The 57671-nt window shown below is 45.5% G+C and carries 55 protein-coding genes and 5 tRNA genes (2 of these 60 running past the window's edge); 41 read left to right on the forward strand and 19 right to left on the reverse strand.

Annotated elements, in window-relative coordinates:
- The 5 genes from phaC to C2745_RS04810 form a co-directional block, all read left to right on the forward strand.
- Window positions 1-291 carry the end of a class I poly(R)-hydroxyalkanoic acid synthase gene (phaC, locus tag C2745_RS04790; protein WP_215385469.1) on the forward strand. It extends 1332 nt beyond the left edge of the window, so the window shows 291 of its 1623 coding nt (coding positions 1333-1623); its start codon lies beyond the left edge, outside the window; the stop codon is at window positions 289-291.
- A 41-nt stretch (window positions 292-332) separates the two neighbouring features.
- A complete protein-coding gene (locus C2745_RS04795; protein WP_128113528.1) occupies window positions 333-1073 on the forward strand; it encodes a 3-ketoacyl-ACP reductase in 741 nt (246 codons plus the stop codon).
- Between the two features lie 117 nt (window positions 1074-1190).
- Window positions 1191-1754: a polyhydroxyalkanoate synthesis repressor PhaR gene (phaR, locus tag C2745_RS04800; protein WP_128113529.1), complete on the forward strand. Its 564-nt coding sequence runs from the start codon at window positions 1191-1193 to the stop codon at window positions 1752-1754.
- A 2-nt stretch (window positions 1755-1756) separates the two neighbouring features.
- Window positions 1757-3115 (forward strand): 30S ribosomal protein S12 methylthiotransferase RimO, encoded by a 1359-nt coding sequence (gene rimO, locus C2745_RS04805; RefSeq protein ID WP_215385471.1) that lies wholly within the window; start codon window positions 1757-1759, stop codon window positions 3113-3115.
- Window positions 3116-3207: 92 nt separating this feature from the next.
- Window positions 3208-4392, forward strand: coding sequence for an acetyl-CoA C-acyltransferase family protein (locus C2745_RS04810; RefSeq protein WP_215385473.1), 1185 nt, complete (start codon window positions 3208-3210; stop codon window positions 4390-4392).
- Between the two features lie 40 nt (window positions 4393-4432).
- On the opposite strand, the gene serB is transcribed toward C2745_RS04810, so the two are convergent.
- A complete protein-coding gene (gene serB, locus C2745_RS04815) occupies window positions 4433-5332 on the reverse strand; it encodes a phosphoserine phosphatase SerB (protein ID WP_251368409.1) in 900 nt (299 codons plus the stop codon).
- A 16-nt stretch (window positions 5333-5348) separates the two neighbouring features.
- The gene (gene mfd / locus C2745_RS04820; protein ID WP_215385475.1) at window positions 5349-8891 is read right to left on the reverse strand and encodes a transcription-repair coupling factor; all 3543 of its coding nucleotides are present in this window, start codon (window positions 8889-8891) and stop codon (window positions 5349-5351) included.
- 23 nt (window positions 8892-8914) lie between these two features.
- On the opposite strand from mfd, the gene ispD reads away from it, so the two are divergent.
- The 9 genes from ispD to C2745_RS04865 all read left to right on the forward strand — a co-directional run bounded on the left by ispD (window position 8915) and on the right by C2745_RS04865 (window position 18170).
- The gene (gene ispD, locus C2745_RS04825; protein WP_215385477.1) at window positions 8915-9664 is read left to right on the forward strand and encodes a 2-C-methyl-D-erythritol 4-phosphate cytidylyltransferase; all 750 of its coding nucleotides are present in this window, start codon (window positions 8915-8917) and stop codon (window positions 9662-9664) included.
- Between the two features lie 10 nt (window positions 9665-9674).
- Entirely contained in the window at window positions 9675-10178 is a 504-nt protein-coding gene (gene ispF, locus C2745_RS04830; protein ID WP_215385479.1) for a 2-C-methyl-D-erythritol 2,4-cyclodiphosphate synthase, read from the forward strand.
- 80 nt (window positions 10179-10258) lie between these two features.
- Window positions 10259-10345: transfer RNA gene (locus tag C2745_RS04835), tRNA-Leu, on the forward strand.
- A gap of 57 nt (window positions 10346-10402) precedes the next feature.
- Window positions 10403-11740: a trigger factor gene (tig, locus tag C2745_RS04840; RefSeq protein ID WP_215385481.1), complete on the forward strand. Its 1338-nt coding sequence runs from the start codon at window positions 10403-10405 to the stop codon at window positions 11738-11740.
- Window positions 11741-11778: 38 nt separating this feature from the next.
- Window positions 11779-12408 (forward strand): ATP-dependent Clp endopeptidase proteolytic subunit ClpP, encoded by a 630-nt coding sequence (clpP, locus tag C2745_RS04845; RefSeq protein ID WP_215385482.1) that lies wholly within the window; start codon window positions 11779-11781, stop codon window positions 12406-12408.
- A gap of 30 nt (window positions 12409-12438) precedes the next feature.
- The gene (clpX, locus tag C2745_RS04850; RefSeq protein ID WP_215385483.1) at window positions 12439-13800 is read left to right on the forward strand and encodes an ATP-dependent Clp protease ATP-binding subunit ClpX; all 1362 of its coding nucleotides are present in this window, start codon (window positions 12439-12441) and stop codon (window positions 13798-13800) included.
- 179 nt (window positions 13801-13979) lie between these two features.
- On the forward strand, window positions 13980-16412 hold the full coding sequence (gene lon, locus C2745_RS04855) for an endopeptidase La (protein ID WP_215385484.1): 2433 nt from the start codon (window positions 13980-13982) through the stop codon (window positions 16410-16412).
- Between the two features lie 116 nt (window positions 16413-16528).
- A tRNA-Val gene (locus C2745_RS04860) sits at window positions 16529-16604 on the forward strand.
- 102 nt (window positions 16605-16706) lie between these two features.
- On the forward strand, window positions 16707-18170 hold the full coding sequence (locus C2745_RS04865; RefSeq protein WP_215385485.1) for a peptidylprolyl isomerase: 1464 nt from the start codon (window positions 16707-16709) through the stop codon (window positions 18168-18170).
- A gap of 1 nt (window position 18171) precedes the next feature.
- On the opposite strand, the gene C2745_RS04870 is transcribed toward C2745_RS04865, so the two are convergent.
- Window positions 18172-18831 carry an arylesterase gene (locus C2745_RS04870; RefSeq protein ID WP_215385486.1) on the reverse strand — a complete coding sequence of 220 codons (660 nt, stop codon included), beginning with the start codon at window positions 18829-18831 and terminating at the stop codon, window positions 18172-18174.
- A gap of 2 nt (window positions 18832-18833) precedes the next feature.
- Here C2745_RS04870 and C2745_RS04875 point away from each other — a divergent pair, with 2 nt between their 5' ends.
- The 3 genes from C2745_RS04875 to C2745_RS04885 are packed head-to-tail and all read left to right on the forward strand — an operon-like array spanning window position 18834 to window position 24331.
- Window positions 18834-19508, forward strand: coding sequence for an ABC transporter ATP-binding protein (locus C2745_RS04875; protein ID WP_215385487.1), 675 nt, complete (start codon window positions 18834-18836; stop codon window positions 19506-19508).
- Window positions 19509-19529: 21 nt separating this feature from the next.
- Window positions 19530-23567, forward strand: coding sequence for a phosphoribosylformylglycinamidine synthase (gene purL / locus C2745_RS04880; protein ID WP_215385488.1), 4038 nt, complete (start codon window positions 19530-19532; stop codon window positions 23565-23567).
- Window positions 23568-23569: 2 nt separating this feature from the next.
- Entirely contained in the window at window positions 23570-24331 is a 762-nt protein-coding gene (locus C2745_RS04885; RefSeq protein ID WP_251368410.1) for a spermidine synthase, read from the forward strand.
- An 85-nt stretch (window positions 24332-24416) separates the two neighbouring features.
- Here the strand turns inward: C2745_RS04885 and C2745_RS04890 are convergent, their stop codons facing one another.
- Together C2745_RS04890 and C2745_RS04895 are read right to left on the reverse strand one after the other, a co-directional pair.
- Entirely contained in the window at window positions 24417-27002 is a 2586-nt protein-coding gene (locus C2745_RS04890) for a bifunctional aconitate hydratase 2/2-methylisocitrate dehydratase (protein ID WP_215385490.1), read from the reverse strand.
- 202 nt (window positions 27003-27204) lie between these two features.
- Window positions 27205-27393, reverse strand: a complete 189-nt coding sequence (locus tag C2745_RS04895; protein ID WP_215385491.1) for a superinfection immunity protein — start codon at window positions 27391-27393, stop codon at window positions 27205-27207.
- Window positions 27394-27505: 112 nt separating this feature from the next.
- Here C2745_RS04895 and C2745_RS04900 point away from each other — a divergent pair, with 112 nt between their 5' ends.
- Genes C2745_RS04900 through ftsB form a run of 4 tightly spaced genes read left to right on the forward strand, consistent with a single transcriptional unit; the run spans window position 27506 to window position 31696 of the window.
- A complete protein-coding gene (locus C2745_RS04900) occupies window positions 27506-29167 on the forward strand; it encodes a CTP synthase (protein WP_215385493.1) in 1662 nt (553 codons plus the stop codon).
- A gap of 9 nt (window positions 29168-29176) precedes the next feature.
- Window positions 29177-30040 carry a 3-deoxy-8-phosphooctulonate synthase gene (gene kdsA / locus C2745_RS04905; RefSeq protein WP_215385495.1) on the forward strand — a complete coding sequence of 288 codons (864 nt, stop codon included), beginning with the start codon at window positions 29177-29179 and terminating at the stop codon, window positions 30038-30040.
- Between the two features lie 40 nt (window positions 30041-30080).
- Window positions 30081-31367: a phosphopyruvate hydratase gene (gene eno, locus C2745_RS04910; protein WP_215385497.1), complete on the forward strand. Its 1287-nt coding sequence runs from the start codon at window positions 30081-30083 to the stop codon at window positions 31365-31367.
- A 23-nt stretch (window positions 31368-31390) separates the two neighbouring features.
- Window positions 31391-31696, forward strand: a complete 306-nt coding sequence (ftsB, locus tag C2745_RS04915; protein ID WP_215385499.1) for a cell division protein FtsB — start codon at window positions 31391-31393, stop codon at window positions 31694-31696.
- Window positions 31697-31707: 11 nt separating this feature from the next.
- Here the strand turns inward: ftsB and C2745_RS04920 are convergent, their stop codons facing one another.
- Window positions 31708-32673 carry an Hsp33 family molecular chaperone HslO gene (locus C2745_RS04920; RefSeq protein ID WP_215385501.1) on the reverse strand — a complete coding sequence of 322 codons (966 nt, stop codon included), beginning with the start codon at window positions 32671-32673 and terminating at the stop codon, window positions 31708-31710.
- A 64-nt stretch (window positions 32674-32737) separates the two neighbouring features.
- Between C2745_RS04920 and gltX the strand changes: the two genes are divergently transcribed.
- From gltX to C2745_RS04940, 4 genes are all read left to right on the forward strand, one after another.
- Window positions 32738-34135, forward strand: a complete 1398-nt coding sequence (gene gltX / locus C2745_RS04925; protein ID WP_215385503.1) for a glutamate--tRNA ligase — start codon at window positions 32738-32740, stop codon at window positions 34133-34135.
- A gap of 78 nt (window positions 34136-34213) precedes the next feature.
- A tRNA-Ala gene (locus C2745_RS04930) sits at window positions 34214-34289 on the forward strand.
- A gap of 34 nt (window positions 34290-34323) precedes the next feature.
- Window positions 34324-34399 (forward strand) — tRNA-Glu (locus tag C2745_RS04935).
- A 53-nt stretch (window positions 34400-34452) separates the two neighbouring features.
- Window positions 34453-34529: transfer RNA gene (locus tag C2745_RS04940), tRNA-Asp, on the forward strand.
- A gap of 42 nt (window positions 34530-34571) precedes the next feature.
- Here C2745_RS04940 and C2745_RS04945 read toward each other — a convergent pair.
- A complete protein-coding gene (locus C2745_RS04945; protein ID WP_251368411.1) occupies window positions 34572-35330 on the reverse strand; it encodes a carboxylesterase in 759 nt (252 codons plus the stop codon).
- Between the two features lie 162 nt (window positions 35331-35492).
- Here C2745_RS04945 and C2745_RS04950 point away from each other — a divergent pair, with 162 nt between their 5' ends.
- Window positions 35493-35960, forward strand: coding sequence for a DUF4118 domain-containing protein (locus C2745_RS04950; protein ID WP_215385506.1), 468 nt, complete (start codon window positions 35493-35495; stop codon window positions 35958-35960).
- A 28-nt stretch (window positions 35961-35988) separates the two neighbouring features.
- On the opposite strand, the gene C2745_RS04955 is transcribed toward C2745_RS04950, so the two are convergent.
- Window positions 35989-36597 (reverse strand): hypothetical protein, encoded by a 609-nt coding sequence (locus C2745_RS04955; protein WP_215385508.1) that lies wholly within the window; start codon window positions 36595-36597, stop codon window positions 35989-35991.
- 149 nt (window positions 36598-36746) lie between these two features.
- Here C2745_RS04955 and hyi point away from each other — a divergent pair, with 149 nt between their 5' ends.
- The 5 genes from hyi (at window position 36747) to C2745_RS04980 (ending at window position 40702) form a co-directional block, all read left to right on the forward strand.
- The gene (gene hyi, locus C2745_RS04960; RefSeq protein WP_215385510.1) at window positions 36747-37523 is read left to right on the forward strand and encodes a hydroxypyruvate isomerase; all 777 of its coding nucleotides are present in this window, start codon (window positions 36747-36749) and stop codon (window positions 37521-37523) included.
- A gap of 34 nt (window positions 37524-37557) precedes the next feature.
- On the forward strand, window positions 37558-38457 hold the full coding sequence (glxR, locus tag C2745_RS04965; RefSeq protein ID WP_215385512.1) for a 2-hydroxy-3-oxopropionate reductase: 900 nt from the start codon (window positions 37558-37560) through the stop codon (window positions 38455-38457).
- 6 nt (window positions 38458-38463) lie between these two features.
- Entirely contained in the window at window positions 38464-39051 is a 588-nt protein-coding gene (locus tag C2745_RS04970; RefSeq protein ID WP_215385513.1) for a YqiA/YcfP family alpha/beta fold hydrolase, read from the forward strand.
- An 80-nt stretch (window positions 39052-39131) separates the two neighbouring features.
- Window positions 39132-39701 (forward strand): HNH endonuclease, encoded by a 570-nt coding sequence (locus tag C2745_RS04975; protein WP_371742998.1) that lies wholly within the window; start codon window positions 39132-39134, stop codon window positions 39699-39701.
- 38 nt (window positions 39702-39739) lie between these two features.
- Window positions 39740-40702 (forward strand): DUF3108 domain-containing protein, encoded by a 963-nt coding sequence (locus C2745_RS04980; RefSeq protein WP_215385516.1) that lies wholly within the window; start codon window positions 39740-39742, stop codon window positions 40700-40702.
- Window positions 40703-40710: 8 nt separating this feature from the next.
- Here the strand turns inward: C2745_RS04980 and C2745_RS04985 are convergent, their stop codons facing one another.
- From C2745_RS04985 to mltG, 6 genes are all read right to left on the reverse strand, one after another.
- Entirely contained in the window at window positions 40711-41235 is a 525-nt protein-coding gene (locus C2745_RS04985; protein WP_215385519.1) for an ion channel, read from the reverse strand.
- Window positions 41236-41308: 73 nt separating this feature from the next.
- Window positions 41309-42016, reverse strand: a complete 708-nt coding sequence (locus C2745_RS04990) for an ankyrin repeat domain-containing protein (RefSeq protein WP_215385520.1) — start codon at window positions 42014-42016, stop codon at window positions 41309-41311.
- Window positions 42017-42018: 2 nt separating this feature from the next.
- The gene (locus C2745_RS04995) at window positions 42019-42804 is read right to left on the reverse strand and encodes a TatD family hydrolase (RefSeq protein WP_215385522.1); all 786 of its coding nucleotides are present in this window, start codon (window positions 42802-42804) and stop codon (window positions 42019-42021) included.
- A gap of 31 nt (window positions 42805-42835) precedes the next feature.
- Window positions 42836-43972 carry a DNA polymerase III subunit delta' gene (locus C2745_RS05000; RefSeq protein ID WP_215385524.1) on the reverse strand — a complete coding sequence of 379 codons (1137 nt, stop codon included), beginning with the start codon at window positions 43970-43972 and terminating at the stop codon, window positions 42836-42838.
- Window positions 43973-43981: 9 nt separating this feature from the next.
- On the reverse strand, window positions 43982-44620 hold the full coding sequence (tmk, locus tag C2745_RS05005) for a dTMP kinase (protein ID WP_371742999.1): 639 nt from the start codon (window positions 44618-44620) through the stop codon (window positions 43982-43984).
- Between the two features lie 8 nt (window positions 44621-44628).
- Window positions 44629-45702 (reverse strand): endolytic transglycosylase MltG, encoded by a 1074-nt coding sequence (gene mltG / locus C2745_RS05010; protein ID WP_215385526.1) that lies wholly within the window; start codon window positions 45700-45702, stop codon window positions 44629-44631.
- A 20-nt stretch (window positions 45703-45722) separates the two neighbouring features.
- On the opposite strand from mltG, the gene C2745_RS05015 reads away from it, so the two are divergent.
- Complete coding sequence (locus tag C2745_RS05015) at window positions 45723-46724, forward strand: folate-binding protein YgfZ (RefSeq protein WP_215385528.1); 1002 nt, start codon at window positions 45723-45725, stop codon at window positions 46722-46724.
- 8 nt (window positions 46725-46732) lie between these two features.
- Entirely contained in the window at window positions 46733-47590 is an 858-nt protein-coding gene (locus tag C2745_RS05020; protein ID WP_215383310.1) for an NRDE family protein, read from the forward strand.
- Here the strand turns inward: C2745_RS05020 and C2745_RS05025 are convergent, their stop codons facing one another.
- Window positions 47591-48073 (reverse strand): PaaI family thioesterase, encoded by a 483-nt coding sequence (locus tag C2745_RS05025; protein ID WP_215383311.1) that lies wholly within the window; start codon window positions 48071-48073, stop codon window positions 47591-47593.
- A gap of 55 nt (window positions 48074-48128) precedes the next feature.
- On the opposite strand from C2745_RS05025, the gene C2745_RS05030 reads away from it, so the two are divergent.
- The 5 genes from C2745_RS05030 (at window position 48129) to C2745_RS05050 (ending at window position 51740) form a co-directional block, all read left to right on the forward strand.
- Window positions 48129-49595 (forward strand): YdiU family protein, encoded by a 1467-nt coding sequence (locus tag C2745_RS05030; protein ID WP_215383312.1) that lies wholly within the window; start codon window positions 48129-48131, stop codon window positions 49593-49595.
- Window positions 49596-49623: 28 nt separating this feature from the next.
- Complete coding sequence (gene msrB, locus C2745_RS05035) at window positions 49624-50043, forward strand: peptide-methionine (R)-S-oxide reductase MsrB (protein WP_215385623.1); 420 nt, start codon at window positions 49624-49626, stop codon at window positions 50041-50043.
- Between the two features lie 24 nt (window positions 50044-50067).
- A complete protein-coding gene (locus C2745_RS05040; protein WP_215383313.1) occupies window positions 50068-50616 on the forward strand; it encodes a septation protein A in 549 nt (182 codons plus the stop codon).
- Window positions 50613-50891: a BolA family transcriptional regulator gene (locus C2745_RS05045; protein WP_215383314.1), complete on the forward strand. Its 279-nt coding sequence runs from the start codon at window positions 50613-50615 to the stop codon at window positions 50889-50891. The genes C2745_RS05040 and C2745_RS05045 overlap by 4 nt, the downstream gene beginning before the upstream one ends.
- A 105-nt stretch (window positions 50892-50996) precedes the next feature.
- The gene (locus tag C2745_RS05050; RefSeq protein ID WP_251368290.1) at window positions 50997-51740 is read left to right on the forward strand and encodes a peptidylprolyl isomerase; all 744 of its coding nucleotides are present in this window, start codon (window positions 50997-50999) and stop codon (window positions 51738-51740) included.
- 6 nt (window positions 51741-51746) lie between these two features.
- Here the strand turns inward: C2745_RS05050 and C2745_RS05055 are convergent, their stop codons facing one another.
- From C2745_RS05055 to C2745_RS05070, 4 genes are all read right to left on the reverse strand, one after another.
- Window positions 51747-52904 carry an MFS transporter gene (locus C2745_RS05055; RefSeq protein WP_215383316.1) on the reverse strand — a complete coding sequence of 386 codons (1158 nt, stop codon included), beginning with the start codon at window positions 52902-52904 and terminating at the stop codon, window positions 51747-51749.
- A gap of 15 nt (window positions 52905-52919) precedes the next feature.
- A complete protein-coding gene (aroC, locus tag C2745_RS05060) occupies window positions 52920-54035 on the reverse strand; it encodes a chorismate synthase (protein ID WP_215383317.1) in 1116 nt (371 codons plus the stop codon).
- A 43-nt stretch (window positions 54036-54078) separates the two neighbouring features.
- On the reverse strand, window positions 54079-54534 hold the full coding sequence (locus C2745_RS05065; protein ID WP_215383318.1) for a CBS domain-containing protein: 456 nt from the start codon (window positions 54532-54534) through the stop codon (window positions 54079-54081).
- Between the two features lie 78 nt (window positions 54535-54612).
- Window positions 54613-55461, reverse strand: a complete 849-nt coding sequence (locus C2745_RS05070; protein ID WP_215383319.1) for a YhjD/YihY/BrkB family envelope integrity protein — start codon at window positions 55459-55461, stop codon at window positions 54613-54615.
- 22 nt (window positions 55462-55483) lie between these two features.
- Here C2745_RS05070 and wrbA point away from each other — a divergent pair, with 22 nt between their 5' ends.
- The 3 genes in view from wrbA to C2745_RS05085 are tightly spaced (at most 23 nt apart) and all read left to right on the forward strand, a layout consistent with a single transcriptional unit that may run on beyond the window.
- The gene (gene wrbA, locus C2745_RS05075; RefSeq protein WP_215383320.1) at window positions 55484-56086 is read left to right on the forward strand and encodes an NAD(P)H:quinone oxidoreductase; all 603 of its coding nucleotides are present in this window, start codon (window positions 55484-55486) and stop codon (window positions 56084-56086) included.
- A 23-nt stretch (window positions 56087-56109) separates the two neighbouring features.
- Entirely contained in the window at window positions 56110-56499 is a 390-nt protein-coding gene (locus tag C2745_RS05080; RefSeq protein ID WP_215383321.1) for a DUF2069 domain-containing protein, read from the forward strand.
- Window positions 56499-57671: the 5' portion of an FAD-binding oxidoreductase gene (locus tag C2745_RS05085; RefSeq protein WP_215383322.1), read on the forward strand. The gene runs 243 nt beyond the window's last position; only the first 1173 of its 1416 coding nucleotides appear in the window; it begins with the start codon at window positions 56499-56501; its stop codon lies beyond the right edge, outside the window. The genes C2745_RS05080 and C2745_RS05085 overlap by 1 nt, the downstream gene beginning before the upstream one ends.

Genomic DNA, 57671 nt, shown 5'->3' on the forward strand with positions numbered 1-57671 from the left:
CTTAAGGGTAAGAATCGCTTTGTATTGGGAGCATCAGGCCACATCGCCGGTGTGATTAATCCGCCGGCAAAAAATAAGCGCTACTACTTTGAGAACAACAAAATCGCTCCTACAGCACAGGAATGGCTTGAGGGCGCTACTCAAATACCGGGCAGCTGGTGGCCGAACTATACAAAATGGTTGGAGCAATTTGCTGGCGAGAAGAAGCCGGCAAGCAATACATTTGGTAATGCCAAATACAAAAAAATGGAAGCTGCACCAGGTGTGTACGTCAAAGAAAAAGCAGCATAAACAAATCAATATTTAACGAAGGTTTTTACAAGGGGAAAGCAATGTCTCAAAAAGTCGCATACGTAACAGGTGGTATGGGTGGTATTGGTACCGCTATTTGCCAACGCTTGGCAAAAGATGGATTTAAAGTAATTGCTGGCTGCGGCCCAAACTCACCCCGTAAAGACCGCTGGCTCGGCGAGCAAAAGGCTCTGGGTTATGACTTTATTGCCTCTGAAGGTAATGTGTCTGATTGGGATAGCACGGTTGCCGCCTTTGAAAAGGTTAAGGCTGAAGTGGGTCGCGTAGATGTTTTGGTAAACAACGCCGGCATTACCCGGGATAGCGTTTTCCGCAAAATGACTCCAGATGCTTGGAAAGCGGTGATTGATACGAACCTAAACTCATTGTTTAATGTGACCAAGCAAGTTATTGATGGCATGGTTGAGAACAACTGGGGTCGCATCATCAATATCTCTTCCGTGAATGGTCAAAAAGGTCAATTTGGCCAAGCAAACTACTCAACGGCAAAAGCTGGCTTACATGGATTCACCATGGCTTTAGCTCAAGAAGTGGCGACTAAGGGCGTGACTGTGAATACCGTTTCTCCTGGCTATATTGGTACAGACATGGTTAAGGCAATTCGTGAGGATGTCCTTGAAAAGATTGTTTCTGGCATTCCCGTGAAGCGTTTGGGTACCCCGGAAGAAATCGCCTCTATTTGCTGCTGGATCGCATCTGATGATGGTGGCTATGCAACCGGTGCCGACTTCTCATTAAACGGTGGTATTCATACTGGCTAATATTGCATCGCAGCAATTTAGATGCAGTAGAAGTAAGCAACTCAGCATATTTACCTATTGGTCGAACAAGAGATAAACTATGCTGATGTTGCGTTGCAGTAAAGAGTAAGGATAAACATGGCTACCCGCACAAAACGAGTTGGTGAAGATCGACTCATCAAGAAGTATCCGAATCGTCGTCTCTACGACACCCAGACTAGCACCTACGTCACCTTGTCAGATATCAAGGGATTGGTGATGGCGAACGAAGAATTCAAAGTGGTTGATGCAAAAACCGATGAAGACTTAACTCGCAATATTCTGTTGCAAATTATTCTTGAGGAAGAAGCTGGCGGAGCGCCGGTATTCTCATCTCAAATGCTTTCTCAAATCATTCGTTTCTATGGAAACTCAATGCAAGGTTTGATGGGAAATTATCTGGAAAAGACTATGCAGTCTTTTGTTGATATCCATAACAAGCTTGGCGATCAAACTAAGGGCTTAGGTGCTGGTAGCACTCCTGAGGCATGGTCACAAATGCTCAATCTGCAAAACCCCCTCATGCAAGGTTTGATGGGGAATTACATGGAGCAAAGCAAAGATTTATTTGTGAAGATGCAAGAGCAAATGCAAAACCCACAAAACATGTTTGGTGGCAATTTCCCATTTACCCCACAACCCAATAAGACAGAAAAAGAATAGTTGTGGCAGGAAAAATTGGTTTTGTATCCTTGGGGTGCCCTAAGGCGCTTGTAGACTCTGAACTTATTCTGACGCAGTTAAGTGCGGAGGGGTATGAAACCGCTAAGGATTATTCTGGCGCAGATCTTGTGGTTGTCAACACATGTGGCTTTATTGATTCAGCCGTTGAAGAAAGCCTTTCCGCCATCGGTGAAGCACTTGCAGAGAATGGCAAGGTTATTGTTACCGGTTGTTTAGGGGCCAGGAAAAATGCTGACGGCTCTGATCTTATTCAAAGCATTCACCCGAAAGTCCTTGCAGTTACAGGGCCTCACGCCACCGATGAGGTTATGCAGGCGATTCACCTGCATTTGCCGAAACCGCATGACCCATTCACTGATTTAGTTCCACCAGCCGGCGTGAAGTTAACGCCTAAGCACTACGCTTATCTCAAAATTTCTGAAGGCTGTAACCATCGCTGTACGTTTTGCATCATCCCAAATTTACGCGGCGATTTAGTCTCTCGTCCGATTGGCGAAGTTTTGCTAGAGGCAAAGCGCTTATTTGAATCTGGCGTAAAAGAATTATTAGTTGTTTCTCAAGACACCAGTGCATACGGTGTAGATATTCAATACCGCACTGGATTTTGGGATGGCAAGCCAGTTAAAACCAAAATGTTTGACTTGGTAAATGCCTTAAATCAAATCGCTCGTGAGCATCAGGCCTGGGTTCGACTGCATTATGTTTATCCCTATCCGCATGTAGACGACGTGTTGCCACTCATGGCCGAGTTTTCTGAGCATGGTTATGGTGTGTTGCCTTATTTAGATATTCCCCTGCAGCATGCCCACCCAGATGTACTCAAAAGAATGAAACGTCCGGCTAGTGGTGAGAAAAATTTAGAACGTATTTTGGCTTGGCGCGCAGCTTGTCCAGATTTGGTGATTCGCAGCACCTTTATTGCCGGATTCCCTGGTGAGACGGAAGAAGAATTCGAATATCTTTTGAATTTCTTGGATGAGGCGCAAATTGATCGCGCTGGTTGTTTTGCATATTCGCCGGTTGAAGGTGCCCTTGCAAATGCATTGGACAATCCTGTTCCTGATGCAATCCGAGAAGAGCGTCGGGCACGATTTATGGCTAAGGCCGAAGAAATCTCTATAAAACGCCTTGCTAAAAAGGTTGGTAAACGCGTTCAAATCCTGATTGATCGCGTAGACGAGGCTGGCGGAATTGGCAGAACTATCGGCGATGCCCCTGAAATTGATGGTTTAGTGAGGGTTTTGCCACCTAGCAAGCCCTCTAAACGCTACAGAACCGGAGAAATTATCCGCGCCACTGTTATTAGCTCCCAAGGGCATGACCTAATAGCCGAAACTTGACGAATCGAATAAAACTACTAGTTGGTTGATTTAATCAGCATGTATGCAGTACCAATTTAGCCTAATTTTTAGGCAAAGCTAAGGGGATTGATATGAGTCGTGATGTCGTTGTCTTAAGTGCAGTTCGTTCCGCAATCGGCGCCTTTAATGGTTCACTCAGTAGTTTTGAGCCATCTGAGCTAGGCGGTATTGTGATGAAAGAAGCGGTAACTCGCTCTGGTGTAGATCCAGCACTCATTAATTATGTAACTGTAGGCAATACTATCCCTACAGACAATCGTTACGCTTATGTCGCGCGCGTTGCTTCTATCCAGGCCGGCCTTCCAATGGAATCCGTTGCGATGGCGCTTAATAGACTTTGCAGCTCAGGCTTGCAAGCGATTGTGACCACCGCTCAGCAAATCATGCTCGGTGATTGCGATTACGGTATTGGCGGCGGCGTTGAAGTAATGTCACGCGGTATGTATGGTTCACCGGCGATGCGCAGCGGTGCACGTATGGGCGATACCAAGATGATCGACTTGATGGTTTCAGTATTGACCGATCCATTTGGCGTTGGTCATATGGGCGTTACTGCTGAGAACCTTGTAGAAAAATGGAAATTTACTCGCGAAGAGCAAGATGCGCTCGCTGTTGAATCTCATCGTCGCGCGGCCAATGCTATTAAAGAAGGTCGCTTTAAGTCACAGATCGTTCCAATTACCATCAAATCTCGCAAGGGTGATGTGGTGTTTGATACTGACGAACATTGCAAGCCAGACACCACAATGGAAACATTGGGCAAGATGAAGGCTGTATTTAAAAAAGAGGGTGGATCTGTTACTGCTGGTAACGCATCAGGCATTAATGACGGCGCTGCATTCTTTGTTTTGGCTGACGCTGAGACGGCTAAGAAAGCTGGTCACAAGCCTATCGCGCGTTTGGTGTCATACGCAGTTGCTGGGGTGCCTAACCACATCATGGGTGAAGGCCCAATCCCAGCTACTAAGCTTGCGCTTGAGCGTGCTGGTCTGAAATTGGATCAAATGGACGTGATCGAGTCTAACGAAGCCTTTGCTGCACAAGCATTGGCAGTGACTAAAGGCTTGGGCTTAGATCCAGCCAAAACTAACGTAAACGGCGGTGCGATTGCATTGGGTCACCCAATCGGTTGCTCTGGTGCAGCGATTGCAACCAAAGCCATCCACGAATTACAACGCGTTCAAGGCAAATATGCTTTGGTAACGATGTGTATCGGTGGTGGTCAAGGTATTGCTACGATTTTCGAGCGCATGTAAGCGCTAAGTACTATTTACGAGAGATCTCTTAAGTCACTTCTTAGGAGATCAGCAGTAAAGCAGCATCCAAGCCGACATGGTCAAAAGCCGCGTCGGCTTTTTCTTTAACTACGGGCTTGGCTTGATAAGCAACGCTAATGCCTGAGCCATTCATCATGATTAGATCGTTGGCGCCATCCCCCATGGTGATCGCATTCGCCTTGCTGCAACCCAGTTTTAAACAGGCAGCTTCAAGATGTGCTGCTTTTGCTGCGCCATCCACAATATCGCCGAGCACTTTGCCGGTGAGTTTGCCGTCAATGATTTCCAATGTGTTGGCTTGAGTTTGCTTCAGCCCAAATTTCTCGCGCAGTTTTTCGGTAAAAAAGGTGAAGCCGCCAGAAACTAGGAGGGTATAAATTCCAAGCGCATGTGCGCCTGCTAACAGCTCTGCTGCGCCTGGATTGGGGCGAAGGCGCTCGCGATACACCGCTTCAAGTGCATCGGCTTGAACGCCCTCTAATAAGGCAACTCGCTTGCGCAAACTTTCTTTAAAGTCTTTGATTTCGCCACGCATAGTTGCTTCGGTAATTTGTGCAACAGCAGACTTTTTGCCGGTGAAGTCAGCTATCTCATCAATACATTCGATATTGATCAATGTGGAGTCCATATCCATCGCTAGCACTTTAATATCTTGAGGCTTGAGATCGGCTTTTAAAAAGCACAAGTCGACATTAAAGCGAGCGGTAATCGAGCGCAATTCCTCTCTTGCGCTGGTATCAAGATGGATGTTGCAATCCCAGCGTTCTGAAAAATAACTTCCGTTGCTGAGTTGTCCGCCAACAGTATGCAGGGATGCCCCAAATCGTAGAGCATGATCCTTGAGATCAAAAACCATTTTTTCTGGAATTGGGTCTCTAGAAAGGGCGACTATCGTTTGATGTGACATGGTATTAATCATAATCGGAAAGCATAAGTTATTTCGTCTTCATAGGGCTTAGGACGGCAGATTCATTCAGGCGCCTGAGCACCTGCCTGATCGCGTCTAGGCGTTGCTCAAGTTTCTCAAATTCACGTTCTTTCTGGGGAAGAACCTTCAGCTTATCCTGGCCATTCAGTTGTATGTGCTTGGAAGATTGAATGAGTTGAATAATCTTCATCGGATCAATCGGTGGATTGGGGATAAATTGAATTTGTATAGATGCAGGTGTTGCATCAATCTTCTTAATACCAAAACCAGTCATCTCTAATCGCAGGCGATGGGTTTCATAGAAAGATTTTGCTTGGTCAGGTAAATCCCCAAAACGATCAACTAATTCCTCCCGCAAACCCATTAATTCAGAAAAATCGTTTGTTCCGGCAAATCGTTTGTACAAAGACAGACGTTCATGCACGTCAGGACAGTAGTCTTCTGGCAGTAGCGCCGGAACACCTAGGTTTACATCGGTTGTTGCTTGTAGTGGCGAAAGAAGATCTGGTTCTTTTCCACTGCGTAATGACTTCACGGCTCTGTTTAGCATCTCGGTGTAAAGCTGAAAGCCGATTTCATGAATTTCGCCGGACTGCTTGTCGCCTAGAACTTCACCAGCGCCACGTATTTCTAAGTCATGCATAGCCAAGTAAAAACCAGAGCCCAGCTCTTCCATGGCTTGAATAGCGTTTAGGCGTAATTGGGCTTGCTTGCTAAGAGCCTCTGGGTCTGGAACCAAGAGGTAGGCATAGGCTTGATGGTGAGAGCGACCCACGCGACCACGTAGTTGATGTAATTGGGCTAAGCCAAACTTATCAGCGCGATGCATGATGATGGTGTTGGCGGTAGGAACGTCAATCCCAGTTTCAATAATGGTCGTGCATAACAAAATATTGGTGCGCTGGGTCACAAATTCACGCATTACTGATTCGAGTTCGCGCTCGTGCATTTGACCGTGAGCAACGCTGATTCTGGCTTCTGGAATTAATTCTTGAAGCGCATGCTTGCGGTTCTGAATGGTTTCTACTTCGTTGTGCAAGAAATACACCTGACCGCCACGCTTGATTTCACGCAGGACAGCTTCACGAATAACGCCATCACCTTCGCGTCTTACAAATGTTTTGATGGCTAAGCGTTTTTGAGGGGCGGTGGCAATAATGGAGAACTCTCGTAAGCCTTCCATCGCCATACCCAATGTTCTAGGTATAGGCGTTGCTGTCAGAGTCAAGATATCAACTTCAGCGCGTAATGCTTTGAGCGCATCCTTTTGACGTACCCCAAAGCGGTGCTCCTCATCCACGATTACCAGACCTAGATTGGCAAACTGAGTTTCCTTTGAGAGAAGTTTATGGGTGCCAATAATGATGTCAGCCTCACCTTTAGCGATCGCCTCAAGTGCTGCATTAATTTCTTTAGTAGTTTTAAAGCGTGAGAGTTCGACAATGCGCACAGGCCAATCTGCAAAACGGTCTTTCCAGGTGGCAACGTGCTGTTCAGCAAGTAGGGTAGTTGGCGCCAATATTGCAACTTGTTTGCCACCCATAACCGCTACAAAGCTAGCGCGCAGTGCAACTTCTGTTTTTCCAAAACCAACATCTCCGCAAACCAGGCGATCCATTGGAGTGCCGCTAGTCATGTCGCCAATGACAGCGGCGATTGCGTTAGCTTGGTCTGGCGTTTCTTCAAAACCAAAGCTTTCAGCAAAAGCAGCATAGTCATGCGCAGAGAATTCGAATGCATGACCCTTGCGAATTGCTCTAGCAGCATAAAGCCCCAGTAACTCAGCAGCCGTATCGCGAATTTGTTGGGCCGCCTTGCGTTTCGCCTTGTCCCATTGACCTGAGCCAAGTTGATGTAATGGTGCTGAATCAGGATCAGAGCCAGCATAGCGAGTGACCATTTGTAACTGCTGGACAGGCACATATAAAGTTGCTTGTCCTGCGTATTGCAAATGTAAGAACTCTTCAAAAATAGGGGCTTCTTTAGGCGGCGCCAAATTCAACAACACAAGGCCTTGATAGCGTCCAATGCCATGTTCAGCGTGCACTACTGGGTCGCCAATTTTGAGTTCAGATAAATCCTTGAACAGCATGTCAGGATCTGCAATCTCAGACCCTTTTCCCTTGCGACGCTGCCGTGCGGTGGTAGTAAATAATTCAGCTTCAGTAATGAGGATTAAGTTTTCTGCTGGCCAGCAGAAGCCGTTAAATAGCGGAGAAGTTACTAGGCCAAATAACGAATCACTCTTAATGAAATCGGATATACCTTCAAAGCCTTCGGGCTTTAATGGGTAGAGAGGTGTTCCATCTTGGCCAGCAACTGAATTGCTTTCATCTAGCAATTGCCGAATAGACTCTTTGCGTCCAGCGCTGTCACAGCAAATCAGTACGCGAACTTTTTCTGTTGATACTAATTTGCGCAAACGGTTAATGGGATCTGCATCACGTCGATGAACTGCAATATCGGGTACCGACAAAAACTGAGGGGCCTCGACCGGTTCTTTTTCTAGATTGAGGCGGGCGTAAGGTTTGGATGTACTAAAAAACTCATCTACATCCAAAAATAATTCTTTAGGCGGCAGTATGGGCCTATCGAGATCATGCTTTAAAAATTCGTAACGTGAAGCAGTATCTTTCCAAAACCCTTTAATAGTCTCCTCAACATCGCCAATATTGAGAAGCCAGACAGGGTCACCTGAACGCGGGAAGTAGTCGAATAAGTTTGAACGCTCTTCAAAAAAAAGGGGGAGGTAAGACTCAATGCCTGCGCTAGGAATGCCTAAGTTGGCATCCTTATAAATAGAGCAGCGTGTTGGATCACCCTCGAATACCTCTCGCCAACGACCCCTAAATGCAGTGCGTGAAGCATCATCGAATGGAAACTCATGTCCCGGCAGTAAGCGAACTTCTTTGACTGGGTAAAGACTTCGCTGGGTATCGGGATCGAATGCTCTGATTTGTTCAATTTCATCGCCAAATAAATCTAAGCGGTAAGGCAAAGTCGAACCCATGGGGAATAAATCAATCAAGCCACCTCGAATGCTGTATTCGCCAGGGCGCATTACGGCACTTACGGGGTCATAGCCTGCTTGTTGGAGTTGGAGCTTTAAGGCCGCTTCATTCAGCTTGTCACCTTGCCTAAAGAAAAAAGTATGGCCAGATAAAAAGCTGGGAGGCCCCAATCTCTGTAGTGCGGTAGTAATCGGCACCAAGACAATATCGCAGCTGCCATTAAGTAATTCATAGAGAGTGGCAAGTCGTTCGGATACTAAGTCTTGATGAGGCGAAAAATGATCGTAGGGAAGTATCTCCCAGTCAGGTAGTAGCCTGGTCCTAAGCTGGGGGGCAAAAGCAGGAATCTCTTCCAGTAGGCGCTGAGCTTCTTGTGCCTGGGCACAGAAAATGACCATGACCGAAAATTGATTGCGATAACGTAGGGCGCTTTGAGCTATTAAGGCTGCATCCGCTGAGCCAATCAGCCCTGAAAAGGTAAAGCGCTGCCCAGCCCGTGGCGCGGGTATGGGGGGTACTAGATTTAATGCATCTGACATCTGAGCTCATTATAGAATCAGGCATGGGTTCTGCAAACACATCCCCCTCAAAATGCCATGTCCTCCTGCCTACCGCAGGGACGGGTTCTCGCTTAGGTGGTGAGCTGCCTAAGCAGTTTCAACAGTTAGCTGGAAAGCCGATGCTAGCTTATGCGGTTGAAGCCTTTTTGCAATCACCGCTAATTGAATCCATATGGATAGGTGTCAGCCAAGGTTTTATTCACAACCCAATACTTCAATCCTTTTCAAACTCTAGTAAGCCAATTTATTTTTTGCCTACTGGTGGACCCACGCGCCAAGAAACTGTTCGTAATACATTGGCTGAAATGCTCAAGGCAAATCTTGCCCCTCATGATTGGGTTTTGGTTCATGATGCAGCCAGACCCGGCATTACTCCTGCGCTAATTGAAAAGTTAATTTCAGCAGTGAGCGCTTCTGAATCTGGCGGCTTGCTCGCTGTTCCATTGGCCGATACCTTAAAGAAGGCCGATCTCGACTCTGTGGTGGCAGGCAACGTGCCTCATGTAGAGCAAACCATTCCTCGCGACCATTTGTGGCAGGCTCAAACCCCTCAAATGTTTGCCCTAAAACAATTACATGCTGCTCTAGAGGATGCAATTCGCCTGGAGGCGGATGTTACTGATGAGGCAAGCGCAATGGAGTTGGCAGGATTTAAGCCGCTACTGATTGAGGGTGCAACACGCAACTTCAAGGTGACTCATCCCGCTGATTGGGATTTAATGCAGTTTCTCTTAAGCAGCGCTGGTAAATAAAAAGACGCATATGACGACATCAAATTCACATATCCCTCAGTTTCGTATTGGTCAGGGCTATGACGTGCACGCCCTGGTTGTTGACCGCAAGCTTATTCTGGGTGGTGTACATGTTCCTTATGAAAAGGGCTTACTAGGGCACTCTGATGCAGATGCATTACTGCATGCCCTAACCGATGCGTTATTGGGGGCTGCTGGGTTGAACGATATTGGTCAATTATTCCCTGATACCGACCCACAATTTAAGGGAATGGATAGCCGCATCTTGCTTAGGGCTGCACTTCAAAAGGTTCAGGCCGCAGGCTTTCATATTGGAAACGTCGATGCCACCATCATTTGCCAGAAGCCAAAATTAGCGGATTTTTTACCTGAAATGGTCCGAAATATTGCCGCCGACTTAGCGGTCACCCCTAGTCACGTCAATCTAAAGGCTAAAACCAATGAATCCCTTGGCCATCTTGGAAGGGGTGAGGGGATAGCCGTCCACGCCGTGGCTTTGCTCTATAAGGCCTAAAAGATCCTCTAAAACCCTAAGCATTGTAGAATTACGGTCTTTAGAGTGAAGTTTAAGCTTGGCAGTGTTTGCGGAAATTCGCGAGGATGGCGAAATTGGTAGACGCACCAGGTTTAGGTCCTGACGCCAGAAATGGTGTGGGGGTTCGAGTCCCCCTCCTCGCACCACAAGATTGCTACTTGGCTTGGACTTCACATACCCTGATCTTCAATTAAGAGACGAGAATGGCTGTGCAAATAGAAAACTTAGGTTCCTTGGACCGCAAAATGACTTTGGAATTCGCTCGTGCCGATTTGGCAAAAGCGCGTGAGGCCCGTTTGGCAAAAGTTGGTAAGACCATGAAAATGGCTGGCTTCCGTCCAGGTAAAGTTCCGAAGAACCTCGTTGAAAAACAACATGGTATGCAAGTGGACTTTGAGTTGCAGTTTGATAAGGCTGCCGAAATATTTTATGAGTTAGCTCAAAAAGAAGGCGTTGCTTTAGCAGGTCAGCCACGTCTTGAGCCAAAGAGCGAGCTGGATGCAGACAAGATTGTTTTTGATGCTTACTTTGAAGTGTTGCCAGAAGTAAAAATTGGCGACTTCAGCAAAGCAGAAGTAACCAAGTACACCACCGAAATTGGTGAAGCGGAAATTGATCGTGCGCTAGATGTATTGCGTAAGCAGCAAGTTCACTACCACCCGCGCGGCCAAGCTGGTGCGCACGGCGATGGCGGGGCAAACACTGCTGCACAAAGCGGCGACCAAGTGGTGATTGATTTCGTTGGCAAGATTGACGGCGTTGAGTTTGCCGGCGGTAAGGCTGAGAATTTTGAATATGTATTAGGCGAAGGACGCATGTTGCCTGAATTTGAAGCTGCTACCTTGGGTCTCAAAGTAGGCGAGAGCAAATCTTTTCCATTGAGTTTCCCGGCTGACTACCACGGCAAAGATGTTGCTGGTAAAACAGCAGAATTCACCATCACTGTAAAGGCGGTCAATTGGGCGCACTTGCCAGCCGTTGACGATGCATTTGCATTGTCCTTAGGTGTAACTGAAGGCGGCGTTGCAAAAATGCGTGCCGAAGTTAAAGATAATTTAGATCGTGAAGTAAAGCGTCGTATTACTTCTTTGTTAAAGAACGAAGTAATGGACAAGCTCAACACTTTATGTGAGTTGGATGTTCCAAAATCTTTGGTTGCTTCAGAGCAAGAACGTTTGGTAGAAGGCGCTCGTCAGGATTTGATGCAACGTGGCGTTCCTAATGCAAAAGATGCTCCAATTCCACCAGAAATTTTTGCTGAGCAAGCCACCAAGCGTGTTCGTTTGGGCTTGATTCTGTCTGAATTGGTGAAGAAGCAAAACTTGGCGGTTACTGCCGATCAAATTAAGGCTGAAATTGATGAGCAGGCTGCTACCTACGAAGATCCTAAAGAGGTAGTTCGTTGGTTTTATAGCAACCCAAGCCGCTTGAAGGATATTGAAAACTTGGTTCTTGAGGATAACGTAATTAAGTACTTCACTGCGCAAGCAAAGGTATCTGATAAAGCAGTTAGCTTCGAAGAGTTAAGCAAGCTAAACTAATCGCTAACGCTACTAATTTACCTACAAGGGGTCTCGCAATGCACCAAAACCATTTTCAGACTGAAAATCTAGAACCAAAGGGCTTAGGTCTGGTTCCAATGGTGATTGAGACCTCTGGTAGAGGTGAGCGTGCGTATGACATCTATTCACGCCTGCTCAGAGAGCGTGTGGTTTTTTTGGTTGGCGAGGTGAATGATCAAACAGCCAACCTGGTGATTGCCCAATTGCTGTTTTTGGAGAGCGAGAATCCAGACAAAGAGATTTCTTTGTATATCAACTCACCTGGTGGCTCAGTATCAGCAGGTTTAGCGATCTACGACACAATGCAGTTTATTAAGCCTCATGTAAGCACCTTGTGCATGGGTATGGCCGCAAGTATGGGCGCATTCTTGTTGTGCGCTGGTGAAAAGGGCAAGCGCTACGCTTTGCCAAACTCACGCGTCATGATTCATCAACCATTAGGCGGTGCCCGCGGCCAAGCTTCTGACATTGAAATTCAAGCTCGTGAAATTCTGTATCTGCGTGAGCGTCTTAATAAGATTCTGTCCGATCGCACCGGTCAATCTATTGAAACTATTGCAAAAGATACTGATCGCGATAACTTCATGTCTGCTGAGCAAGCACGTGAATATGGTTTGATCGATAAAGTTATCGAGAAGCGCCCTTAATTTCCCATTTAGATATCTACTGAGTTCATTTTGAGCGATACAAACACCACAAATTCAACCGAAAAAGTTCTGTATTGCTCATTTTGCGGTAAGAGTCAGCACGAAGTTAAAAAGCTTATTGCTGGCCCCTCAGTATTTATATGTGATGAGTGCATTGATCTTTGTACTGACATCATTCAAGAAGAAATTGCCAAGCTCCCAAGGGAAGAAGGCGATGATTCATTACCAACACCACATCAAATTCGCGAGAACCTGGACCAGTATGTAATTGGCCAGGACCACGCCAAGAAGACATTAGCGGTTGCAGTTTATAACCACTACAAACGTTTACAGTACCTGCCTAAGCCAAAAAAAGAAAAATTAGATAAAGACGGTAAGCCGGTAGAGGGCAGTGATAAGAAAGAATCCAAGCAACCGGCCAAGGCCATGGTTGACGGTGTTGAACTGGCAAAGAGCAACATCTTATTGATCGGACCTACTGGTTCAGGCAAAACATTGCTCGCACAAACTTTGGCGCGTATGCTTGATGTTCCGTTCGTGATGGCTGATGCAACCACATTAACTGAAGCCGGTTATGTTGGTGAAGACGTTGAAAATATTATTCAAAAACTTTTACAAGCTTGCGATTACAACGTTGAAAAAGCGCAGCGTGGCATTGTTTATATTGATGAGATCGATAAGATTTCTCGTAAATCCGATAATCCATCCATTACCCGCGATGTATCTGGAGAGGGCGTTCAACAAGCTCTGCTGAAGTTGGTAGAAGGAACCATGGCATCAGTACCTCCACAAGGCGGCCGTAAGCACCCTAATCAAGATTTCTTGCAAGTTGACACCACCAACATCTTGTTTATTTGCGGTGGTGCCTTTGATGGTTTAGAGAAGGTTATCCAACAACGCACAGCTAAAACAGGTATTGGATTTAATGCTACCGTTCCAGGTAAAGATGACCGCGGTGTTAGTGACTTATTAATCGAAGTAGAGCCAGAAGATTTAATTAAGTTTGGCTTGATTCCAGAATTGATTGGTCGACTGCCGGTGGTGGCGACCTTGGCCCAGCTTGATGAAGAAGCGTTGATTCAAATTCTTACTGAACCTAAGAATGCATTGGTTAAGCAATATCAAGCGCTCCTCACTATGGAGGGCTCTGAACTTGAAGTCCGCCGCGAGGCTTTGTCAGCCATTGCTAAAAAGGCTATCGCTCGCAAAACTGGTGCTCGTGGCCTCAGGTCTATCTTGGAAGGTTCTTTGATGGATGTCATGTATGACTTGCCCTCTTTGAAGAATGTTCAAAAGGTTGTTATCGACGAAAGCAGCATTGCTGAGGGCGGAAAACCGCTTCTGGTCTATAAGCAGGATGCTGAACAGGCAGATTTAAGCAAAAAAGCCTAAATTCTTAGGGTTTTTGCTATTTTTGGGGCATTTTTGCCCCTTTTTTGTCTTTTTACCCCTTGTTTTTCTCTAAAGCCTACCCATATAGGTAGTATGCTACTCATGAATAATGTCTCCATATAGTGGTTCAGCTGCTTTTGGAGACTTTTGAGGATTGATTACTTTGGAGGAATTGCCCTATGCCTGGCCACTTATTACTACCCTCTGAACCCATTCAACTACCTTTACTCCCCTTAAGGGATGTAGTTGTGTTCCCTCATATGGTGATCCCTTTGTTTGTGGGTCGCCCAAAATCCATTAAAGCGCTTGAAGCTGCAATGGAAACGGGTAAAAACGTCTTATTGGTTGCGCAAAAAACGGCCGCCAAGGATGAGCCAGGAATTGAAGATCTCTATGAGGTCGGATGTATTGCCAATATATTGCAAATGCTCAAGTTGCCTGATGGCACTGTCAAGGTATTGGTTGAGGGTGTGCAACGCGCAGAAGTCAGCCAGATTGAAGATAGCCTTGGTTACTTTAATTGCGAAGCAACGCCAACCGCTATAAACGCAATCGATGCGCATGAGACCGAGGCATTACGCCGCGCAATCATGGCTCAGTTTGATCAATACGTAAAACTCAATAAAAAAGTTCCGCAAGAGATTCTGTCTTCACTTGGCGGTATTGATGACCCAAGTCGCTTAGCAGATACGATTTGTGCTCACTTGCCAGTCAAGCTAGAGCAAAAGCAACGCTTGCTTGAAATGACTGATGTGGTTCAACGTCTAGAAAGTCTATTGGCTGACTTAGAGAGCGAAATCGATATCTTGCAAGTTGAGAAGCGTATTCGTGGGCGTGTGAAGCGCCAGATGGAAAAGAGTCAGCGTGAGTATTACCTCAACGAACAAGTTAAAGCCATCCAAAAAGAATTAGGTGAGGGCGAAGAGGGTGCTGATCTTGAGGAGCTTGAGAAGCGCATTAAGGCTGCTCGCATGCCAAAAGAGGCGCTCAAAAAAGCAGAATCCGAATTAAAGAAATTAAAACTCATGTCACCGATGTCTGCAGAGGCAACCGTGATTCGCAACTTTATTGACACATTAGTTAATCTTCCTTGGAAGAAAAAAACTAAGATCAATAATGATTTAACTAACGCCGAAAAAGTATTGGATGAAGATCATTACGGCTTAGATAAGGTTAAAGAACGCATCTTGGAGTATCTCGCGGTTCAACAGCGCGTTGATCGTGTTAAAGCCCCGATTCTTTGCTTGGTTGGCCCTCCTGGCGTTGGTAAAACTTCTCTCGGCCAATCTATTGCGCGTGCTACCAATAGAAAATTTGTTCGCATGGCCTTAGGCGGCGTTCGCGATGAATCTGAAATTCGCGGCCATCGCCGTACATATATTGGCTCGATGCCTGGCAAGATTTTGACCAGCCTTACTAAAGTGGGTGTACGTAATCCTTTATTCCTCTTGGATGAGGTTGATAAGATGGGCATGGATTTCCGCGGTGATCCAGCAAGCGCCTTATTGGAGGTGTTGGATCCAGAGCAAAACCACACATTCCAAGATCATTACGTTGAGGTAGATTTCGATCTTTCTGATGTGATGTTTGTTGCAACATCAAACTCATTGAATATTCCCGGCCCATTATTGGACCGTTTGGAAATTATTCGTTTAGCGGGCTATACCGAGGATGAAAAGACTAGCATTGCTGTCAATTACTTGATTCCTAAACAAATCAAAAATAATGGTTTGAAGAAGGATGAGTTAAAGATTGAAGAGAGTGCCGTTCGCAACATGATTCGTTATTACACTCGCGAAGCTGGTGTGCGCTCCTTGGAAAGGGAAATTAGCAAGATTTGCCGCAAGGTAGTCAAGCTGTTGCTATTGAAAAAAGAAGCTGCACCAGTTGTGGTGAACGCTGATAACCTTGAGAAATTCCTTTCAGTTCGGATGTATGACTTTGGTCTTGCAGGCAAAGAGAATCAGGTGGGCCAAGTTACTGGCCTTGCTTGGACCGAAGTGGGCGGCGATTTATTAACAATTGAAGCCGCTGTTATGCCTGGTAAAGGCGTCATCACTCGCACTGGTTCGATTGGCGATGTAATGAAAGAGTCTGTTGAGGCTGCTCGTACTGTAGTTCGCTCTCGAGCTCGTCGCCTTGGTATTACCGACGAAGCGTTTGAGAAGAAGGACATTCACATTCACTTCCCAGACGGTGCGACTCCCAAGGATGGTCCTTCAGCAGGTATTGCGATTACTACTGCCTTGGTATCAGTTTTCACAGGCATTCCGATTCGATCCGATGTGGCGATGACCGGTGAAATTACTTTGCGTGGCGAAGTACTTCCGATTGGTGGGTTGAAAGAGAAGCTTTTGGCGGCTCACCGCGGCGGTATTAAGTTGGCCTTGATTCCAGAGGAAAACGTTAAAGACCTGATTGATATTCCGGATAACGTGAAGAATGCAATCGAAATCATTCCAGTTCGCTGGATTGATAAGGTCCTTGAGCTGGCGTTAGAGCGTATGCCTGAGGCCTTACCGGAGCCAACCCCAGAAGAGCTCGCCAAAAAGGCGGCAGAGGCTAGCAAGGCTAACGAGAAGTTATCGTCCGGAGAGGTTCTGAAGCACTAAAAAGTACGGCCTGTGTGCATATTTCCAGCCTTTTCTGCCTGAAATTTACGGGTGGATTTGGCGGTTTCTATGCTTACTAGCCGCGCTTAGGTTACAATCTCAGCTGTAATATTTTGGGGCGCTTAGCTCAGTTGGTAGAGCGTCTGCCTTACACGCAGAATGTCGGGAGTTCGAGCCTCTCAGCGCCCACCAAAACATTACTTTTCTCAGCCTTAACTCAGGCATTCCACACCCCTCAATTCTGATAGCCTAGTAAAATCATTCAATTGATATTTATTACTAGCGACCCCATTCATGTTTGATACCGTCCGTAAGCACCAAAAGATTCTTCAGCTCGTTTTAATGCTGTTTATTGTTCCTTCGTTTGTGATGTTCGGTATTTCAAGTTATTCCGGCTTTATGGATAAGGAAACTGACCTTGTTAAAGTCAATGGCAAGCCCATTACTTCGCAGGAAGTCGATAATGCAGCCAAGCGTCAAGCTGAGCGTGTTGGCGGAAACGTGCAGATTGCCCAAAGTCTTCCGTTTAGACAGGCGATTTTGAATGAGCTTTTACAGCAACGCATTTTAGGTTTTGCCGTAATTAATTTGCGTTTGCAAGTTGGCAAAGATGCCTTGATTAAAAGTTTGCAAAATATCCCACAGATTCGTGCTCTGTACAGACAAGATGGCAGCTTTGATGATGTTCGTTTCAAACAATTATTGGCAAATAATGGCTTAAATGAAGAGCAGTTCTATGCCAGCCAAGCATTTGACCTAAAGATTAGTCAATTAGTAAATTCAGTGGCTCGTACTGAGCTTGCAAGTCCCAAGCTTTCTGAAATTGTTTCAACCTTATATGAAACTGAGCGCCAAGTTCAGGCTTTGAAATTTGATGCCAAAGATTACTTGTCTAAGGTAAACCCATCTCAAGAAGAGATGCAGGCTTTTTATAGCGCCAATTCAAAGCTGTTTGAGAGTCCCGAGTATGTTGATGTCGAATACATCGTATTGAAGGCTGATCCTAAGGCGGATGCCAAAGTCTTTAGTGAAAAAGCCGATCAATTTGCGAATATGACTTACGATCAGTCCGATAGCCTTAAGCCTGCAGCGGATAAATTAAAGCTGAGTATTCAGACGCAAAAGGGCCTTACAAGGTCTGGCCCTGCCGGCGTTTCACGAGATCATCCGCTCGCCAATCCTAAGGTGGTTCAAGCCCTTTTTGGTGATGAGGCTGTTAAAAATAAACGTAATATTGAAGCCGTTCAAGTTTCACCTGGAGTATTTGTATCTGCACGCGTAGTCATTTTCCATCCAGCACAAACTCTTCCTTTTAAAGATGTGGCTGGTGAGGTGAAGCGTCAAGTGAGTCAACTTGCAGCTGAAAAGCTTGCAATCAATGCAGCGGCCGAGCGTTTTTCATCTCTAGAAAAAGATCCCAAAAATGCAGCTGGCTTTGCTGCGCCAGTTTGGGTATCGCGCAACAAGCCCGCTAATTTAGTTGGTTCCGCAATCGATGATGTCATGGCTACAAACCCGAATAAGTTACCTGTTGTTGTTTCCGTGAAAGATCCTGGAGCAGGCGTTACCTTGTATCGCGTTGATCAGGTGCGTCAACCATCAGGCGGTGATGCGAAAGTTCATAAGGCTCAAGCTCAGCAAATCCAGGCTTTGGCGGCTCAGTCAGAATTCGCAGGTTTTATGGCTTATTGGCGTGATGCGGCTAGTGTAAAAACAATCAACCCTCTAAAGCAAAACACTTCAAGCTCTGGTAGTTGAGTTACTTTCCTAAAAGCATTGATTGATATGGGGCCATAGCGCCCCATACGTTTTTGTAGAGTAGTGTCTGTGCCTGCTCGTTTGGGTGAATATTATCTGCTTGAAATAAATCTTGATTGCTAACTACGCCACTCATAAAGAAGGGGAGTAGCGTAATATTTTCGCCATTGGCAAGCTTGGGATATAAATCTTTAAATTGTTTGGTGTAGTCCTGGCCATAATTTGGCGGAATTTGCATACCAAAAAGCAGTACTCTAGCCCCTGATTTTTTACTAAGAACAATCATGGTGCGAAGATTTTTTTCTGTTTCACCAATTGAGAGCCCACGAAGCGCATCGTTTGCGCCGAGCTCTAAAAATACGATTTTGGGTTTCTTTTGTGCAAGTAAGGCAGGTAACCTAGTTAATCCGCCCGCGGTAGTTTCACCGCTAATACTGGCATTGCTCACTGTCCACGAGGACCCCTGCTTTATTAGTTGATTCTGAAATAGGCGAACCCATCCTGTTCCCCGCTGAATGCCGTACTCGGCAGAAAGGCTATCACCCAGAACCAAAATCGTTGGGTTGGACTGGGCAACGGTGACAATCGGAATTAACAGGCAAAATAGGCCTAACAATAGATTTTTTCTACTCACTAAGGTTGGCCAATTACTTTGATTCATTTATGAGCATTTCAACAAAGGTTCTAAGCGCAAATCATCTAGGCAAGGATGTAGTGTCTAGCGATGGCTCTTTATCTATTTTGCACGACATTTGCTTTGATATATTTTCAGGGGAAAGTATTGCCATCACGGGCGCCTCTGGATCAGGTAAAAGTACCTTATTAGGTCTTTTGGCTGGACTTGATCTGCCAAGCAATGGACACGTTGATTTAATGGGTCAGAATCTTAGTGAGCTTGATGAGGACGGTAGGGCTAAATTACGTGGTTTACATGTTGGGTTTGTATTTCAGTCCTTTCAACTCCTGCCCCACTTAACAGCCCTAGAAAATGTCATGCTTCCAGCCGAGCTAAATGGCCTCGAAAACGCAAAAGAGCAGGCATTGAATTGGCTTAAAAAGGTCGGCCTCAATGAGCGTGCAAAACACTTCCCCAGAACGCTTTCTGGAGGTGAGCAGCAACGGGTCGCCCTAGCTAGAGCATTCATTACGCAGCCGGAAATCTTGTTTGCCGATGAGCCTACGGGAAGTCTGGATGAAGCCAGCGGAAATAGGGTGATTGAGCTGCTTTTTGAGCTAAATCAGGCCAATAACTCAACCCTTATTTTGGTGACCCATGATCCAGCCTTGGCCAGCCGTTGCCAGCACCAATTACGGCTTCAGGGTGGCCGCTTACTGTAGGCAAAACCTTATAATCTAGGGATGTCCTCCTACCACTTTTTACCCGGCGCCGATGCGCTATCCCCATTCCGTCAACAGCGTCTTTTGGCCTCTTTAGCGTCTCAAGGTGTTGATTTAGAGTCAATTGAAGGTCAATACCTTCACTTTGTTTGGTCTGACCAGGAATTAGATGCAAAGAGTCTAGAAGTTTTAGCTAGCCTCCTGACATATGGGCAACCATTTTCATCTGCCATTTCTAAGGGCAAGTCATGGTTCGGCAAAGGCTCTGGAGATGCGCAGGGTGCAATCGCTATACCCCGATTTGGAACTGTCTCCCCTTGGGCAAGCAAAGCAACTGATATTGCTCGTCAGTGCGGCCTAAACGTATTGCGAATTGAACGTGGAGTTCAGTTTGCTTGGAAGAGCAAAAAACCATTAAATGCCGAACAGACTCAATTAGTTTTGGCGGCTCTGCACGATCGTATGACTGAAACAGTTATTGATTCAGTTGAAGATGCAAACGAGCTGTATCAATCGCTGGATGATCGACCATTGAAGCGTATCCCCGTCCTCTCCGATGGCAGGGCGGCCCTGGACAAGGCAAATCAGGAGTTGGGCTTAGCTTTATCTGATGATGAAGTTGCTTATTTAACTGAAAACTTCATCCGCCTAGAGCGCAACCCAAGCGATGTCGAGCTGATTATGTTTGCACAGGCAAACAGCGAGCATTGCCGACATAAGATTTTTAATTCAAGCTGGACAATTGACGGGGATGATCAAGAGCGTTCTTTGTTTGCCATGATTCGTAATACGCATCAGTTGAAACCAGAAGGCACTATCGTTGCTTACTCTGATAACTCTGCAGTGATGGTTGGTTGCGAAGCTGAGACATGGGCTCCACAAGGAGATCAACAGCAATATACAAAAGATACGCGTCTAGTACACACATTGATGAAGGTGGAAACTCATAATCACCCAACAGCTATTGCTCCATTCCCTGGAGCCTCTACTGGCGCGGGTGGTGAGATACGTGATGAAGGCGCTACTGGTGTGGGCGGGCGTCCTAAAGCTGGTCTAACGGGCTTCTCGGTTTCCAACCTCAATATTCCTGGTACAGATCTTCCGTGGGAGTCTGAGCAGTATGGCAAGCCTGAGCGTATAGCAACACCATTGCAGATCATGATTGATGGTCCATTAGGTGGCGCAGCATTCAACAATGAATTTGGCAGACCAATTTTGGGTGGTTACTTCCGGGTATTCGAGCAAACCTTGGATGGCACGCGTCGCGGCTATCACAAGCCCATCATGATTGCAGGTGGCATTGGTAGCATCGACTCTATTCATACGGAGAAAAAAGCCATTCAAGCGGGTCATTTGCTGATTCAATTGGGTGGTCCTGGAATGCGTATTGGCATGGGCGGTGCTACTGGTAGCTCTGTTGCAACCGGCACCAATACCGCTGATTTAGACTTTGATTCTGTGCAACGCGGCAATCCTGAGATGGAGAGGCGTGCACAAGAAGTGATTAATGCATGCCGTGCTTTAGGTAAAAATAATCCAATTGTTTCTATTCACGACGTAGGTGCCGGCGGCTTATCCAACGCCTTCCCTGAACTTGCTGATGGCGCTGGACTTGGCGCGAAGTTTAAATTGCGCAGCGTTCCTCTTGAGGAGAGTGGAATGAGCCCGGCTGAGATTTGGTGTAATGAATCTCAGGAGCGCTATGTTTTGGCGATTGAAGCAAAAGACTTGAATTTATTCAAATCATTCTGCGAGCGCGAGCGTTGCCCTTTTGCCGTTGTTGGGGAGGCTACTGCTGAGCGCCAATTAAAACTAACCGATTCCAAACAAAGTGCTGGTGCAGATGCCGAACTTCCAATTGACATGCCAATGGAGGTCTTGTTGGGCAAGCCCCCACGCATGCATCGTGACGTTAAGCGTGTTGCGCAAGAGTTTTCTGAGCTAGACGTAACAGATGCTGATTTAGCGAAGTCTATTGCTTGGGTATTGCAACAACCTACTGTTGCTAGTAAATCTTTCCTAATCACTATTGGCGATAGAACAGTCGGCGGATTAAATGCTCGCGATCAATTTGTTGGTCCATGGCAAGTTCCGGTAGCAGACTGCGCGGTAACTATGATGGATTACCAGGGTTATCGCGGCGAAGCTATGAGTATGGGTGAAAGAACTCCGTTGGCTGTTATGGACGCTCCTGCAGCAGCTCGGATGGCGGTTGGTGAGGCTGTTACTAATTTATTGGCTGCTGATATCGCCAGTCTTGAGAGCGTTAAGCTTTCTGCAAACTGGATGGCGGCATGTGGTGCGCCGGGTGAAGATGCCAAGTTATACGATTCAGTTAAAGCCGTTGGTATAGAACTGTGTCCTGCGCTGGGAATCTCTATTCCCGTTGGTAAAGATTCTTTATCAATGGCTACTGAATGGCGTGATGGCGATCAAGCCAAGAAGGTTGTCTCACCGGTATCGCTCATTATTTCTGCGTTTGCTTCTGTGCAAGATGTTCGCAAAACATTGACGCCACTCCTAAGTCTTAAGACCGCTGACGGTGCTAGTCTTGAAACTGAATTAATTCTGATTGACCTAGGTCGTGGTAAGAATCGAATGGCGGGCAGCATTCTTGCTCAGGTTCTTAATCAATCAGGTAAAGATACGCCAAACGTTGATCATCCCGAGGACTTGAAGGCACTAGCCTCAGCGATTATTGAGCTAAGAAAAGATGGCAAGTTATTGGCTTACCATGATCGTTCTGATGGTGGTCTTATGGCCACTATTGCTGAAATGGCATTCGCATCACACTGTGGCATTTCCATCAACGTTGATATGATCGCAGTTGATGTTGGCCAAGAGCCTGATCATGGCGATGCTAAGAATTGGGCTCAACAGGTATCTGGCCGTAGACATGAGCAAACCCTACGAGCTTTATTTAATGAAGAACTAGGTGCTGTTATCCAAGTACGTAGAGAAGATCGCGATGCTGTATTTGCGGTGCTGCGCAAAGTTGGCTTAAGTGCTTATAGCCATGTGATTGCTAAGCCTAATACAAACGGTCGCATTGAAATTTGGCGAGATGCTAAAAATATCTTTGCCGAGCCTCGCGAGGTTCTACAAAAGATGTGGACCAATACCAGCTATCAAATTGCTCGTCTACGAGATAACCCAGCATGTGCAGATAGCGAATTTTCTCTACTAGATAATCTTGCTGATTCGGGTATGACTCCAAACTTAACGTTTGATATCTCCGAAGATGTGGCAGCCCCTTATATTCAAAAAGGTGCGCGTCCAAAAGTTGCCATTTTGCGTGAGCAGGGTGTTAACTCACATGTAGAAATGGCTTATGCCGTAAATTGGGCTGGATTTGATAGTTTTGACGTTCACATGTCAGACTTATTGAGCGGCAAAGCAAAGCTTGATGATTTCCGTGGTCTTATCGCTTGCGGTGGATTTAGTTATGGAGATGTATTGGGAGCGGGCGAAGGCTGGGCAAAAACGATTCTCTTTAACCAGCAATTACGCGATCAATTCTCTACATTCTTTAGTCGCCAAGATAGTTTTGCTTTGGGAGTTTGCAACGGCTGCCAGATGATGAGCAATCTTTCGGGGATCATTCCTGGGGCGCAAGATTGGCCTAAATTTACTCGCAATCAATCGGAGCAATATGAAGCGCGACTGGTTATGGCTGAAGTATTGGCGTCACCATCGATCTTTACACAAGGTATGGAAGGTAGTCAGCTACCTATTGCGATTGCGCATGGCGAAGGTTTTGCTAACTTTAGTCAGCAAGGAAGCTTAGGGCAAATTGAGAAACAAGCATTAGCGACCTTACGATTTGTTGATAACCAAGGCAATCCTACCGAGGTCTATCCAATGAACCCTAATGGATCACCTGGTGGCTTGACAGGTGTAACCACTACCGACGGACGCTTCACAGTCATGATGCCTCATCCTGAGCGCGTATTCCGCGCTGCACAAATGAGTTGGTGTCCTCCAGAATGGCTAAACACCTCAGATGGTGCAAGCCCATGGATGCGTCTATTCCGCAATGCACGTCGCTGGGCTAAATAACTATGCTGATGGAGCCTGTAACTTTTTCTGAGAGTGGCGGTGTTCGGTATTTGCACTTTGGTACTGAATTGATTCAAGGTGCAATGCGTATACGTGACCCCGATGAGATCTATCTTGAGTACAACCAGCAAATGATGGCTTGGCTACTGTTCCTGGAGACAAAGCCTGGCATGCGCGTAGCACAACTCGGTCTTGGTACTGGTGCTTTAACTAAATTTCAGCATCGATACTGCCCAGCAGTAAAGACAACGGTAGTGGAACTCAATCCCGCAGTGATTGTTGCCGCTAGATCCATGTTTTTTACCCCAGATGACGACCGTAAATTAGAAACCTTGCAAGCTGACGCAAAAACCTTTGTACAGGATAAAAAATATAAGGGCGCTTTTGATGCGGTGCAGGTAGATCTGTATGACGCAATCTGTGATGGTCCAGCGGCTAGCTCGTTGGATTTTTACAAGGGCTGTTACAACATTCTCAAGGGACCAGGCGTTCTGACGGTGAATTTATTTTCAAGGCATAAAAGCTTTGATGTGAATTTGAAAAATATCTGCGAAGCTTTTGATAACCGCGTGCTGCTTTTTCCTGAATCTCACGACTGTAACGTTGTGGCTATTGCATTCAAGGGTCCTAAATTGGAGGCTCAATGGAAAGACGTATCTAAGCGTGCGAAGTTGATACTTGAAAAAACAGGGCTTCCAACGAACAAGTGGGTATCGGGCATTAGTCGCGAGAATGCACGTCAAGAAGACATGCTCTCGATTTAAACTGATTTATATCTAATAAAAAAGGCGATCATTTGATCGCCTTTTTTATTTCTCAGCCTTATAAAGGGCTGAGGCTTGTGGTCAATTAAACCGTTACAGTATCCGCAACATCGCTAAATGATTTGAGCTTGTCAAAACTCATGTACTTATAAACATCACCAGCTTTCGCATCGAGCGCCTTCACTTGCTCTAAATACTCTGCAGGAGTAGGTAGGCGACCTAAGAGGGCTGCAACAGACGCTAATTCAGCGGAAGCCAAATAAACGCGAGTATCAATACCCAGGCGGTTAGGGAAGTTACGTGTAGATGTCGATACTGCTGTAGAGCCTTTGCGAATCTGAGCTTGGTTACCCATGCAAAGAGAGCAACCAGGGCTTTCCATACGAGCACCAGCTGCGCCCAACATGCCGTAGTAACCTTCTTCCATCAAAACCATGGCATCCATCTTGGTAGGAGGGGCTACCCAGAGGCGAGTAGGCATATCTTTTTTGCCCTGAAGAACTTGACCTGCAGCACGGAAGTGGCCGATATTGGTCATACATGAACCAATGAACACTTCATCAATCTTGTCGCCAGCAACTTCAGACAATACTTTGACATCATCTGGGTCATTAGGGCAAGCAAGAATTGGCTCTTTGATTTCATCAATATTAATTTCGATGATCTCTGCGTAATCAGCGTTTGCATCAGCCTTGAGAAGTTGTGGATTAGCAATCCAAGCTTCCATAGCTTTAATACGACGACCAAGAGTGCGCTTGTCTTCATAACCATTCGCAATCATCCACTTCATCAAAGTGATGTTAGATTGCATGTACTCAATAATTGGCTCTTTATTGAGGTGAACTGTACAGCCACCAGCAGAGCGCTCGGCTGAAGCATCAGATAATTCAAACGCTTGCTCAACTTTCAAATCAGGCAAACCTTCGATTTCTAGAATACGGCCTGAGAAAATATTCTTTTTGCCTTGTTTTTCAACAGTCAACAATCCTTTTTTGATTGCATACAAAGGAATTGCATTCACTAGGTCACGCAAAGTAATACCAGGCTGCATCTTGCCTTTGAAGCGCACCAATACAGACTCAGGCATATCCAATGGCATGACGCCAGTTGCTGCAGCAAACGCTACTAGGCCAGAGCCAGCAGGGAAGGAGATGCCGATTGGGAAACGAGTGTGGCTATCGCCGCCAGTGCCGCATGTATCCGGCAGGAGCAAGCGGTTTAACCAGCTGTGGATCACACCATCGCCTGGGCGTAAAGCAACGCCACCACGATTGGTCATGAATGGCGGCAACTCATGTTGCGTGCGAATATCAACAGGCTTTGGATATGCTGATGTGTGGCAGAACGACTGCATTACGAGATCGGATGAGAAGCCAAGGCAAGCCAAGTCTTTCAATTCATCGCGAGTCATTGGGCCTGTGGTGTCTTGTGAGCCAACAGTAGTCATGTGTGGTTCGCAGTAAGTGCCAGGGCGAACGCCTTGACCCTCTGGCAATCCACATGCGCGACCAACCATCTTTTGCGCCAAGCTGAAACCTTTTTTGTTGTCCGCTGGATTTACTGGTAGACGGAATTCTGTAGAAGCCGGCAAGCCAAGAGCTGCACGTGCTTTGGCAGTTAAACCACGACCAATAATTAAAGGAATGCGTCCGCCCGCACGAACTTCATCCAAAATCACCGGTGATTTTAATGAAAAGCTAGTGATTTCACTACCGTTCTTAAATACTTTGCCTTCGTATGGGCGAAGTTCGATCTCATCGCCCATGTTCATTTGAGAAACATCTAATTCAATTGGCAAAGCGCCTGAATCTTCCATGGTGTTGAAGAAGATAGGGGCGATATTAGTGCCCAAGCACACGCCACCAAAACGTTTGTTTGGCACGAATGGAATATCTTGACCTGTCCACCAAAGAACTGAGTTGGTTGCAGATTTACGTGAGGAACCTGTACCAACCACATCTCCAACATAAGCAATCTGATTGCCTTTTTTCTGGAGGGCAGCGATTTGTTTCATTGGGCCGCGAACACCAGTTTCATCAGGCTCAATACCTGGACGTGGATTCTTAAGCATGATCGTTGCATGCAATGGGATATCAGGACGGCTCCATGCGTCTGGTGCAGGTGAGAGATCGTCGGTATTAGTTTCACCTGTTACTTTGAAAACGGTGAGCTTCATGCTTTCTGGAACAGCAGGGCGGCTTGTAAACCACTCTGCATCAGCCCAGCTTTGGAGAACGGATTTAGCGTTGGCATTACCTTTTTCGGCAAGCTCTTGCACATCATTGAAGTAATCAAACATCAAGAGTGTTTTCTTCAGCGCTTCTGCAGCAGCAGCACCGCACTCAGCATCAGCAAGTGACTCTACCAATGGTTTGATGTTGTAGCCACCGAGCATGGTGCCCAGCAATTCAGTTGCACGGATGCGAGTAATTAGCGGTGACTTTTCTGTTCCTTTAGCAACGGCGTCTAAAAATTCAGCCTTAACCTTAGCGGCTTCATCAACGCCTGCAGGAACACGATTGGTAATTAATTCAATTAGCTCAGCCTCTTTTCCGGCCGGAGGATTTTTGAGTAATTTCACTAACTCAGCGGTTTGATCCTTGGTTAAAGGAAGGGCTGGAATACCGAGGGCTGCGCGTTCAGCTACGTGGGCGTTATAGGCTTCTAACATTGTGTTTCCTATGAGGTAAAAGTGATCAATAGAAAGGCCAAAAGGGAATTCTCTCCCGTTTTCGAAATTATAGTTGTTAATTTAAGTCTTATATAAGAGTTTAAACCCTTAAAGACACTGAAAAACTACTTTTACTAATAAATTCAATGACTTATAGTATTTAAATGGGTGATTTTGGCAATAATGATCATCCATTGTTTGATTAAAGGATCTGTTCATCCTTCATTGCCCAGACCAGGGCCACAACCCAGCCAATGAGCGACCATCCTAAAAATAGGTTGAGGGCAAAAATAGCCCCAGAATTAGCCCGTCTTTTGTTAAATGCGATGGCAAAAGGGAGAAAGTAAAAGAGGGACAGTATTGTTACTAAAACAGCGAAAAATAGGCGCATTTGGGGTTTAAAAAGTCAGATTTGGTGGGTGTCATGCAATATTACCGACTTTCAATTTCCAAGTTCTATTCTTGGTGTCGTTATAATTACTTTTTCCAACAGAGCTTAAGCGATGACCAAATACGTTTTTGTCACTGGTGGTGTGGTTTCTTCTTTAGGGAAAGGAATCGCAGCTGCCTCGCTTGCCGCGATTCTTGAATCCCGCGGCCTGAAAGTCACCCTCCTAAAATTAGACCCTTATATCAACGTTGACCCAGGCACAATGAGTCCGCTGCAGCATGGCGAAGTTTTCGTTACCGAAGATGGTGCCGAGACTGACTTAGATTTGGGTCACTACGAGCGCTTCGTTTCTGCGAAGATGCGCAAAAGCAATAACTTCACTACTGGACAGATCTACGAATCAGTCATCAGCAAAGAGCGTCGTGGTGAATACTTGGGGAAAACCGTTCAGGTAATCCCACATATCACCAATGAAATTCAAGCATTTGTAGAGCGCGGTGCTAAAGCTAGTCACGATGGCAAGGCTGATGTAGCAATTTGTGAAATCGGCGGCACAGTTGGTGATATTGAATCCCTCCCGTTTCTAGAGGCAGCAAGGCAGATGAGCTTGCGTTTGCCACTGCACAGCTGCGCCTTTGTCCACTTGACCTTGGTGCCCTATATCAACAGCGCTGGCGAGTTAAAAACAAAGCCAACCCAGCATTCGGTTCAAAAGCTCCGCGAAATTGGCATCATGCCAACAGTGTTGCTATGTCGTGCTGATCGCCCAATTCCAGAAGATGAGCGCGCCAAAATTTCTCTTTTCTCGAATGTTCGTGAAGAGGCAGTTATTTCCGTATGGGACGTAGATACGATCTACAAGATTCCTGAAATGCTGCACGCTCAAGGCATGGATGATTTGATTTGCCGCGAACTAGAATTAAATGCAAAGCCTGCTGATCTGTCGGTATGGGCCCATCTTGTTTACGAAATGGCTAACCCACAGCATGAGGTGACTATCGGCATGGTTGGTAAATATGTCGAGCTAACTGAGTCATACAAGTCGTTGATTGAAGCCTTGCGTCATGCTGGCATTCATACTCATACACGAGTCAACATTAATTACATTGATTCGGAAGTGATCGAAAAAGATGGCATCGATTGCTTGACTAATTTAGATGCAATTTTGGTGCCAGGAGGCTTTGGTAAGCGTGGCACTGAAGGAAAAATTGCAGCAATTCGCTATGCTCGTGAGAATAACGTTCCTTATTTGGGTATTTGTTTGGGCATGCAATTAGCTGTTATTGAATTTGCACGTCACGTTGCAAACCTATCTAAGGCAAACAGTACCGAATTTGATCCCGCATCAGAACAGCCGGTTGTTGCGCTCATTACGGAGTGGCTTGATAGAGAAGGGCGGGTTGAGAAGCGTACGAATGATTCTGATCTGGGCGGCACAATGCGTCTTGGGTCACAGCGTTGCCCTGTTAAAGCAGGTACATTAGCTCACCGTATTTATGGTGCAGAGGTTAATGAACGTCATCGCCATCGTTATGAAGTCAACAATACTTATGTTCCCAAGCTGGAAGAGTCTGGATTAATCATCTCCGCAAGAACGCCAAATGAATCTTTGCCAGAGATGATGGAGCTACCAACATCAATGCATCCATGGTTCTTCGGAGTCCAGTTCCATCCAGAATTCACATCTACTCCGCGTGATGGCCACCCCTTATTCTCTGCGTTTATTAGTGCCGCACTTGCACATCAGAGCCAGTCTCTCAAACAAGTTGCCTAAGAGGAAGAAATGAGCGCATTCAAGCTATGTGGATTTGATGTTGGCCTCAATCAGCGCTTTTTTCTGATTGCCGGCCCTTGCGTAATTGAGTCAGAGCAATCGGCCATTGATATTGCAAGTGAGCTGAAAGAAATCACTGCCTCCTTAAAGATTCCTTTTATCTACAAGTCATCATTTGACAAAGCCAATCGCTCCTCAGGTACATCCTTCCGTGGTCTTGGAATGGAAAAGGGTCTCGAGATATTGGCCAAAGTTAAAAAAGAAGTTGGCGTGCCTGTTTTAACTGATGTTCATGACATTAGTGAAATTGCGGCTGTTGCAAGTGTGGTGGACGTTTTGCAAACCCCAGCATTTTTGTGCAGACAAACTGATTTCATACGTGCTTGTGCGCAAAGTGGTAAGCCAGTGAATTTCAAAAAAGGCCAGTTTCTATCACCTCATGAAATGCTTAATGTGGTGGAGAAGGCCCGCGCTGCTGCCAAAGAAAAAGGTCTTGCTGATCAATTTATGGTTTGCGAACGTGGAGCCTCTTTTGGCTATAACAACTTAGTTTCCGATATGCGCAGCCTTTCTATTCTTCGTGAATCTCAGGCGCCTGTTGTCTTTGATGCAACGCATTCTGTGCAACTGCCAGGTGGACAAGGAAATTCTAGCGGCGGGCAGCGTGAGTTTGTGCCGGTGTTGGCTCGAGCCGCTGTCGCTGTAGGCATCAGCGGCCTATTCATGGAAACGCATCCAGATCCATCAAAGGCATTGTCTGATGGCCCGAATGCGGTGCCTTTAAATCGGATGAAAGATTTACTTGAATCACTTGTGGCTATCGATACAGTCGTTAAATCAAGCGGTTCATTTTTAGAAGACAGTTTTAAGTAATTTAACCAAACCAATTCATATTGTTTTAAGGAGAAGGTGCATGAGCGCCATTGTTGACATCATCGGTAGAGAAGTTTTAGATTCACGCGGCAACCCAACAGTGGAGTGCGATGTACTACTTGAATCTGGCGTAATGGGGCGTGCTGCTGTGCCTTCAGGTGCATCGACTGGTTCGCGTGAAGCAATCGAGTTGCGCGATGGCGATAAAGCTCGTTACTTAGGTAAGGGCGTATTAAAGGCCGTTCAAAATATTAATGTTGAAATTGCAGAAACCATTCTTGGTTTGGATGCAAGTGAGCAAGCGTTTTTAGATCACACCTTAATTGAATTGGATGGGACTCATAACAAAGCTCGTCTTGGCGCTAACGCTACGCTTGCAGTTTCAATGGCGGTTGCCAGAGCGGCGGCAGAAGAAGCTGGTTTACCTTTATATCGTTATTTCGGTGGATCTGGCGGCATGCAATTACCTGTGCCAATGATGAATATTGTCAATGGTGGCGCTCACGCAAACAATAGCTTAGATATACAAGAATTCATGGTGATGCCTGTAGGCGCGCAAAATTTCCGCGATGCTTTGCGCTGTGGCGCCGAAATCTTTCATGAACTCAAGAAAATTATTGGCGCCCAAGGGATGCCAACAACAGTGGGCGATGAAGGCGGCTTTGCTCCAAACTTCAAGAGTAACCAAGAGTGCCTGCAGACCATTATGAAGGCAATTGAAGGCGCAGGTTATCAGGCCGGTGAAGATGTTGTCCTGGCTTTGGATTGCGCTGCTAGCGAATTCTATAAAGATGGCAAATATCATTTGTCTGGCGAGGGTCTGCAATTGAGTTCAAGCGAATTCTCAGACTATCTGGGTAATTTGGCGGATCAATTCCCGATTGTTTCCATTGAAGATGGAATGCACGAGAGTGACTGGGACGGATGGGCAGATATCACCAAGAAATTAGGTAAGAAAATCCAGTTGGTCGGCGATGATCTATTTGTTACCAATACACGCATCTTGAAAGAAGGTATCGATAAAGGAATTGCGAATTCAATCCTGATCAAAATCAACCAAATTGGCACGTTGACAGAAACATTTGCGGCAATCGAAATGGCTAAGCGTGCCAATTACACAGCAGTGATCTCCCATCGCTCAGGCGAGACAGAGGACAGCACTATTGCTGACATCGCTGTTGGAACCAATGCCGGTCAAATTAAAACAGGTTCTTTGTCGCGCTCTGATCGTATTGCTAAATACAACCAGTTATTGCGCATTGAGGAAGATTTGGGTGATGTAGCTAGCTACCCAGGTAAATCCGTTTTCTATAACCTTAAGCGTTAAATTCAGTAGAACACTTTTAAAGCATGCGTATCGTCATCTACTCTATGCTGGTATTGCTTATAGCAATCCAGTTCCCGCTTTGGTTGGGAAAGGGTGGATGGCTTAAGGTTTACGAGATGGAAAAACAAGTGGAGCTACAAGAAGCTAAAAACAGCCTCTTGGCGTTACGTAACGCCAAATTGTCAGGTGATGTTAAAGACTTAAAGGATGGAACCCGGGCTATCGAAGAGCGTGCAAGGGTAGAGCACGGCCTCATCAAAGAGGGCGAATATTTTGTCCAAATCTTGCCTGCTGATAAATCTACTGAAGCCTCGGCTACTAAACAATAAGTATTGATTTATTAGTGACCACTTGATGGTGGTCGCGTGGCATCGCTCAGTAAGTCTGTCTTAAATACCTGCAAGCAATCTACAGCATCGAAGCGGTAGGGCTTTGCGCAGAAATCACAAACGGTTTCTACTGCGCCTTGTTCGCTCAGAATGCTTTGAACCTCTTCTTCACCAAGCATACGAAGTACATCGGCTACTTTATTCCGCGAGCAACGACAGGAAAAATGAATAGGCCTCGGTGGAAAACTGCGAACACCATTTTCAGAAGATTCTTCCAAAAATAAGCGCCTGAGAATAGTCTCGGGTGCAAGAGTGAGTAATTCTTCATCGGTAATGGTTTCACCTAAAGTCTGAATGCGAGACCAACCCTCAGAAGCAGTCTGAGGATCTAAATGAACGTGACCACCAGAATCAGGAAGTCTTTGTAGCAATAGGCCGCCAACATGAGTATCGCTAGAGGCTAGCCAGATGCGGGTGTCTAATTGCTCCGAATTTTGCATATACAGTGCAATTGCCTCTGCAGCACTTGAAACGGGCTTAATAGCGGTGCCACGATGCTCTTGAAGAGCGACTATGCCTTGATAGGGTGGTTGGCCTGGCTCTCGATTGGTTGGATCCAGGGTAATGACAAGCCTTCCCGTATTGCTGGCGTCCAGCAGCTCGCCAAGAGTTGCATCTGGCGAGATTTCAGAGGCATCAACAGAAAGCTTGACTGTGGCCCTCATAGATAAGTTTGAGGTGCATTCGATGACCATTAATTGAATCGGCCCCTTACTTTGGGCCTGAATGATGAGGGTCCCATCAAACTTTAAGCTAGCGCTCAAAAGGGTGGCTGCACCCACAAAGTCACCTAGTATGCGGCGAACTGCTGGGGGTTCGTTTCGACGCTCTAAAACGGCCTGCCAGGCGCTGCTGATCGAGACTATTTCACCTCGGACGGGGGCTCCGTCACACATAAATACAAGTAATTCATTCATAGAGCAAAGTATCCACTTTTTTCAAATTTCATGTCAATTTGTGCGACCTGAGATAATACGTTTTATGCATATTCGTACACGTTTCGCCCCAAGTCCCACGGGCTTCATTCATCTGGGAAATCTTCGCAGCGCACTTTATCCCTGGGCTTTTGCTAGGCACAATAAAGGCGACTTTATTTTGCGCATTGAAGATACTGACCTAGAGAGATCAACCCAAGAGGCTGTTGATGTCATTATCGAAGGAATGTCTTGGTTGGGTCTTGATTTGGATGAAGGTCCAATCTATCAAATGCAGCGTATAGATAGATATCGCGCAGTGTTAAAGCAAATGCTGGATGCCGGCTTGGCTTACCCGTGCTACATGAGCGAAGAAGAGTTAAACAAGCTACGCGATGAACAAATGGCTAATAAAGAAAAGCCTCGCTATAACGGCTTGTGGAGGCCTGAACCAGGAAAAATCCTCCCCGCAGTACCCGAGGGCGTACTTCCAGTAATCCGATTTAAAAATCCAATCGGCGGTTCCGTTATTTGGGATGATGCTGTTAAAGGAAAGATTGAGATTAGCAATGATGAGCTTGACGATCTAGTAATCGCTCGTCCTGATGGCACCCCAACTTATAACTTCTGTGTAGTGGTGGATGATATGGATATGAAAATCACCCACGTTATTCGTGGCGATGACCACGTCAATAACACCCCAAGACAGATCAATATCATGAGGGCTCTAGGCTGTGAACCGCCTGTTTATGCTCATTTGCCAACAGTTCTCAATGATGCTGGCGAGAAGATGAGTAAGCGTAATGGGGCTATGAGCGTGCGGGATTACCAAAAGGCAGGATATCTACCAGAGGCAATTTTGAATTACTTGGCACGTTTGGGTTGGTCTCATGGCGATGCTGAAATCTTTACTAAAGAGCAATTTGTAAATTGGTTTGATTTAGAAAGTTTGGGACGCTCTCCAGCACAACATAACCCTGAAAAATTGCTTTGGTTAAATCACCAATATATTCAAAATGCAGATCCAGTAAAGCTGGCTGAAGCGACTAAGCCATTTGCGCATGAGCTTGGCATCAATACAGAGGCGGGTCCGGATTTTGTTCAGGTGGTTGATTTGCTAAAAGGACGTGCAAATACTCTGATTGAAATTGCGGAAGGCGCAAAATTGTTTTATCTACCAGCCCCAGAATTAACTGCACAACAAATCTCAGAAAATATCCCTGAGACCATCATTCCGGCGTTTAAAGATCTGGTATTGGCCATTCAGAATGCTGAGCCAAATAAAGAGGCTTATGGGGCTGCATTTAAGCAGGTATTGGCAGCGCATCAGCTTAAAATGCCAGCCTTAGCCATGCCTGTTAGATACGCATTATTTGCCACAACTCAGACTCCGGCGATCGATTCTGTATTGGTTGTTTTGGGTAAGGATGAGGCTGTAAATAGGCTTTCCAAGGTCGTTCAATAAGCAATTTGCGCACTTGCACAAAAATAGGCTAAAATCTTGGATTGTTTTGAGTCTCTTGTAGTTTTATTGCGAGATTTCGGGGGTATAGCTCAGCTGGGAGAGCGCTTGCATGGCATGCAAGAGGTCAGCGGTTCGATCCCGCTTATCTCCACCAAGAACTCAAAAAATAGAGTTTTGTAGTAGTCCAGGTCCCCATCGTCTAGAGGCCTAGGACATCACCCTTTCACGGTGAGTACGGGGGTTCGAATCCCCCTGGGGACGCCAGATCTTTCTGGTAGCTGTAAAGATGTATGATGTTGCGTTACTCGATGTATTTTGGAGCGGTAGTTCAGTTGGTTAGAATATCGGCCTGTCACGCCGAGGGTCGCGGGTTCGAGTCCCGTCCGTTCCGCCAAGACAATAAAAAAACCTCCCACTAGGGAGGTTTTTTTGTTTATCAAGCCCTTGTTCTAATGGCTTTGGGGGACATATCTGTGTAGTAGTTGTCTAGGCCAATATTTCCGCCAGCGGCTCTAGTAAAGAACCTCAACACTTCATTCAGCACAATCTCTCGCTCATTATCAATAGTGATGATGTGATAGCTATTGCCAAGCCATATGGTTCTGCGTAGGTCAGACTTTGTCCTGGATAGAATTTCTTCTGCAGACCAAATGCTACAGGTGTCATCTTCTACCGACTGCATTATTAATAATCTTGAGGTAATCGAGTCAAGATTTTTGGATACGTAAGACATTAATCCCTTGGCCTCATGCAGATGTCTTGCGGTGATAAGAGGGGCACCAACTTCGGACAATTCATGTGCCTTAAATTTATCCCTTACTCGTCGTCGTAAGTCAGGATTTTTAATACCAAAAGGCTCCCGTTCTGAGTATTCCCAGCTCCTAACGCCTAGGTTATAGGCAATATCCAGTAGGAAGCGATACCAGGGGACGGACCAGCCGTCATAGCGTAGCACCGGGGATAGGAGGGCGATCGAAGAAATATCGGTCCTTTGGGTTGTTACAGCTAAAGCCAAAGTAGCGCCCATGCTGATTCCAGCTAGGTTGATTGTTCGATATTGACCTTTGAGCTCATCAATCGCGTTATGAACCTGACCAATCCAGTTCTCATAGCTATCCGCAGCGCTACCATATAGATAGCCCTTAATTTCTGGGATGAAAGTATTAAAACCATTGGATTTTAGAAAATTAGGCAATTGGCCTAGCTCCAGGCCGCCCCCATTAAGGCCAGGAAGTAATATTGTGATACTTTCGTTTCTAGAGTCTATAGTTGTGTCTCTATATGGCATCTCTTACACTGTCTCAAATAGTATTATTTAGCTGCGATTTTATTAAAGCATACACCTACCAGGGGACACATGAAACATAATCTGAACGCCTATAGATGGTGCAGTAATAAAGGTGCCGGGTACCGCAATGCGGTCATAGGCGTCTTTTTTGCATTCTGCGTCCGCTATGCTCTTCAGCCACAAATTGAAGAAGCCTTGCCATTATTCTTTTTCCAAATTAACACCATTGTGATTGCTTTCTTCTTTGGCGCTGGCCCGGCAATATTGACGGTTTTACTCAGCGTCCCATTAATGTCATATTTTTTCATGGCACCATTTGGAGAGTTTACGGTTGTCGATTCTAGGGATATTTCAGTTTTATTTGTATATGCAACCTATACGCTAGTGGTATGTTTTTTGGTTGAATGGCTAAGAAGAGAGCAGTACAACGCGAAAATGGCCATTTTAGTTAGTGAATCTCGATTTAAGTTAATGGTGGAGGGTGATGCGAAGATCCGCGAATTACTAAATCCCCCCCCAACACACAGGCCTAACTAATTAAATACTTCCCTTAGGCAGTACTCAACTACTTCTTGGGCGTGGTGATTGATGCGGCCATAGCGTCGTAGTAAATCACCTTAACTTGTTCGCCGACATTCACATCCGCCAATAAAGCCGGGTTCTTGACGGTAACGGTGGTAATTTTCCCACTAGGGCCTTTTACAGACACCAGTTTTTTCTCGCGATTCACTTCAACGATATCTGCAATGATGGTTGTTGTATTGGTAATCTTTTCAGACGGCTTTTCATTTGCCTTAGAGGTTGAAACTGTGTTGGTCTCAACCTTGCTACGAATGCCATCACTTTTTGTTTTGATGAGTTCAATTGCAACAGCTAGCTCATAGGTGACATTAACGCGATCCCCTTTTTTGATTTGATCAAAATTGGTAATTTCAGGGCCCGCAATAAATTTAGAGGTGCCTTCTTTGTTCTTAAAGGTAATAGTGCGCGATTTTTTATCAACTTTGACAACTTCACCTTCATACAGCTGATAGCGGTTATCCGTAACTGCCGCATCAATTACCACTGGCTTATTGGCGCCAGATTGGGCTGCATTAGGCTGAGCAATCGCAATTGAGGAGCTTGCCAATAAAGCCGCCAAAAGCATGCTGACTGAGGTAGATTTGATGATCATTATTTTCCTTATGTATAAAAGCTGACAAATTCAATATTAGCTTACTTTCCAGGGCTTTTGATAACGGGGCGAACGAAGTCAGGGCCAGCCATAAATCCAGTTCTTTGTTAACATCTTTAACTCTTGATTTAACCTTTAAAGGGTTTTAAATGCCTCAATTTGCTGCCAATCTCACCATGCTTTTTAATGAGGTGCCATTTTTAGAGCGCTTCAAAAAAGCGGCTCAAGCCGACTTTAAAGCGGTCGAGTTTTTATTTCCCTATGCCCATTCGGTAGATGAAATTAAACAAAAGCTAGATGAAAATCATTTGAAAATTGTTTTGCATAATTTGCCAGCAGGAGACTGGGATGCCGGTGAACGTGGTATTGCTTGCATGCCAGATAGGGTCGACGAGTTTAGAGCTGGAGTTAGCAAGGCGATTGCATACGCAAAGGCGCTTGACGTTTCTCAGTTAAATTGCCTTGCCGGCAAGACTCCCGCGGGTGTTGATACCCAGATTCTCCATGACACCTTTGTGAGTAACTTGCGTTATGCCGCTGCAGAGTTAAAAAAGGCAAATTTAAGATTGCTTATTGAACCTATAAATACCTTTGACATTCCTGGCTTCTTTTTATCTCGCACTAAACAGGCAATGGATATTCTTGATGAAGTCGGTGCTGACAATGCTTTTGTGCAATACGACATTTATCATGCCCAACGCATGGAAGGCGAGCTTTGCAAAACGATAGAAAGTAATTTATCGCGCATTGCACATATTCAGCTAGCAGATAACCCTGGGCGCAATGAGCCTGGAACTGGTGAAATTAACTATGTGCATCTCTTTCAATTTCTTGACCGCATTGGCTACAAGGGTTGGATTGGCTGCGAATATAAACCAGCCACCAATACCGTTGATGGGCTTGGCTGGATTAAAGAGCTGAACTAAGCAAATTAAATCTATAAATATTCTTGGAGACTATATGAGCGATAAATTAAAACTAGGTTTTGTGGGGCTGGGCATTATGGGCGCACCCATGGCAGGTCATTTGATAGCTGCAGGGCATGATGTGTTCATCAATACCCGCAGTAAAGTGCCTGAGACCCTAGCTTCATCAAATGCACAGGTTTGCGCTTCACCTCAAGAAGTGGCTAGTAAGGCTGACATTATTTTCACTATGGTGCCCGATACGCCTGATGTTGAGAAAGTTTTATTTGGCGAAAAAGGAATTGCCGCTGGACTCACCAAGGGAAAGATCGTTGTTGATATGAGCTCGATTTCCCCGATTGCCACCAAAGAGTTTGCCAAGAAAATCAATGCGCTAGGCTGCGATTATCTTGATGCGCCCGTATCGGGCGGAGAGGTTGGTGCTAAGAATGCAACGCTTTCGATTATGGTTGGGGGTGATGAAGCCATATTTGAAAAGGTAAAGCCCATATTTGAATTAATGGGAAAAAACATTAATTTAGTCGGCGGAAATGGCGATGGTCAAACTGCAAAGGTTGCCAATCAAATTATTGTTGCATTAAACATTGAGGCTGTTGCAGAGGCACTGCTGTTTGCGTCTAAGGCTGGAGCAGATCCGGCAAAAGTGCGCCAGGCATTGATGGGTGGTTTTGCGGGCTCAAAAATTCTGGAGGTGCATGGTGAAAGAATGGTCAAGCGTACATTTGATCCAGGATTCCGAATTGAGCTGCATCAAAAGGATTTGAACTTGGCATTAAATAGTGCCCGCGCTCTCGGGGTTTCGCTACCCAATACCGCTACCGCTCAAGAGTTATTCAACTCTTGCTCAGCGCATGGAGGTAAAGCATGGGATCACTCTGCAATGGTCAAGGCTTTAGAAAAATTAGCCAATTTTGAAATAGGGCAGAAGGCCTAAATAGTCATGACAATAACTTTAGTCGTGTACTTGCACGGTTTTCGATCATCACCCAGATCTAGTAAGGCAGTAATGACTGGCGAGGCGGTTGGCGCAGCATCTGTCGATGGCAATTCTTTTGAGTGGTTTTGCCCGCAATTACTCGCCTCTCCAAAGGAGAGCATGGATTTGGTTATCAATCGAATTGAATCCTCCTCATTTGATCGTTTAGTTGTCATTGGTTCTTCCTTAGGTGGTTTTTATGCCAATTACCTGGCAGAAAAATATAGTTGCAAAGCAGTGGTTCTTAACCCGGCAGTAAGAGCTCCAAGAGAGCTGGCGCCACACGTCGGAATGATGACGTCTTATGACAGCGATGAACCATTTGATTTTCGTCCTGAATATATTGAGCAATTACAGGCGCTTCAGGTTGAAAAAATAACTGATCCAAAACGTTATTTTTTGATTGCCGCTAAAGGTGATGAGTTGCTTGACTGGAGGGAAATGGTTGAGTTTTATAAGGGGGCCAAGCAATTGGTTCTAGAAGGAAGTGATCACGGCATTGCCGATTATGCAGACCACCTTCCAGTAGTTATGAGCTTTATCTCTACCTAGCCATTTGATTGCAGCAAATTTCTTCTGTAAGATGATTCCAATGATCTACGCCACATGGTGAGATCTCGAAAGGAGGATTTGTGCTGAGCATCTTGAAATTAGACGCAGGTGGGATTCCCCAAGGTTGGGTTAATGCTGAAGAGGCTACTAAAAACTACGCTGATAAGAGCGTTCTTTGGACTCTTGGTGAGCCCATCTTTAAAATGCGCGGCGGAATCTCTAGATCTAGCGGCCTCCAATCAATTATCGAGCTACATTCTATTATTGCGGTTAAAGGAACGGCGAAGATCAATCTATTCGATGTTGTTCCTGTAATTACGCGACACAAATTATTTAAGCGAGATCGTGGTCTTTGCGCATATTGCGGAGATGCCATACATGAGAGTCAAGCAGAAGCTGAACACATCATCCCTAATAGTCGCGGCGGAAAATATAGTTGGATGAATTTAGTTATCTCATGTAGACCTTGCAATCAAAAGAAGGGGAATCGCACACCTGAGCAAGCCGGCATGAGTCTTCTTTATGCCCCTTACTTGCCAAGTCTTTATGAGGATATGATTCTCAAAGGACGCAATATCTTGGCTGATCAGATGGACTTTCTTGCGGCGAACTTACCAAAAAATAGTCGTCTATTAGAGGGCGTACTCTGATTCTGCATTGGTTGCCCAGCTTTAAAGATTTTGCGTGTATGAAATCATTGCGGATCGTATTAACTGCATTGGCGCTTTCCTTGTTTGGGCACCTTATTCTTTTTTTTGGAATTCCATTCTTATCGTTCAATTCTGCCCCTCAGATTCCAGAGGATCTCATCATTCGCACAGAACTTAAGGTCGAACCCCCCAAAAAAATTCAAATGAGTAAGTCTTTAAAACAGACTCCTAAGCAAACAAGCAAAAGCTCACAAATAGCTGATGACAAGAGCCAAATACCTGGCGGGCAGGGCGGCTCCTTTGATCAACAGGGCGCAGCATTTAAGCTCCCTGAATCAGGGGTTATTTATTACGATTCTTACGTAGATGGGCAGAAATACCAAACTGGAGAAATTGACTGGATCAATGAAGGCGGCAACTATCGCCTCTACATCTATATTCCCTATGCATTTGTTGGCCCGTTTGTATTTGAATCTCGGGGAACAATAGATTCATATGGAATTGCTCCTTTGATTTATTGGACTCAACGCGGAACTAAAAGCCCTCGCTATTCTAGATTCGATAGGAATGAAAAAGGGGAAGGGCAGATGTTTTTCTCGGAGAAGCCAGAGTTCACGCCCAAAATTCTCCCAGGTACCCAGGATCGTTTTAGTCTGCTATTTCAATTTGCCTCTTTGCTCAATGGGGACAATAAGATTGATGAGTCTGGCAGCATTCGCTCCATACCGGTAGTTGACTACAACACGCTTGAAATGTGGCAATTTAAAAGTTATGGCGAAAGTCTGTCTGATGATGTGCCTTCGCTGGGTAAGGCGGTAAATCGTCATTACGCCCTTATGCAACGCGAAAATGACCCCTACAAGAGGCAGGTAGATATTTGGTTCTCAAAGGACTTGGATTGGCTTCCTGGCCGCATTCGCTCTCTGGAATCCAATGGAAGGGTTTTAGAGTTGGTCTTTAAGCAGAGGAATCCGCTTCCAAGCCCTGCAAAGGTAAATTAATACAGCCTTTAAAAACCCGTTCCAGATCGTGGATTTTGATTTGTTCTGCCTAATAAAGCACCCATCATTGAATATAAGGCCGCCCCGGACATCGAGACAGCAAATATTCCCGAGAACGAGATGATGATGGGTAAAACCCTCCAGTGCTCAGATAGCGTGTAATCGCCATAACCAACGGTTGTATACATTTCACCGGCAAAGTAAAAGGTCTGAGGGTTGGTTGGGAATACCTTGAGTGCAACACATATATAGGCCCAGGCAATGATCTCGACAAAATGTACGGCAATGATCAACAAGATTGCTATGAAGTAGGAAACAAAGTTCGCCCCATATACGCGTTTATTTTCGAGCTTCTGATCGATCCAGTGAAAGGTACCGGCAATCATCAAGACTGCTACACCGTGCAAAGTCAGCATCAAGCAAGCCAAAACCAATACTAGCCATATTTGACTGTTTCCCATGTCTGTATTGATCTCTGAGAAAAGAGTGTGGAAGCTAGGAAGGTCTGAATTACGAAGGAAGTCTAGAAACATGGTTTTGCCATCAGGGTTGTACTACAGAAATATCTTATTTGACATAATAATGATTATACGCAGATAGACATTATCAAGGTTTGGTTGGGGCGGCCTTCATATTGCTGACATAAGGCTGTTTATAAAGCTTAAGCCATCTGGCTCTGAGTCCATCTCCTATCCAAGGCTTTTCATAGATGTCAGCAATGTCAATCGCTGTGAGGCCTAAGTTATTGCGTATTTGGATGTCTGCTCCTTTATCAAGGAGTAACTTTACTAATTGCTCATTACCCGACTGCACAGCCATCATTAAAGGCGTTGTTCCATTTAAGCTTCGTGAGTCTACGGTGGCGCCATTGGCGATTAAAAATTGAGCAATCTCAATATGGCCATTCGTGCAGGCGTAATGCAATGGAGTCCAGCCGACATGGTCGACCATTGCTTTCTTTTGAAGCACAAAGGTCTTTACCAGCGGCAAATCACCATTAATTGAGGCGATCATGAGGGGTGTTTCACCATATTTATTAGATAAATCTACATCGGTCCGTTTATCGGCAAGAAGCAGCTCAATAACCGCATTTGACTTATCCTTTATCGCCAAAATAAGCATTGGATTGCCTTTTGGGTCTGTTGTATTGGGGCTGACACCATTCTTTAACAGGGATTTAACCTCAGAGGCATCATCAAATTTTGCTGCCTTTGTGAATGCGGAAATTTGGTCTTCAGTTTGCCCAAATGAAGGCGAAATAAAGAGTGTTAAAAGGATTAAAAATGAAGCCGTTAACTTAAATAGAATTCTCAATATTAATCCCTAATTATTTGAAAACATTGATAAAAATTATCCGATGTTTGCTTGGCTAGATCATCAACAGACACCCCCTTCAGATTGGCAATAAATTCACCTACCTTGGATACCCAAGCGGGTTCGTTTGTCTTTCCGCGGTATGGAATGGGTGCCAAATACGGTGAATCTGTCTCAATCAGCATGCGATCTAAGGGTACCTGTATGCAGGTCTCCTGCAGATCTTTAGCGCTCTTAAAGGTCACAATCCCAGAAAAAGAGATAAAAAAACCCATTTCCATAGCTGCCCTGGCAACCTCAAAACTCTCTGTAAAGCAATGCATCACACCGCCAATGCGGTCTGCGCCCTCTTCTTTCAGGATCTTGATCGTATCCTCTGAAGCTGAGCGAGTATGAATAATGAGGGGCTTTTTAGAGGCAATAGATGCCCTAATATGAGTTCTAAAGCGCTCACGCTGCCATTCCATTGACTCATAGCTGCGATCTCCCATACGGTAATAGTCCAGACCAGTTTCACCAATGGCTACTATTTTGGGATGCTTTAAAGCGGTTTCTACCAAGAAATCAAAGCTTGGCTCAGGCGTATCCTCATAATCAGGATGGACGCCCACTGAGGCATATAGATGAGAATGGTCTTGCGCCAGCTTCAAGACATTTGGAAAGTCGGGTAAATCTACCGAAACACACAGCGCATGACTAACTTTTGCGGCCTGCATGTTGGCGAGGACCTCAGGCAAGCGTGCTTGAAATTCCGGAAAATCGAGGTGGCAATGGGAGTCTATGAACATGACTCGCTATTTTAGTCTTCCTAGCGATAGCTTAACCGCCAAACAGCTGTTGGTATTGAGAAAGCAGCGCCTCTAGTTGAATTCGGTTAGCCAGTGGATGGTTCTCATGACGGCGAGCCTGCGTTAAGGATTTCCAAAAAGCGAGTAACTTTGGCAAATTCGCAGTCTTGGATAGATTTTGTAGGGTTGGAATGTGCTTTGGGTAGTAGCGGGGATCGCCTCCTTGCGCCACTGACTGAAGGTCCGAAACCCAGCGTTGCATCGTTGCCAATAAAAAGGAGTAGCGAGCCTTGTGAATTTTTTCAGCTGCATCAAGCCAGTTAATGCGGGCACCTTGCGACATCGATTGAAGTAAATAACGCGAGGCTTGAATAGAAATGGTTAATTCATCCTTCTCATCTTTGTTGTGGCGCGCAACCAAAGATTCCAGCACTGAAAATGGTGCCCCGCCCTGCTCATCATAAATTGTTTCGATATCAGCATCGGCCATCTTTAAGCCGGAGATGCCTTGAACTTTATCCCGCAGCCAATCTAAGCCAAGCTGACGATCTGGGCGAGGAGCTGTTAGCAAACGACAGCGGGAGCGAATGGTGGGCAATACCCGATCAACACGATCTGCTAGCAACAGAAAGATGGTGTTTGGCGGTGGCTCCTCAAGTGATTTGAGTAATGTGTTTGCCGAATCAGAACGCAACATCTCTAGCGGGTAGATCAAAATAATTCGGTTTCCGCCGCGATGAGAGCCTATAGAGAGGCATTCAATCGCGCCACGAGTTTCCTCGATAGAGATATTCTTCTTCTCTTTCTTTTCGCTGGCCTCTCCATCACCTTCATCACGTGCAGCTCGCCCTTTTTTGGGAGCATCATCGCCCTCATATTCGGCGTGGGGTAATAGCTTGCGGTGAGTCTCAGGTACTAGAGAAATAAAGTCGGGATGATTGCCGGTATTAAACCAATGACATGCCTCGCATTGGTTGCACGGTTTTTGAGTACCTTGACTACTCTCACATAAAAGCGCCTTGGCTAGTTCAACTGCAAAAGGAAATTTCCCGATACCAGATTGACCATGCAGCAAGATCGCATTAGGAAGATTTTCGAAGTCCAGACTATTCCATAGCGATTGCAGCCATGGGGCAATATGAGAATTTTCGTGTTCAATGGTAAGCATACGAACGACTTAAATCTTAATCTCTATTGACTGCAAATCACCCCAAATGAATTCCGGAGTTTTGGTTGCATCAACTAAATAGAAACGCTTGGGATCCTCTTTTGCGCGACGAAGATATTCTTGACGTACCTTTTCAAAAAAATTCAAATCCATTTTTTCAAACTTATCGGGCGCCCTTACCTTCGATCTACGCCCCTCGGCAACCTCGCCAGGAAGATCAAATAGGATGGTTAAATTTGGCTGAAGTAGCTTGCCATCGGCACTTCCTTGTACCCAGCGCTCTAATTCATTGAGCTTATGGATGCTAAGGCCACGTCCACCGCCTTGATAAGCAAAGCTCGCATCTGTAAAGCGATCTGAAATCACAATCTTTCCGGCGGCAAGGGCCGGCTCAATGACTTGAGCGATATGTTCGCGTCTAGCAGCAAACATTAATAACGCTTCAGTCTCAAGATTCATTGGTTCATCAAGTAGCAGGCTACGAAGTTTTTCGCCTAAAGGTGTACCACCGGGCTCCCTTGTCAAAACAACTTCTCTATCCGGAAAGCGCTCTTGCATCAGCTTGCAAAATGCTTCTACGTGGGTACTTTTTCCGGCGCCGTCTATGCCCTCAAAGCTGATGAAATAACCTGGAAAAATTGTTGTCATAAAAATTTCTATTGATTGGCTTTATTTTGACTTGATTTACGTTGATAGCGATCTACGGCCTCTTCATGTTGACTTAAATTATGAGAGAAGTGACTTGTTCCATCCCCTTTAGCTACAAAATATAAGACATTGCTTTTTTCTGGATGAGCCGAAGCCTGAATAGACTCCATGCTCGGCATTGAGATCGGGGTTGGTGGTAAACCTTTGTGCATATAGGTATTGTAGGGACTGTCCTTGCGAAGATCCGCTTTGCGTAAATTCCCATCAAATTTAGGTCCAATTCCATAAATGACGGTTGGATCAGTCTGTAAAGGCATATTTTTATTAAGTCGATTCACAAAAACTGCTGAAATCAAGCCCCTATCGCTGGAACGCCCAGTTTCTTTTTCGACAATAGAGGCCAGGATTAATAGTTGATATGGCGTTTGTAGCGGTAGGCCTTCGGCCTTTTGATCCCAAATTTTTATTAATTGCTTTTGCATTGCTTGTGAGGCCCTGCGATAGATATTGAGATCTGGTTCGTCTGGATCAAAAATGTAGGTATCGGGTAAAAATATGCCCTCAGCATTTGCATAGCTTAAGTTCAGGCTCTGCAGCAAATCCTTGGTAGTCATTCCTTTAGTTTGGTGAATTAAGGCTGGATGTGCATCTACAAGAGCGCGTAATTGCCATATTGTCATTCCCGGAATAATGGCAATGCTCTCTCGGACCCTATCCCCGCGCGCGATCTGCAAAAGGACTTTCCCTAAGCTTGCTCCAGTTGGTAAAAGATAGGTTCCTGGTTTTAGCTTGGAGCCTATAAATAGAGCCTTAGCGGATATCTGAAAGCTATAGATGCCTACCGAAATACCTTGCGCTTGAAGTTGATCCGCAATACTCCGCAAGCCTGACTGCGGCTTAATTTGAATCTTGTACTGAGGTGAACCGACGATATTAGAATCTTTGGGTACAACCGGTAATAAGAAAATGGCGCCGTAGAAGATGCACGCCAGAATGGCGGCAATCGAGAGTAATGTTTTTAACCCTTTGACGTTGAGCCGCTTTTTTCTAAAAAACGATCTCCTCTGAATTTTTCTGCTCATCAGGCTATGATAAAAGGGTCATGACTAATTCCCCCCAAAAACCCCTGCTTTCTGGACAATTTAACCCCCATAAACCATGCCAATTGCCGCAATGGGGCTTAATTATGGTTGAGGGTGCTGATGCTGCCACCTTTTTACAGAACCAGTTAAGCAATTCTGTTTTGAGTCTAAAGGTCACCCAACCGACTGAAGTCGCTAAATATAATGACGCAGTAAGGCTGATTGGCTATTGCAACCCCAAAGGCAGACTTTTAGCTAGTGCTTGGGTTGGACTTTTTCCTTCCGAAGGATCATCAGAGGATCGCTTTGGATTATTTATATCAGCAGATATCGCTTCGTCTGTAGCGAAGCGCTTATCTATGTTTGTTCTCCGTTCAAAAGTGAAGGTTTTGGATGTTTCTAGCAAATACACAATTTCTTGCTTGGTCGGAAGTGACGAGCAAATATCTGGCGTTAGCTTAGGTGCGGAGCAGCTTGGTTTGCGTCTACCAGATGTGTTGTTGAGCGAACAAACTTTGGCAAGGATTTTGATTGCCGATCCAGGCAACAATGACCTCAACTTTGACGAAGAAAATTTGAGCAACTGGAATTATCTTGAAGTGATCAGCGCTATACCAAGAATTGTTCTAGCAACCCAAGAACAGTTTGTGCCTCAAATGATTAACTTTGAATCCGTTGCTGGCGTAGACTTTAAAAAAGGCTGCTATCCAGGCCAAGAAATAGTGGCGCGCAGTCAATATCGTGGTGCAATTAAAAGAAGACTCCAGCTTGCTCACTGTTCTACAGAGAGGATAGATCTAGCTTTACTCGTACCCGGTACCGAAATCTTTCATTCCGATGATCCATCTCAGCCTGCAGGCATGGTTGTTCTAGCATCAGAAAATCCAATCGAATTGCATAGGGCTGATCTACAAATTGAATGCAAATTAGACGCTCTAGAAAGTGGAAATTTATATCTTGGTAGCTCTCAAGGACCTGTGTTAAAAATAGATGTATTGCCCTACCCGCTACTGGAAATCTAAGCTTAAAAATGTGCCTCATCCTATTTGCCTGGAAATCTCACCCAGACTACCCGTTAGTGGTGGCAGCAAATCGCGATGAGTTTTACGATCGCGATACCGAGGGAGTGGCCTGGTGGGCTGAGCACCCACACATTCTGGCAGGCAAAGATCGCGCCGATGTATTGGGCAGTCCTGGTACATGGCTGGGCTTTACCAAAACCGGTAGGTTTGCTGCCGTAACAAATGTAAGAGCCCCAAGCGAAAAAAATCCTGATGCGAGAACCCGCGGCGAACTTTCATTAACGTACTTGACTGGCAAAGATCGCCCAGTTGATTTCATTCAAAACAATGCCAAACGCTTTCAACAGTACAACGGTTTTAATTTGCTGATGGCAGATTTCAGTGATCCTGCAAATGCCGAAATGCATTGGGTAAGCAATCGCATGGCAATGGGGCAAAGTATTCGTCCTCGAAAAATTTTCCCTGAGCAAGCCCTAGAGGCTGGAGTTTATGGTTTATCAAACGCTATGTTGGATACACCCTGGCCTAAGGTCAATCATCGTGTCGCCGCATTTGCGCAAGCATTGGCAATGGACCAAGGCCAATTAAAAAATGTCGATCAATACCTCAAGTTACTAGCTGATACACATCCGGCGAGCGATCATGAGTTACCCAATACGGGTGTAAGTAAAGAATGGGAAAAAGCGTTGTCGCCAGCGTTTGTTAAAACCCCCTCCTATGGAACTCGTTCAAGCACGGTCCTAAGAGTTCGTAGGGATGGTCAATTTGAGATGGTTGAAAGGCGTTTCGATGCAACGGGCACTATTGGGCACGATGTCATCACCGGAGCCCTAAGCGCAGTGCCGGGCTCTAATCTGTCCGTCTAATTATCGTGAGCGCTGATCGTCGTTTACAACACGTTCACCATCAGCATTTCGAGTTGCTAGGCGCTTAAGATACTTAAATGTGCCTGTAGCCATGCAACATACCTCACCTTGATCGTTGTACAACTTAGCTTCACAGAAAGCCATGGTTGCTGTGCGGCGTACCGTATCTGCTTTGACGCGCAGAACACCATTAGCGGCCTGCATAAAGTTATTCTTTAATTCTATTGTCACAACACTGCGATCACCTGGATCTCCAGATCTAGCGGCAACCGCCATGGCAACATCCATTAGGGTAAGCAAAACCCCACCATGAGCTACTTCCCAGGTATTGGTGTGCTCGGGCTTCAAGGCGAGCAGTATTTCGCCCTTGCCCATTTCCGCGCTTAAACATCTCACACCCAAAAGCTTTAGAAAAGGGACATTGAGTTCTTCACCTAAATTAGCGAGCTGGGTTTGGGGGTTAATTTGGACTTGTTTGTTCATATTTTGATTTTAGAGGCTTGTACGCGAATATGGAAATCCCCATAGAATAAGTTCTATGGCCTTTACGTTAACTGGCGAAGACGCCTGCGAAAAAACCCTACCGACTCCGATACCCAATCCATATTGGGTAGCTTTCTCAGCGGCATCAGCTCGCCTGGTTGATATACCCCTTGGTAAGGATCATTTTCCAGCCAACCCAGAATGGCTGGAAGTTTTGGCTGGTAATAATCCATCTGGGTTTTCAGAGGTATTTCCTAATCCAATTTCTACGGCATATAGCGGCCATCAATTTGGTGTATGGGCAGGACAGCTTGGAGATGGCAGAGCAATCTTGTTAGGAGAAAAATCCGGTCAAGAGTTGCAGCTTAAGGGGGCAGGAAAAACACGGTTCTCTCGAATGGGTGATGGACGTGCAGTCTTACGATCTTCTATTAGAGAATTTCTATGTAGCGAGGCTATGCATGCATTAGGCATTCCTACAACAAGAGCCTTATCAATTGTTGGATCAGATTTGCCGGTTCGGCGTGAAACTATAGAAACTGCGGCTGTATGCGCACGTCTTGCGCCAAGCTTTATTCGAATCGGACATTTTGAACACTTTGCCTCTTTGCAAAATATTGAACGTTTAAAGGAATTGGCTGATTTACTAATTGACGAACATTATCCCGGGTGTGAGCAAAGCCAAAATCCTTACTTAGAACTATTTACGCGTATATGCGAAAGAAATGCCACTCTAGTTGCCCAGTGGCAATCAGTCGGATTTTGTCACGGCGTTCTCAACAGCGACAACATCAGCGTGCTGGGCTTAACTATGGATTACGGCCCTTTTGGTTTTATGGATCAATTTCAAATTGACCATATTTGCAATCACAGTGACCAGGGAGGTCGTTATGCCTATCATCGGCAGCCTCAAATCATGCATTGGAATATGGCTTGTCTAGCCAGCGCAATGATGCCGCTGATTGAGTTGACAGTGGATGCTGAAAATACAGAAAAACTCCTTAGATCTGCGCTAGAGCAATTTCCCTTGATCTATGCCAAAACATGGCAATCCCTCTTCCGCAACAAATTAGGCCTCATAAACCCTCAAGAGCAGGATGTGGATTTGATTGAGCGCTTGCTACAGGCAATGCATGAGTCAAGCGTGGATTTCACATGCTTCTTTCGCAAGTTAAGTGATGTAAGGACAAATGCCGCAGTAGATCAGATCTCATTAAGAGATGAGTTCATTAATCTCCCGGCTATAGATCAATGGTTCTCAGATTATCTTCTGAGGTTGAATGAGGAATCGAGTGATGACGTGCAGCGCAAGCTAAGAATGGATGCTGTCAATCCTAAGTACGTCTTGAGAAATCATTTGGCCCAAGCCGCAATCGATAAAGCAAAAGACAGGGATTTTTCTGAGGTAGCTAATTTGCTGAAGGTGCTTGAAAAACCCTTTGAGGATCAACCGCAGTACGAAAAATACTCAAATCCCCCTCCACCAGACTTATCTCAGATAGAGGTAAGCTGCTCCTCTTAGTCAAGAAAAAACCCTTATTAATACAAGAATCTCCATGAAAAAAACAGATCAAGAATACAAACAAGAACTCACTGATATCGAATATCGCGTTACTCGTGAAGCTGCGACCGAACGTCCTTTTTCTGGGAAATATTGGGATCACTGGGATCAGGGTCGCTATAAATGCATTTGTTGCAATACCCCCCTCTTTTTATCTGAAACTAAGTTTGATGCTGGTTGCGGTTGGCCAAGCTATAACGCACCTGAAAATAACTCCTCTATTAAGGAGATACGGGATACCAGCCATGGAATGGTTCGTACCGAGGTGCGCTGTGCTCATTGCGATGCCCATCTAGGACATGTTTTTGATGATGGCCCCAATCCCACAGGTCTTCGTTATTGCATTAATTCTGCATCTTTGAATTTTGAGCCAAGCAGTAATGCAAAGCTTGCAAATTCAGACCAATAAGTAAATAGCAGGATAATTGAACCTATGAAATTTTTATTCGACCTCTTCCCAATTATTCTTTTCTTTATCGCCTTTAAATTTGGTGATATTTACACGGCTACGATTGTTGCTATGGTTGCCACCATCGGGCAAATATTGTGGGTTTATTACCGCCACCGCAAGATTGATGTAATGCAATGGGTTAGCCTGGCCATGATCTTGGTATTTGGCAGCCTAACGATCTTTCTACACGACAAAACCTTCATTCAACTTAAACCAACTGCACTCTATTGGCTTTTTGCTGGAGTTCTTTTTGTTAGCGCCCAGTTCTTTAGAAAGAATTGGATTCAAGTTTTAATGGGTAAGCAAGTAACCCTCAAGATGGAGAGTGCGCATTCAGTTTGGCATCAATTAAATATGGCCTGGGCCTTATTCTTTTTTGCGATGGGTGCTCTTAATCTATATATTGCCTTTGAGTACTCGGAAGAAACCTGGGTGAACTTTAAGTTATTTGGTAGCACTGGCTTATTGGTTGTGTTTGTCATCATCCAAGGCATTTGGCTGTCTCGGCACATGGAGCATCCTGCAGAATGAGCATTAATCAACAGCGCATCTCCCTATTTGAAGCCGACTTACGCAATGCTTTTGATGTACAGAGCCTGATCATTGAGGATGAAAGCCATCTTCATGCCGGCCATGCTGGCGCTGCGACTGGCGGCGGGCACTTTAAGCTTTCGATTACAGCCCCAGAATTCAAGGGCTTGAGTCTTGTAGCCCGTCATCGCGCAGTCTACGCAGCCCTTCAGCGCCATATTCCCAAAGAAATACATGCCTTGACCATTTCAGCCCTCTCTACGGATGAGGTTTAGTTTGGCCATGATTTAAACTGAACAAGCCTTTTACTATTTAACTTTACATATCAAATGCTCAATAAACGCCAAATCTTTGCTATCAGCGTACTCAGCGCTTCCCTAATGTCTAGCTACTCATATGCGCAAAACGCAGTGATTGTGAATGGCAAGTCGATCCCCAAAGCTCAGCTCGATAAGCTGGTCCAAAAATCTGGTCAACCTGAAAACCCGCAGGTACGTGACCAAGCGCGTGAAATGTTGGTGACACGTGAATTAATTCTGCAAGAAGCGGATAAACGCGGCGTGATCCAAAACGAATTAGTTCGTGAACAATTAGAACAGGCACGCATGAGTGTTTTGATTGCGGCCGTATTTGAAGACTATGTAGCAAAAGAAGGTGTTGCAGAGGCAGATCTTCAAGCTGCTTATGACTCCGTGAAGTCTCAATATACCGGCAAGGAATACCATGTCGAGCATATCTTGGTAGAAAAAGAATCTGATGCTAAGGCAATTATTGCGCAGTTAAAGTCAGGCGCTAACTTCGAAGAGATTGCTAAAGCGAAATCTCAAGATCCTGGATCAGCAAAAAATGGTGGTGATCTTGGTTGGGTTAGCGACAAGGCTCTTGTGCCTGAATTCTCTAAAGCCATGGTGCAACTTAAGAATGGACAAATCACCGAAAAACCAGTGAAGTCTCAATTCGGTTGGCATGTGATCAAAATGATTGATGTGCGCGATGTGAAGGCGCCTAGCATAGATGAAATCAAAGATCAGCTTAAGCAAATGATTATGTCTGACAAGAATTGGCAGAAAGCGAAGTTTTCAGAAATGATGCAAAAGCTCCGCGCTAAAGCCAAAATTCAATAAGACGAATTAGCTGGCGGGATAGCGACGCGGTCTGAGTTTCTGGATTGCTGTTCCCGCCAATCCGCATGCAAAGGCGGACATGACAAAGACATCTCTAGGTTGAGATAACTCCCATATCCAACCAGCACAGAGCCCCCCTAGCGTTCCGCCAAGTCCATAAGAAATGGTTGCCATAAGCGCTTGCCCGCGAGCTTGCAAAGGACCGGTAAACCAGCGCTGCAGCAATTTATTCGCCGCACTGTGGTGGGCGGCAAACGTTCCGGCATGCATTAGCTGCGCCACAATCAAAACAGAGGTAATGGGCAAGAACGCAATCAAGACAAAGCGTATGACGCCAATTCCAAATGCAGCCTGAAGAATGACTTCAGCATCCAACTTACTGAGAAACTTACTTTGAAAGTAGAAAAATACAACTTCAGCTAGTACGCCGAGAGCCCAAAATAGACCAATCTGAAACTTGTCATACCCCAGATCAGAGAGATACAAGGAGTAAAAAACGTAAAAGGATGCGTGCGCAAAAATCATGAAAAATCCAGACACCAGGAACCAGCGAACATCAGGATTAAATAGCACGATCAATAGCTCGCCCTTAACCATCTTGCGCCGCTCCATCTTAGGTTCGTGCAGCTGGAAGCTAATAAACGCAAGCGCTAGCAAAACAGTGGCACCAACAAATGGATAAAGTTCAATGGACTTACGTTGAAATAATTCGCCTGCAGCAAGAACCATTACGATAAAACCAATAGAGCCCCATAGACGAAGGCGGCCGTAGCGCTTATCAAAGGAATTGTCTTTATACAAAGCATGAATGGTGGCCGATTCACCAAGGGGCATAAGGCTACTCAGGATGGTATGCAACACAAACATCCAAATGAAAAAACTAATGTAGCTTTGTAGAAAAAAGATTAGTAGAAATACAATGGCTGCCAAACATGAGCAAAATCGAATAATGCCAACTCTATTCGACAGATAGTCTGATAGCCAACCCCATGAGAATGGGCCAATGATTCTTGTAATTTGCAGCATCGACATCAACGCGGCAATTTCAATAACGCTAAAGCCGCGGTCTTGAAAAAATAGGCTGGCATATGGCGAAACCAGTCCAACATAAGCAAAATATAAAAAGAAAAAGGACCCGAAGGCCCAGCGAAGTGAAGGCGTCATCTCAGCTAGTTCGCGTTAATCTTTGCTAGAGCCTGGTTGGGATGACGGAATAGATTTGGTTGGCATGATGACATCTGCGCATTGAGCGCGATGACGTAATGCGTGATCCATTAGAACCAAAGCCAGCATTGCCTCAGCAATAGGCGTTGCCCGAATTCCTACGCAAGGATCATGACGCCCTTTGGTTTGGACGGTAATCGGATTGCCCGCTAAATCTACCGATTGCTTTGGGCTCAAAATGCTTGAGGTGGGTTTAATAGCAATCGAAACGCGTAAGTCTTGACCGCTGCTGATGCCGCCCAGTGTTCCACCAGAGTTATTGCTTGCAAAGCCATCAGGATGCAGCTCATCCCCATGCTCGCTTCCTCTCTGGGGTACTGATTTAAAGCCGGCACCAATTTCAACGCCTTTAACGGCGTTGATACCCATCATTGCATGTGCAATATCCGCATCCAACTTGTCGAATAAGGGCTCACCTAAGCCAATAGGAACATTTCGGGCTCGCACTTCAATCCGCGCGCCGCATGAGTCCCCTGCTTTGCGCAACTCATCCATATAGGACTCAAGTTGGGGAATCATTTCAGCGTTAGCCGCAAAGAATGGGTTGTTTTCGATTTGGGATGCATCTTTAAATGGAATTTCCAATTCACCGAGTTGACTCATATAGCCATAGAACTCGGTTCCATACTTTTCATGCAACCATTTTTTAGCAATCGCTGCTGCTGCAACAACAGGAGCGGTTAAACGTGCTGAGGATCTTCCGCCGCCACGAGGGTCGCGAATGCCATATTTGTACTGATACGCATAGTCAGCATGTCCAGGGCGGAAAGTTTGCAAGATATCGCCATAGTCTTGACTGCGCTGATCGGTGTTCCGAATGAGTAAGGCTATCGGCGTGCCGGTAGTCTTGCCTTCAAATACGCCAGATAGGATTTCAACCTTATCCTCTTCTTTGCGCTGGGTAACGTGTCGTGAAGTACCAGGCTTACGACGATCAAGATCGAGCTGAAGGTCCGCCTCAGAAAGATTCATTCCTGGGGGACAGCCATCAACCACCGCCCCAATAGCGGGACCGTGGGATTCACCAAAGGTGGTAACTGTAAAGAGGAGGCCTAAAGTATTTCCTGACATATCGACATTATGTCATTTGTCAGGAATTTTGGGCTAGAACAGCTTAGTTAGAAGCCTTTTCTGTGTCTTCCGGCCAATCGCGAATGTAGGCCTTGAGCATCGTATTTTCGAAATCCTGAGCCTCTACAACGGATTTTGCGACGTCATAAAACGAGATTACGCCCATGAGCATTTTTTGGTCCACAACGGGCAAATAGCGAGCATGGTCCACCAACATCATGCGGCGAACCTCATCGATCTCAGTTTCCATATTGCAGGTGAGCGGCTTTTGATTCATGACGTTGTTAACCTGCAAACCATCAAGCTTGCCATGATGTTTTGCTAACGCAGCAATGACCTCGCGGAAGGTCAATATCCCAACCAGCTTGTCGTATTGCATTACGACTAAAGAGCCTATGTCATGTTCGCTCATCACCAATACGGCTGTTTGCAAAGCAGTATCAGGGGCAACGGTAAACAGAGTGCTGCCCTTTACCCTCAATATGTCACGAACTTTCATTTTGTCTCCGGAATTGATCCATGTATAGACTCAATATATCCGCAAGCCCTCTTTGAATCAAGGCTTAAGCGCTAACTTTTAGTAACGAATAACCCTAATTACCCCACTTCGGATATCGGGCAGGTTAGCCACCAAAACAGCGCCAGCTAAGGTGATCCACCAAGTCATATAGATCCAAATTAGACCCAGGGGAAATATGGCAAAGGCGCCATAAACCGTTTTGTAAAAGGCTGTATTACTTAAAAAGATGGCAAAGCCAAACTTCATCAGCTCAAAAGCCAAGGCGGCAAAAAATGCGCCGGTAAAAGCGTCAACCCAGAGAATCTTGGCATAAGGCAATATCTTGTAAACGACCGCAAAGACGCCCACCGCCAAGAGTATTGGTGCAAATGTAGCAATTAACTTAAAGCCAAAAGAAACTGCCTTAATCCAGCCTTCCGAAGCGCTAAATAGAACACCGCTTAAATAGATGCCTATACCCAGAAGAACTGGCGCTACGAAGGTGGCAGCGCTGTAAATGACTATCTTTTTGAGAAGTGGGCGGCTCTGTTTAACCTTAAAAATTTGATTAAAGGCGCCCTCAATCACTGCAAGGGTCATGATGGTGGTAACCACCAATCCAATTAAACCAACGAAAGTAAGACCACTGGCTTTTGAGGAAAACTGGTCTAAATACATAAAGACCTGCTGATTTAAGCCGCCGGGCATGTATGTATCTAGCAACCAAGTTCTGAAGGTGTTTTTAACCTGAATAACGCTTGGCAGGTAACCTATCAACATCGTGGCTATGGTGATCATTGGCACAAGCGATAAAGTTGTCGTAAAGGACAAACTGGCAGCAATTTGCTTTAAATTTTGATCGCGGTTCCCCTCCCAGAGCTCTTTGCCCAGGGAGAGCCATAATTGGGGGTTACGAATAATGCGCATCGCCGTATCATAAGAGAAGAATATGAGCCAACAAGATATTTTAGTTTTGTACTACTCCCGTTATGGTGCAACCAAGGATTTGGCGCGCCTTATTGCCGAAGGCATTGAAAGCGTTCCTGGGGTTAATGCGCGCTTAAGAACTGTTCCAGCAGTTTCCACGGTTTGCGAGGCATCTGAGGCCCCGGTACCCAGCGAAGGCGCTCCTTACGTCGAATATTCTGATTTGAAGGAGTGTATTGGTCTAGCCCTTGGATCGCCTACCCGATTTGGCAATATGGCGGCTCCAATGAAATACTTTTGGGATGGCAGCTCATCCGAGTGGCTTAACGGCGCTCTCATTGGAAAACCTGCTTGTGTATTTACCAGTACCGGTAGCATGCATGGCGGCCAAGAAAGCACCCTATTGACCATGATGATTCCCCTACTTCATCACGGCATGTTGATCACTGGTTTGCCCTACAGTGAGCCAGATTTAATGTCATCCAGCACAGGCGGAAGTCCCTATGGGGTAACCCATTTAGCGCATGCGGATGGAAGAGCGCCTATTAGCCCCGAGGAACAGCGATTGGCAAAAGCTCAAGGCAAGCGCCTAGCTGAAACAGCATTAAAACTTTTCAAGAATTGATGACCACTTTGCAAGTTATGAACATGTATCAAAAAATTCTAGACAAGAATCCGTATCAGCTAATAGCAACAGCGGCATTTATCGATCTATTCATTCTGTGTGTTTGCTGGGAATGGTTTGTCTCCCCTCTTCGTCCTGGCGGATCCTGGTTGATCTTGAAGGGCATTCCCTTGTTGTTTGCCATTCCTGGCCTGTGGAAAGGCAAGGTTTACACCATGCAATGGGCATCGATGTTAATTCTGCTTTACGTGACCGAAGGTTTGGTACGCATTCTAGAAACAGGCGCTAACTTTTGGCTCGCTCTGCTGGAAACAATTCTTGCCACTATTGGCTTTGTTTGCTTGCTGATTTATTTAAAGCCTATCAAGAAGGAAGCCAAAAGCCTTAAAAAAATGCGAGAGGCAAATCGCTGATGCAATCATTCATCCAGCAGCTTCATGGCATTTTGAGTCCGCAATATATCCTGGCCGATGATGCAGATAAGGTACCTTATCTAACGGATTGGCGTAAGCGTTATACCGGTAAAGCTTTGGCTGTTGTACTACCTAAAAGTGCTGAAGAGATTGCAAAGATTGTTCAAGCATGCGCCCAGAGCAATGTCGCGATTGTCCCTCAAGGTGGCCATACTGGCTTTTGCGGCGGAGCTACGCCCGATGACAGCGGTAAGCAGATTGTTTTGAGCTTTAAGCGCATGAACCAAATATTAGAGATTGATAGCGCCAATCAAACCATTACTCTAGAGGCCGGCTGTATTTTGCAATCAGTGCAAGAAAAAGCTGCGGAGCATGGGTTTTTATTTCCCTTAAGCCTTGGGGCGGAGGGAAGCTGCATGATTGGAGGCAATCTAGCAACCAATGCAGGCGGCACAAATGTATTGCGTTATGGAAATACGCGCGACCTGTGTCTTGGTCTAGAGGTGGTTACCGCCAAAGGTGAAATATGGGACGGTTTAAAAGGCTTGCGCAAGGACAATACAGGCTATGACTTACGCGACTTATTCATTGGTTCTGAGGGCACGTTAGGGATTATTACCGCTGCAGTTATGAAGCTCTATCCCCTACCCATTTCGCAATGGACAACATTGGTTGCTGTCGATAGCGTTGCATCTACCATCGATTTATTAAATTTATTTCAGAAACGCGCTACATCATTGCTCACCGGATTTGAAATGATGACGCGGGAGTCTTTGGAATTAAATACAAAGCACTTCCCGCACATGGCTAATCCACTACAAGGTAATCCTGCTTACACGGTTTTGATAGAACTTTCTGATCACGAGAGTGAGGAACATGTAAGACAATTGCTGGAAACTGTTTTAGAGGAAGCATTTGAAGCAAATCTCATCTCGGATGCCGTCATTGCCAGCAACTTAAGTCAAGCCAAATCGTTTTGGCAGATGCGTGAACACATTACCCTAGCCCAAGCTGAAGAAGGTGCGAATCTAAAACACGACATCACCATCCCTCTTTCTGCGCTCGAGAGCTTTATCAAAGAAACGGATGATTTAATGCGTGCGAAATATCCTGGCATCAGAATCATTAATTTTGGGCACTTGGGTGATGGCAATCTTCACTACAACATAGCC

Source organism: Polynucleobacter sp. AP-Kolm-20A-A1 (assembly GCF_018688315.1).
GTDB lineage: Bacteria > Pseudomonadota > Gammaproteobacteria > Burkholderiales > Burkholderiaceae > Polynucleobacter.

Coding starts and splice junctions, on each gene's coding strand:
- C2745_RS04970 (WP_215385513.1), top strand. CDS start 38,464: ATGACAATAACTTTAGTCGTGTACTTGCACGGTTTTCGATCATCACCC.
- phaR (WP_128113529.1), top strand. CDS start 1,191: ATGGCTACCCGCACAAAACGAGTTGGTGAAGATCGACTCATCAAGAAG.
- C2745_RS04950 (WP_215385506.1), top strand. CDS start 35,493: ATGAAACATAATCTGAACGCCTATAGATGGTGCAGTAATAAAGGTGCC.
- C2745_RS04920 (WP_215385501.1), bottom strand. CDS start 32,673: ATGAATGAATTACTTGTATTTATGTGTGACGGAGCCCCCGTCCGAGGT.
- aroC (WP_215383317.1), bottom strand. CDS start 54,035: ATGTCAGGAAATACTTTAGGCCTCCTCTTTACAGTTACCACCTTTGGT.
- C2745_RS05000 (WP_215385524.1), bottom strand. CDS start 43,972: ATGCTTACCATTGAACACGAAAATTCTCATATTGCCCCATGGCTGCAA.
- C2745_RS05070 (WP_215383319.1), bottom strand. CDS start 55,461: ATGCGCATTATTCGTAACCCCCAATTATGGCTCTCCCTGGGCAAAGAG.
- C2745_RS05080 (WP_215383321.1), top strand. CDS start 56,110: ATGTATCAAAAAATTCTAGACAAGAATCCGTATCAGCTAATAGCAACA.
- C2745_RS04885 (WP_251368410.1), top strand. CDS start 23,570: ATGCTGATGGAGCCTGTAACTTTTTCTGAGAGTGGCGGTGTTCGGTAT.
- C2745_RS04900 (WP_215385493.1), top strand. CDS start 27,506: ATGACCAAATACGTTTTTGTCACTGGTGGTGTGGTTTCTTCTTTAGGG.
- lon (WP_215385484.1), top strand. CDS start 13,980: ATGCCTGGCCACTTATTACTACCCTCTGAACCCATTCAACTACCTTTA.
- C2745_RS05015 (WP_215385528.1), top strand. CDS start 45,723: ATGACTAATTCCCCCCAAAAACCCCTGCTTTCTGGACAATTTAACCCC.
- serB (WP_251368409.1), bottom strand. CDS start 5,332: ATGATTAATACCATGTCACATCAAACGATAGTCGCCCTTTCTAGAGAC.
- eno (WP_215385497.1), top strand. CDS start 30,081: ATGAGCGCCATTGTTGACATCATCGGTAGAGAAGTTTTAGATTCACGC.
- ispF (WP_215385479.1), top strand. CDS start 9,675: ATGACGACATCAAATTCACATATCCCTCAGTTTCGTATTGGTCAGGGC.
- C2745_RS04795 (WP_128113528.1), top strand. CDS start 333: ATGTCTCAAAAAGTCGCATACGTAACAGGTGGTATGGGTGGTATTGGT.
- mltG (WP_215385526.1), bottom strand. CDS start 45,702: ATGAGCAGAAAAATTCAGAGGAGATCGTTTTTTAGAAAAAAGCGGCTC.
- ispD (WP_215385477.1), top strand. CDS start 8,915: ATGGGTTCTGCAAACACATCCCCCTCAAAATGCCATGTCCTCCTGCCT.
- mfd (WP_215385475.1), bottom strand. CDS start 8,891: ATGTCAGATGCATTAAATCTAGTACCCCCCATACCCGCGCCACGGGCT.
- C2745_RS04870 (WP_215385486.1), bottom strand. CDS start 18,831: ATGAATCAAAGTAATTGGCCAACCTTAGTGAGTAGAAAAAATCTATTG.
- C2745_RS04980 (WP_215385516.1), top strand. CDS start 39,740: ATGAAATCATTGCGGATCGTATTAACTGCATTGGCGCTTTCCTTGTTT.
- clpP (WP_215385482.1), top strand. CDS start 11,779: ATGCACCAAAACCATTTTCAGACTGAAAATCTAGAACCAAAGGGCTTA.
- C2745_RS05040 (WP_215383313.1), top strand. CDS start 50,068: ATGAAATTTTTATTCGACCTCTTCCCAATTATTCTTTTCTTTATCGCC.
- glxR (WP_215385512.1), top strand. CDS start 37,558: ATGAGCGATAAATTAAAACTAGGTTTTGTGGGGCTGGGCATTATGGGC.
- wrbA (WP_215383320.1), top strand. CDS start 55,484: ATGAGCCAACAAGATATTTTAGTTTTGTACTACTCCCGTTATGGTGCA.
- C2745_RS05025 (WP_215383311.1), bottom strand. CDS start 48,073: ATGAACAAACAAGTCCAAATTAACCCCCAAACCCAGCTCGCTAATTTA.
- kdsA (WP_215385495.1), top strand. CDS start 29,177: ATGAGCGCATTCAAGCTATGTGGATTTGATGTTGGCCTCAATCAGCGC.
- C2745_RS04985 (WP_215385519.1), bottom strand. CDS start 41,235: ATGTTTCTAGACTTCCTTCGTAATTCAGACCTTCCTAGCTTCCACACT.
- C2745_RS04810 (WP_215385473.1), top strand. CDS start 3,208: ATGAGTCGTGATGTCGTTGTCTTAAGTGCAGTTCGTTCCGCAATCGGC.
- C2745_RS05020 (WP_215383310.1), top strand. CDS start 46,733: ATGTGCCTCATCCTATTTGCCTGGAAATCTCACCCAGACTACCCGTTA.
- C2745_RS05050 (WP_251368290.1), top strand. CDS start 50,997: ATGTCTAGCTACTCATATGCGCAAAACGCAGTGATTGTGAATGGCAAG.
- C2745_RS05055 (WP_215383316.1), bottom strand. CDS start 52,904: ATGACGCCTTCACTTCGCTGGGCCTTCGGGTCCTTTTTCTTTTTATAT.
- C2745_RS04875 (WP_215385487.1), top strand. CDS start 18,834: ATGAGCATTTCAACAAAGGTTCTAAGCGCAAATCATCTAGGCAAGGAT.
- tig (WP_215385481.1), top strand. CDS start 10,403: ATGGCTGTGCAAATAGAAAACTTAGGTTCCTTGGACCGCAAAATGACT.
- hyi (WP_215385510.1), top strand. CDS start 36,747: ATGCCTCAATTTGCTGCCAATCTCACCATGCTTTTTAATGAGGTGCCA.
- ftsB (WP_215385499.1), top strand. CDS start 31,391: ATGCGTATCGTCATCTACTCTATGCTGGTATTGCTTATAGCAATCCAG.
- C2745_RS04955 (WP_215385508.1), bottom strand. CDS start 36,597: ATGATCATCAAATCTACCTCAGTCAGCATGCTTTTGGCGGCTTTATTG.
- C2745_RS04890 (WP_215385490.1), bottom strand. CDS start 27,002: ATGTTAGAAGCCTATAACGCCCACGTAGCTGAACGCGCAGCCCTCGGT.
- C2745_RS04865 (WP_215385485.1), top strand. CDS start 16,707: ATGTTTGATACCGTCCGTAAGCACCAAAAGATTCTTCAGCTCGTTTTA.
- C2745_RS04895 (WP_215385491.1), bottom strand. CDS start 27,393: ATGCGCCTATTTTTCGCTGTTTTAGTAACAATACTGTCCCTCTTTTAC.
- C2745_RS05065 (WP_215383318.1), bottom strand. CDS start 54,534: ATGAAAGTTCGTGACATATTGAGGGTAAAGGGCAGCACTCTGTTTACC.
- C2745_RS05030 (WP_215383312.1), top strand. CDS start 48,129: ATGGCCTTTACGTTAACTGGCGAAGACGCCTGCGAAAAAACCCTACCG.
- gltX (WP_215385503.1), top strand. CDS start 32,738: ATGCATATTCGTACACGTTTCGCCCCAAGTCCCACGGGCTTCATTCAT.
- C2745_RS04995 (WP_215385522.1), bottom strand. CDS start 42,804: ATGTTCATAGACTCCCATTGCCACCTCGATTTTCCGGAATTTCAAGCA.
- C2745_RS05045 (WP_215383314.1), top strand. CDS start 50,613: ATGAGCATTAATCAACAGCGCATCTCCCTATTTGAAGCCGACTTACGC.
- purL (WP_215385488.1), top strand. CDS start 19,530: ATGTCCTCCTACCACTTTTTACCCGGCGCCGATGCGCTATCCCCATTC.
- tmk (WP_371742999.1), bottom strand. CDS start 44,620: ATGACAACAATTTTTCCAGGTTATTTCATCAGCTTTGAGGGCATAGAC.